The organism is Zoogloea sp., assembly GCF_028689785.1.
Taxonomy (GTDB): domain Bacteria; phylum Pseudomonadota; class Gammaproteobacteria; order Burkholderiales; family Rhodocyclaceae; genus Zoogloea.
This window is the reverse complement of the sequence record NZ_JAQVCN010000038.1, coordinates 1-44358: the sequence shown is the minus strand read 5'-3', so window position 1 is coordinate 44358 and position 44358 is coordinate 1. Positions and strand designations below refer to the sequence as shown.

At 59.6% G+C, this 44358-nt stretch carries 29 protein-coding genes and 8 pseudogenes; 26 read left to right on the top strand and 11 right to left on the bottom strand.

Annotation, left to right across the window (positions count from 1 at the left end; translation table 11 throughout):
- The first annotated feature begins 226 nt into the window (after positions 1 to 226).
- From PHI64_RS15635 to PHI64_RS15620, 4 genes are read left to right on the top strand one after another with little or no spacing between them, the layout of a single operon-like run.
- Entirely contained in the window at positions 227 to 976 is a 750-nt protein-coding gene (locus tag PHI64_RS15635; RefSeq protein ID WP_366945202.1) for a DUF3348 family protein, read from the top strand.
- Positions 973 to 3183, top strand: coding sequence for a DUF802 domain-containing protein (locus tag PHI64_RS15630; RefSeq protein ID WP_299884454.1), 2211 nt, complete (start codon positions 973 to 975; stop codon positions 3181 to 3183). The genes PHI64_RS15635 and PHI64_RS15630 overlap by 4 nt, the downstream gene beginning before the upstream one ends.
- A 2-nt stretch (positions 3184 to 3185) precedes the next feature.
- Positions 3186 to 3854 (top strand): OmpA family protein, encoded by a 669-nt coding sequence (locus tag PHI64_RS15625; protein ID WP_299884451.1) that lies wholly within the window; start codon positions 3186 to 3188, stop codon positions 3852 to 3854.
- The gene (locus PHI64_RS15620) at positions 3847 to 4611 is read left to right on the top strand and encodes a DUF2894 domain-containing protein (protein ID WP_299884448.1); all 765 of its coding nucleotides are present in this window, start codon (positions 3847 to 3849) and stop codon (positions 4609 to 4611) included. Before PHI64_RS15625 ends, PHI64_RS15620 begins: the two co-directional genes overlap by 8 nt.
- A gap of 9 nt (positions 4612 to 4620) precedes the next feature.
- Here PHI64_RS15620 and PHI64_RS15615 read toward each other — a convergent pair whose 3' ends face one another.
- Positions 4621 to 7323: a response regulator gene (locus tag PHI64_RS15615; RefSeq protein WP_299884445.1), complete on the bottom strand. Its 2703-nt coding sequence runs from the start codon at positions 7321 to 7323 to the stop codon at positions 4621 to 4623.
- 625 nt (positions 7324 to 7948) lie between these two features.
- On the opposite strand from PHI64_RS15615, the gene PHI64_RS15610 reads away from it, so the two are divergent.
- The 9 genes from PHI64_RS15610 to PHI64_RS15570 all read left to right on the top strand — a co-directional run bounded on the left by PHI64_RS15610 (position 7949) and on the right by PHI64_RS15570 (position 16004).
- Complete coding sequence (locus PHI64_RS15610; protein WP_299884442.1) at positions 7949 to 8224, top strand: hypothetical protein; 276 nt, start codon at positions 7949 to 7951, stop codon at positions 8222 to 8224.
- 90 nt (positions 8225 to 8314) lie between these two features.
- Complete coding sequence (gene istA / locus PHI64_RS15605; RefSeq protein ID WP_299884459.1) at positions 8315 to 9811, top strand: IS21 family transposase; 1497 nt, start codon at positions 8315 to 8317, stop codon at positions 9809 to 9811.
- Entirely contained in the window at positions 9804 to 10610 is an 807-nt protein-coding gene (istB, locus tag PHI64_RS15600) for an IS21-like element helper ATPase IstB (protein ID WP_299884439.1), read from the top strand. The genes istA and istB overlap by 8 nt, the downstream gene beginning before the upstream one ends.
- A 12-nt stretch (positions 10611 to 10622) precedes the next feature.
- Positions 10623 to 11297 (top strand): WYL domain-containing protein, encoded by a 675-nt coding sequence (locus tag PHI64_RS15595; protein WP_299884436.1) that lies wholly within the window; start codon positions 10623 to 10625, stop codon positions 11295 to 11297.
- Between the two features lie 72 nt (positions 11298 to 11369).
- On the top strand, positions 11370 to 11648 hold the full coding sequence (locus PHI64_RS15590; RefSeq protein ID WP_299884433.1) for a hypothetical protein: 279 nt from the start codon (positions 11370 to 11372) through the stop codon (positions 11646 to 11648).
- 8 nt (positions 11649 to 11656) lie between these two features.
- Complete coding sequence (locus PHI64_RS15585) at positions 11657 to 12670, top strand: CBASS cGAMP-activated phospholipase (RefSeq protein WP_299884430.1); 1014 nt, start codon at positions 11657 to 11659, stop codon at positions 12668 to 12670.
- Positions 12664 to 13845, top strand: coding sequence for a CBASS cGAMP synthase (locus PHI64_RS15580; protein WP_299884428.1), 1182 nt, complete (start codon positions 12664 to 12666; stop codon positions 13843 to 13845). Before PHI64_RS15585 ends, PHI64_RS15580 begins: the two co-directional genes overlap by 7 nt.
- A 12-nt stretch (positions 13846 to 13857) precedes the next feature.
- Positions 13858 to 15525, top strand: a complete 1668-nt coding sequence (locus tag PHI64_RS15575; RefSeq protein ID WP_366945200.1) for a ThiF family adenylyltransferase — start codon at positions 13858 to 13860, stop codon at positions 15523 to 15525.
- Entirely contained in the window at positions 15501 to 16004 is a 504-nt protein-coding gene (locus tag PHI64_RS15570; RefSeq protein ID WP_299884426.1) for a Mov34/MPN/PAD-1 family protein, read from the top strand. Before PHI64_RS15575 ends, PHI64_RS15570 begins: the two co-directional genes overlap by 25 nt.
- 581 nt (positions 16005 to 16585) lie before the next feature.
- On the opposite strand, the gene PHI64_RS15565 is transcribed toward PHI64_RS15570, so the two are convergent.
- On the bottom strand, positions 16586 to 18298 hold the full coding sequence (locus tag PHI64_RS15565) for a hypothetical protein (protein ID WP_299884423.1): 1713 nt from the start codon (positions 18296 to 18298) through the stop codon (positions 16586 to 16588).
- Between the two features lie 585 nt (positions 18299 to 18883).
- On the opposite strand from PHI64_RS15565, the gene PHI64_RS15560 reads away from it, so the two are divergent.
- Entirely contained in the window at positions 18884 to 19054 is a 171-nt protein-coding gene (locus PHI64_RS15560) for a hypothetical protein (RefSeq protein ID WP_299884420.1), read from the top strand.
- A 187-nt stretch (positions 19055 to 19241) separates the two neighbouring features.
- Here the strand turns inward: PHI64_RS15560 and PHI64_RS15555 are convergent, their stop codons facing one another.
- Entirely contained in the window at positions 19242 to 19427 is a 186-nt protein-coding gene (locus tag PHI64_RS15555; RefSeq protein WP_299884418.1) for a hypothetical protein, read from the bottom strand.
- Between the two features lie 508 nt (positions 19428 to 19935).
- On the opposite strand from PHI64_RS15555, the gene PHI64_RS15550 reads away from it, so the two are divergent.
- The gene (locus tag PHI64_RS15550) at positions 19936 to 22434 is read left to right on the top strand and encodes a DEAD/DEAH box helicase (RefSeq protein WP_299884416.1); all 2499 of its coding nucleotides are present in this window, start codon (positions 19936 to 19938) and stop codon (positions 22432 to 22434) included.
- Positions 22435 to 22631: 197 nt separating this feature from the next.
- Positions 22632 to 23477, top strand: coding sequence for a hypothetical protein (locus PHI64_RS15545; RefSeq protein WP_299884413.1), 846 nt, complete (start codon positions 22632 to 22634; stop codon positions 23475 to 23477).
- A gap of 409 nt (positions 23478 to 23886) precedes the next feature.
- On the opposite strand, the gene PHI64_RS15540 is transcribed toward PHI64_RS15545, so the two are convergent.
- Positions 23887 to 26304: a hypothetical protein gene (locus tag PHI64_RS15540; RefSeq protein ID WP_299884411.1), complete on the bottom strand. Its 2418-nt coding sequence runs from the start codon at positions 26302 to 26304 to the stop codon at positions 23887 to 23889.
- Entirely contained in the window at positions 26304 to 27227 is a 924-nt protein-coding gene (locus PHI64_RS15535; RefSeq protein WP_299884408.1) for a PIN domain-containing protein, read from the bottom strand. Before PHI64_RS15535 ends, PHI64_RS15540 begins: the two co-directional genes overlap by 1 nt.
- A 363-nt stretch (positions 27228 to 27590) precedes the next feature.
- Between PHI64_RS15535 and PHI64_RS15530 the strand changes: the two genes are divergently transcribed.
- Positions 27591 to 28400: an FRG domain-containing protein gene (locus PHI64_RS15530; RefSeq protein ID WP_299884405.1), complete on the top strand. Its 810-nt coding sequence runs from the start codon at positions 27591 to 27593 to the stop codon at positions 28398 to 28400.
- Positions 28401 to 28645: 245 nt separating this feature from the next.
- Here the strand turns inward: PHI64_RS15530 and PHI64_RS15525 are convergent, their stop codons facing one another.
- Positions 28646 to 29038 (bottom strand): H-NS histone family protein, encoded by a 393-nt coding sequence (locus PHI64_RS15525; protein ID WP_299884402.1) that lies wholly within the window; start codon positions 29036 to 29038, stop codon positions 28646 to 28648.
- Positions 29039 to 29270: 232 nt separating this feature from the next.
- Between PHI64_RS15525 and PHI64_RS15520 the strand changes: the two genes are divergently transcribed.
- From PHI64_RS15520 to PHI64_RS15510, 3 genes are read left to right on the top strand one after another with little or no spacing between them, the layout of a single operon-like run.
- A complete protein-coding gene (locus PHI64_RS15520) occupies positions 29271 to 31757 on the top strand; it encodes a TerB N-terminal domain-containing protein (protein WP_299884399.1) in 2487 nt (828 codons plus the stop codon).
- On the top strand, positions 31754 to 33049 hold the full coding sequence (locus PHI64_RS15515) for an ATP-binding protein (RefSeq protein ID WP_299884397.1): 1296 nt from the start codon (positions 31754 to 31756) through the stop codon (positions 33047 to 33049). Before PHI64_RS15520 ends, PHI64_RS15515 begins: the two co-directional genes overlap by 4 nt.
- The gene (locus tag PHI64_RS15510; protein WP_299884394.1) at positions 33018 to 35288 is read left to right on the top strand and encodes a DEAD/DEAH box helicase; all 2271 of its coding nucleotides are present in this window, start codon (positions 33018 to 33020) and stop codon (positions 35286 to 35288) included. Before PHI64_RS15515 ends, PHI64_RS15510 begins: the two co-directional genes overlap by 32 nt.
- Before the next feature lie 328 nt (positions 35289 to 35616).
- On the opposite strand, the pseudogene PHI64_RS15505 reads toward PHI64_RS15510, so the two are convergent.
- A pseudogene (locus PHI64_RS15505) lies at positions 35617 to 35910 on the bottom strand (IS5/IS1182 family transposase); the annotation flags it as partial.
- Between the two features lie 160 nt (positions 35911 to 36070).
- Between PHI64_RS15505 and PHI64_RS15500 the strand changes: the two are divergent.
- Positions 36071 to 38110, top strand: coding sequence for a methyl-accepting chemotaxis protein (locus tag PHI64_RS15500; protein ID WP_299884392.1), 2040 nt, complete (start codon positions 36071 to 36073; stop codon positions 38108 to 38110).
- A gap of 491 nt (positions 38111 to 38601) precedes the next feature.
- Here PHI64_RS15500 and PHI64_RS15495 read toward each other — a convergent pair whose 3' ends face one another.
- The 3 genes and pseudogenes from PHI64_RS15495 to PHI64_RS15485 all read right to left on the bottom strand — a co-directional run.
- Entirely contained in the window at positions 38602 to 38742 is a 141-nt protein-coding gene (locus PHI64_RS15495; RefSeq protein ID WP_299884390.1) for a hypothetical protein, read from the bottom strand.
- A 248-nt stretch (positions 38743 to 38990) separates the two neighbouring features.
- Positions 38991 to 39533: pseudogene (locus tag PHI64_RS15490) on the bottom strand (ISAs1 family transposase); the annotation flags it as partial.
- A 467-nt stretch (positions 39534 to 40000) separates the two neighbouring features.
- Positions 40001 to 40198 (bottom strand): annotated as a pseudogene (locus PHI64_RS15485) (transposase); the annotation flags it as partial.
- Positions 40199 to 40282: 84 nt separating this feature from the next.
- Here PHI64_RS15485 and PHI64_RS15480 point away from each other — a divergent pair.
- A pseudogene (locus tag PHI64_RS15480) lies at positions 40283 to 40492 on the top strand (ATP-binding protein); the annotation flags it as partial.
- Here the strand turns inward: PHI64_RS15480 and PHI64_RS15475 are convergent.
- Positions 40480 to 40704 (bottom strand): annotated as a pseudogene (locus PHI64_RS15475) (integrase core domain-containing protein); the annotation flags it as partial. The pseudogenes PHI64_RS15480 and PHI64_RS15475 sit on opposite strands and share 13 nt — an antisense overlap.
- Positions 40705 to 40957: 253 nt before the next feature.
- On the opposite strand from PHI64_RS15475, the pseudogene PHI64_RS15470 reads away from it, so the two are divergent.
- The 4 genes and pseudogenes from PHI64_RS15470 to PHI64_RS15455 form a co-directional block, all read left to right on the top strand.
- Positions 40958 to 41077: pseudogene (locus tag PHI64_RS15470) on the top strand (transposase domain-containing protein); the annotation flags it as partial.
- 127 nt (positions 41078 to 41204) lie between these two features.
- On the top strand, positions 41205 to 43133 hold the full coding sequence (locus PHI64_RS15465) for a PAS domain S-box protein (RefSeq protein ID WP_299884388.1): 1929 nt from the start codon (positions 41205 to 41207) through the stop codon (positions 43131 to 43133).
- 286 nt (positions 43134 to 43419) lie between these two features.
- Positions 43420 to 44142: pseudogene (locus PHI64_RS15460) on the top strand (ISAs1 family transposase); the annotation flags it as partial.
- 11 nt (positions 44143 to 44153) lie between these two features.
- A pseudogene (locus tag PHI64_RS15455) lies at positions 44154 to 44358 on the top strand (IS21 family transposase); the annotation flags it as partial.

The window sequence follows — 44358 nt, the reverse complement described above, 5'->3', positions numbered from 1 at the left end:
CCCATCCCGAACAGGACCGTGAAACGAGACCGCGCCAATGATAGTGCACACTCGTGCGTGAAAGTAGGTCATCGTCAGACTTACCCCATCAAACCCCCTGCACATCAACGGTGACAGGGGGTTTGTGTCTTTAAAAGACATACATCACCGCCGCCGTAAGCTCACAGCCATCACTTCAGCACCAATTCCATACAGTTTTTTTGTAGTAGCCTTGGCCATTTTTTGGATGCCTGTTTCAAGTATGGCGCGAGAAGTCTCACGTGCGCAGTTTCATAGTTCCAGGCTAATACGTGTCCTTGAGGGACTGGCTGTGGCAGATATTGCTGACTCGAGACAATCCTTCGGTGAACGGTTGGCTCAATGGCTGGATTTCAAGGATGCAATCTCGCTGTACTCGGTGCTGCATGGTGACTTGTCAGATGGCGCCAGTCGAAGCCCCGCGGTAGGGGCGCGCTCGCCACAAGAAGAACTGCGCCGTGTTCGGGATTCGCTCATCGAGGCAATTCGCACTGACACCCAACTGGATCTACACGAGGCGGCTGATGGGGCAAATTTGTCCTCCGATGTCGAGGGCGAGTTCTTGCCGTATCACCGAGCGTATCTCACCCATCAGCGAAGCATGCAGTCTGCACTCGGCGGCTTACGGGCACAGGTGCGGGCGGCTTTGGCTGAACGCTCTGCTTCCGGAAGACGTTTGGCGGCACTGGACAGCGTGCTTGAGCAATCTCTTGCCGCACGGGAGCGGAGCCTGCTGGCGCTTCTGCCTGTGCTTCTCCGGAAGCACTTCGAGCATTTGCTCCTGACTCGGGGATCTGTGATCGCGGAGGATTCAATACAGGAAGCGCCATTTGGAGGCTGGCTTCCTGGGTTCTGCCGGGATGTTCAGGCGGTACTGATAGCAGAACTGGATTTACGTCTGCAACCGGTATTCGGGCTGATGGATGCGCTTGGTAAAGGGGTTACAGAGCAGCAATGAACAACAGAATGTGTTTGGTCGCCTTTTTGGTCGGCCTGATGGCCGTTGCCTGGGTGGGTGTGGGCTACTTTGGGGGCAGCCACCTGGCCCTGCTCATGACCCTGTTGATCGGCGTGGTCTACATCGTGGGCGCCTTGGAGTTGAGGCGTTTTCACCAGGCTACGGCTTCCCTTAGGCAGGCGCTGACCTCTGTTCCGGAAGATCTACCGATCCTGGACAGCTGGCTTGCCACTGTTCATCCTTCCCTGCACAACGCGGTGCGTTTGCGTATAGAGGGGGAGCGAGTCGGTCTGCCGGGGCCGTCGGTAACCCCGTATCTGGTTGGCCTTCTAGTCTTGCTGGGGATGCTGGGGACCTTTCTCGGCATGGTTGTGACGCTCAATGGTGCGGTCTTGGCTCTGGAGAGCACAACTGACCTGCAGACTATCCGCGCGTCGCTGGCTGCGCCAGTCAAGGGGCTTGGGGTGGCCTTCGGGACGTCGGTGGCTGGGGTGGCGGGATCCGCCATGCTTGGCCTCATGTCCACGCTCTGTCGTCGCGAACGTTTGCAGGCTTCCCAATTGCTGGATACCCGAATTGCCACGGCATTCAGGCGGTTTTCCCTGATTCATCAGCGCCAGGAGACTTTCAAGGCCCTGCAGATGCAGGCCAACGCCCTGCCCATCGTGGTGGATAAGCTGGAGGCGATGATGGCTCAGATGGAGCGTCACAGCCAGAACCTGGGTGAGCGCTTGCTTGCCAGTCAGGAGAACTATCAGCAGGAAGCACGAGTTCGCTACGGCGAGCTCGCTGCGTCGGTGGATGCTTCGCTCAGACGTAGTCTGAGTGAAAGCGCGCGCATTGCTGGCGACACCATCCGACCGGTTGTGGAGGTCACCATGTCCGGGATTGCTCAGGAGACGGCCACACTGTATGAAAAGCTGGCCAGCACCGTTGGCGCTCAACTCGATGGCGTTTCGCAGCGCTTCGACGGCGCCGTCAACACGGTTTCCGATACATGGACGCGGGCCTTGGCAAGGCATGAGCAGGTCAGCAGCACCCTGAGCCAGGATCTGCGGGCGTCGCTTGCAGCCCACGGCGAAGCCTTTGCGCAGCACTCAGAGGCTTTGCTGGCAACGGTGGATCGCACCCATGCGGCCTTGCAGACGGATACGGCCACCACCCTGACCACCTTGGTGGGCGAGACCAGGGGGCTGCACGAAGGCCTGATGCAGAAGGTGCAGAACCAGCTTGAAGGGTTGGCTGGGCGTCTCGACCAGACTGCGGCTCGGGTCGGTGAGCAGTGGGCTGTGGCACAGCGCCACCACGAGCAGAGCAGCACGAGCATGGCGCGGGAAGCCCAGGCCGCGCTGGCAGCGACTGTCCAGAACTTCGAACAGGCGTCGACCCGTCTTCTGACCTCGCTGGATGCTTCCCACTCCGCGCAGCGGGAGACCATGGCGCAGCAGGAGCAGCATCGGCTGGATTCCCTCAGTTTCACCATGCACTCGATGGCAAGCGCCTTGCAGCGGGCATGGCTCGAAGCCGGTGAACAGGCTCAGGCCCGTCAGGAACAGCTGTTCAGGACGCTGGAGGAGAGTGCGCGCCAGATTGGTGCTGGTAGCGCTGCGCAGGCCACGCGCACCATTGACGAGGTGGCGCACCTGATGGAAACGGCTGCGGAGGCACCCAAGCTTGCTGCGGAGGTGATCGGCCAACTGCGCCAGGAGCTTTCTGCGAGCATGGCTCGTGACAACACTTTGCTTGAGGAGCGTAGCCGCATCATGACAACGCTCGGTGCATTACTGGAGGCGATCAATCACGCCTCCACCGAGCAGAGGAGTGCCATTGATGCGTTGGTGGCTGCTTCCGCCGAGTTGCTTGATCGCGCCAGCACGCGTTTTGAGGAGAGGATTGGTGTTGAGTCGGAGCGCATGACCGGGGTCGCGGCCCAGATCGCCTGCGGTGCGGTCGAGGTCTCGAGCCTGAGCGAAGCATTCGGGTGCGCAGTGCAGTTGTTCAGTGAGTCAAACGACAAGCTGATGGAGATGCTGCAGCGCATTGAAGGGGCGCTGTCGGCCTCGATGGCAAGGAGCGATGATCAGCTCGCCTATTACGTGGCCCAGGCGCGGGAGGTCATCGATCTGAGCGTCCTGTCGCAGAAAAAGGTTGTCGAGGATCTGCAGGGCATGGCTGGCAAGTCTGCGGCGGTGACCGGCGGGGCGTGAACATGGACGAGATCGATGGTGGCATCGAGCATGCTGCCCCTGTCTGGGCGGTATTCGGCGATCTGATGTCAGGCCTGCTGGGGGCTTTTGTACTGATCTTGGTTGGCGTGTTAGGGGTACACCTTGAACTGGCCACCAGCCTTGAAGCCGAAATGCAGAAGCGCAAGCTTGAGGAGCAACGGCGGGTTGCCTTAGAGCAGGCCCTGGCGGGGCCACTGGCCTCGGGGAGGGTGACCCTGAACAACGGACGCATCGGCATCAGCGGCAGTGTGCTGTTTGCGCTCAACTCGGACCAGCTGCAGCCGGAAGGGCAGGCGCTCCTCAAGACGCTGGCGGCACCTTTGGCGGCTTACCTTGGTTCGCGTGACGAGATGCTGATGGTCAGTGGGTTTACCGACGACAGACCGGTGCGCGACAGTAATCGCCAGTTTGACGATAACTGGGAGCTGTCGGCCCAGCGAGCCCTGACCGTCACCCGGGCGTTGATCGAGGAGGGCATTCCGTCGTCGTCCATCTTCGCGGCAGCTTTCGGCCCCGAACAGCCGGTGGCGTCGAATGACGATGCGCAGGGGCGTTCCCGCAACCGGCGGGTGGAAATGGCGCCCGTGCCCAAGTCGTCCAAGGGAGGTGCAGGCACGTCCTCTGGAGCGGCGGAGTCGCCCCGTGGGTGATTCCCGCGGCATGCTCAAGGCTTTGCAGCTGCAGGGCGGGGCCCGCTTCGATCCTGTCCGTTTCCGCTTCATCGAGGCTCTGGCCGGGCGTGCCGCTTCGAGTCAGGGTGATGTCCGCCGTTTGCTGGAGGAGAGGCTGGCGGCGGCACTCCAGGACTACTGCACACGCCTGGAAGAGGGCCGTCGTGCGGTGGACCAGATCCTCCCCTTTGCCCTGGCGCGCCACCCCGATACCGCTGACACGTTGGCCCGGCTCCGCCAGGAGGGGGATTTTCGCGGCCTGCGGCAACTGCTGGCAGGGCTTGAGGGGGGCCAGCAGCGCCGTATCCTGCAGCCGCTTGTAGACCACATACGTGCCCTGGCTCAGGACGTGTCGTGGGGGGCAGTGCCCGGAGTTGGGGGCGACACCGACTCGGCCTGCGGGGAGCTGAAGTCGGTCGCCCTCTTTCGCGATAGCTGGCTCAACCTCAGCGTTGGCCAGCAGCTCAGCGAGGCGCTGGCACAGGTGCCCGACAACGCTGGTCCGCTCAACTCCCACCTGCTTGCGCTGCAATCCCTCGAACTGATGCGTGATGCCTCGCCTGAGTACCTGCAGCATTTCATTTCCTACGTGGATGGGCTGCTATGGCTGGAGCTGGCCGAGAACGGGAGCAAGCCAGCTGCAAAGTCGGCACCCGCCCGAGGCGAGCGAGACAAAAAGCGCAAGCCTGGCCGCAGCAGCAGCGGGTCGTTGGCTGGAGGTGGTGGAGCGCGCTAAACCTGGATTTTAGCCCAGCCAGCGCAGCAGCATCGCATAGAGCCGATCAGGCACTACCGGTTTGGGAAGGAAGTCGTTCATGCCGGCCATCATGCAGTTGACGCGATCCTCGCTGAAGACATTGGCCGTCATGGCCAGAATCGGTACGCTCTGACAACCAGGCTGCTGGCGAATGCTGCGCGCGGCGGTGAGTCCATCCATCTTCGGCATCTGCATGTCCATCAGGATCAGGTCATAGACCTTGGTGGCGGTCATCTGCACGGCTTGTTTGCCGTCGTCAGCGGTGTCGACCTCAAGCCCCATGTTTGACAGGAGCTCCTCGGCCACCATCTGGCAGACGGGTTCATCTTCCACCAGCAGAATGGTCTTACCAGGGCTGATGGCCATCAGCCGAGCTTCGATCTGGGCCAGGTCTGGTCCTTCCGCAGGGCTCCCGGGCGGTGCACAGCGCTTCAGTCGGGCGGTCAGCCAGAAGGTGCTGCCCCGGCCTGGCGTACTGCTGACACCAACCTCTCCGCCCATCAGCTCGGCAAGGCGCTGGGTGATCGCCAATCCCAGGCCCGTCCCGCCAAATTTCCGGGTTGTGGAACCATCGGCCTGTTCAAAGGGGTGGAAGATCTTGCGGGCTGCATCGGGCGGAACACCTATCCCCGTGTCTTCCACCTCGAAGCGCACCAGCACGGTGGCCCCCTCGTCTGCTGCCAAGCGTGCCCTTAGGCTAACGCAACCCTGTGGGGTGAATTTGATGGCATTGCCCACGTAGTTGAGCAGCGCCTGCCGTAGCCGGGTACCGTCGCCGATGACCCCGGGCAGGTCGGTGGCCGCGTCCGCCCGCAGTTGAATGCCCTTGCTGACGGCTCTGTCGTTCATGATCGACACAATGTTGTCGAGCAGGGTCGGCAGGTGCAGAGGTTCGGCGCAGAGGGTGAGTTTGCCGGCCTCGATCTTCGAAAGATCCAGAATCGAATCGATGATCTCCAGAAGGTGATTGCTGGCCGCGCTGATCTTGTCCAGGCGGTCGCTCTGCGTCGGCGTCGCTCCAGCTTTCTGCATCAGGTAGGCCATGCCCGTGATTGCGTTCAGCGGTGTGCGGATCTCATGACTCATGTTGGCCAGGAAGGTGCTCTTGGCAATACTGGCGGCTTCCGCGGCATTGCGCGCTGTTTCGAGCTCCGCGGTTCGCTTGCGGACGAGCTCCTCCAGGTGCGCCCGGTGCATGTCGAGCTCGTGCTCCAGCGTCTTGGTGGCTGTCACATCGGTGACAAAGCCATACCACACTGTGCTGCCTTCTTCGCCCTGCTCCGGCACCGCGTCCACGTGCAGCCACTTGAGTGGCCCGTTCTCCAGCTGGATACGGTAGTCCACGAGCCAGCGCTCCATGGATCGGGCCGACTGATGGAGGGAGCGGAAAAAGCGTTCGCGGTCCTCTTCGACGAGCAGCTTGCGGATGCTTGAGGCGTTGCTCTCCACTGTCTCCGAGCTGACCCCGTACAGGCTCTGTACCGCCTCACTGGCAAAAGGAAACGCACCCGCGCCATCGGGAAGCTGGCGGTACTTGAACACCATGCCGGGCACATGGGTCAGGATCTTGCGGACCTGCTCGGTGGCCGCGACCCGGGTAAGCAGGGACTCCTGTTCCGTGATGGCCTTGAGCAGCCCGTTGAAGGCGTTGGCCAGTTGGCCGATCTCATCATCCCGCTCGACCGGCAATGCCTCCCGGGGCCGTTTGCCCTGGCGCATCTCGTCCAGCAGAATCGCAGACTTCTCGAGGGGGCGCAGCTGCCGGCGTACCCACCACCCGGCCACCACGCCCGTAATCAGGGTCAGTACCACGGCGGAGACGAGTACTCGTACCTGAATCTCCCGGGCGACCAGAAAGGCCTCCTGGGTTGGCAGCACGGACTGCATCAACCAGCCGGTCTGGCCGATGGTGACCGACGAAGAGAGTTCTTCCACGCCCCGGGAGCTCACCGCGGTGCCTGAACCCTCGTGGCCGTCTATGTAGCGGTCGTAGATGGGATTGATGTCCTCCGCTGGTCCCTGGGACATGACCCGCCGACGGTCCGAGGACGCGATGTAGGTACGCGTCCGGCGATCCGTGACCATGAAATCCCCAGTGCGTCCATATTTCGCGGTACTGATCTGATCCAGGAAGTTGGGTTTGTGCAGATTGGTGACCCCGAGTACGGCCCCCTGAAAGCGGCCTTCTCCATCGAGCATGGGCACTGCAAAGGTGATCACCGGTGCACCGGTAGGACGTTCGATAGCGGGAGACGTGATGATCGGCGCGGTGGCCGTCCGCAGGGCTTTGAAGAAAGCTAGATCACCATAGGCCGTACCTACCCGGTCCAGGTGCTTGGGGACGCTCGCACGGGCAAGCCCATTCGCATCCACGACGATCACCCCCCAGTTGAACAGGGCCTCGAGCCCTGCCTGGGCTTCGAGCACCGGCTGGGTGTGGATCGGGTCCGGCAAGCTACCCAGCCGCCCGGCAAGCTGGCGCAGGATGTCGTTGCGCTCGCCGATGGAGCGGTCGATCTCCGATGCGATGATGGCTACCGTCGAGAACTGCTGCGCGGAGACCGCGGCTTCCATGTCCGAACGGACGTAGCGGCCGATTCCCAGGGCGACGATCCAGATCGAGACAACGGAAGCACACACGGCACCCACCACCAACCGTGTTCTCAAGGACTGCCATGAAGGGCTGCTCACCGCCGGGTCTCCTCCCGCCTGTGTTGTATTTTCCTCCTGCGGCAATCGCAGGGGTGCAGGGCATTACGGACGGGATAGAGAAAGGTTGAGCCGTCGGGCTCCCGCATGGGCGTCCGGTGTCAGGCTCTCGGGCCGGGATCAACAGGCAGTTGGTGACAAGGGCATGCGATATGGCCCTGCCCAGGCGGCTCACCATGGCACTCACTGATCCCGAGGCTGGTGGCTGGCGTCGTGCTTGGCGTGCAACGCTGGGCCGTGACGGGAAGCGCAGATTTCCGTACGGACCCCATGCCAAAGAAAAAGGCCACCGGAAAGTGGCCTGAGTCTTTGGTTTTGTGGCGCGCCCGAAACCTTCGGAGGGTACGCCGCCTGTGTGCATGTAGTATGTACAGGAGTTTGGATATTGGGCCTTAAACCTGCATATGCGGGGCTTGTCTGATAGGCTGTGTCGGGTCGCCTGCAAACAGCCCCCTCCGCCATGCCCCTCTCAAGGCCGCTACATCCCGATCAAGCCGAGTCACCTGCCCTGGCTGCGCCGCGCTTCCTTCCGACCCCTGCTCACCTGCCCGACGAGTGGAAGCGTCTGTGCGCATGGGCCCAGGAAGTGGAGCTGCTTGCTCCTCTGTTGCTCCTCTTCGATGCAACGGGGGCCATCGTGCGGCCGGGCGCGATCGGATCGATCCTGCACTTCCTCGTGCGCCCGAACGTACTTGATGAGCTCGAGCTTTGGGCCCCGGAGAGTGCTGCCGCTGATGTTGTTTACCAGATCGCCGCCAAGCTCAAGACGCTTGGTCAAGAAGTCCTGAAGTTATATCGACCACTTCCGGACGCGCAAGCGGCCCGCACACGCTTCGCCGGCGATCTCGAGTACCTCTACCTGTTGTTGCCGGCCGAAAACTGACCATCTATCGGGGTGAATTCCGGTTGAAATTTGACCAGGGTGTTTAACCTCCCTGCCTCTTTTTGAGGCAGAGGAAGCGAGGTGATCACCATGGAAATGCTGGGCAAGGTCAGACGGATGCACTACCGGGACGGACTGTCCCATTCGGAGATTTCGCGGCGCACGGGCTTGTCGCGCAACACGGTCAAGAAGTGGTTGAAGGCCCCGGATGGGGCCTCGCCGGCCTACCGGCGGGAATCCACGCCGGGCAAGCTGGGGCCGTACCAGGCCACCTTGATCCAGGCCCTTGAAGCGGACGCGCGACGGCCCAAGCGGGACCGTCGTAGCGCCAAGGCGCTGCTGGCTGAGCTCAAGGGCCTGGGCTACACGGGTGGTTATACCGTACTCACCGACTTCATCCGGGACTGGCGTCTCGGGGCGGGGGCGAATGCCCCGAGCCGCGCTTTCGTGCCGCTCAAGTTCGCGTTGGGCGAAGCCTTCCAGTTCGACTGGAGCGAGGAAGGTCTGGTGATCGGGGGCGTCTGGCGAAAGCTGCTGGTTGCCCACCTGAAGCTCTGCGCAAGCCGTGCCTTTGTGCTGGTCGCCTACCCCAGCCAGGGCCACGAGATGTTGTTCGACGCCCACACGCGGAGCTTTGCGGCACTGGGCGGCATTGCGCGGCGCGGGATCTACGACAACATGAAGACCGCCGTCGACAAGGTCAGGAAGGGCAAGGGCCGGGTGGTCAATGCCCGCTTTGCGGCGATGTGCTCGCACTACCTGTTCGACGCCGATTTCTGCAATGTCGCGTCGGGTTGGGAAAAGGGCGTCGTCGAGAAGAACGTGCAGGACAGCCGGCGGCGCATCTGGCAAGAAGCGGGCCGCTTGCGCTTTGGCAGTTTCGTCGAACTGAACACCTGGCTGCTGGCCCGCTGCCAGGCGCTATGGCAGGAAATCCGTCATCCCGAGTACGCGCTCTCGGTCGCCGAGATGCTCGAGCACGAACAGCCGCAGCTGATGCCGATGGTGACGGCGTTCGACGGCTACGTGGAAGAGCCGGGGCGCGTCTCCAGCACCTGCCTGGTGAGCGTGGCCCGCAACCACTACTCGGTGCCCTGCGAGCTGGCCGGCAGGCTGATCAGCAAACGGCTGTACCCCGAGCGGATCGAGATCGTCTTTGACGACGCGGTGGTGGCGAGCCATCCGCGCCGCTTCGAGCGCGGCCAGACCTGCTATGACTGGCGCCACTACCTCTCCGTGGTGGAGCGCAAACCCGGGGCGCTGAGGAACGGCGCACCCTTTGCCGGGATGCCCGAGCCCCTGATTCGCCTGCAACGCCTGCTCCTCAAGCGCGACGGGGGCGACCGGGCGATGAGCCAGATGCTTGCGGTGGTGCCCACCGCGGGGCTGGAGGCCGTTCTCGTGGCGGTCGAACTGGTGCTCGAGTCCGGGGTGGTGAGCGTCGAGCATGTCCTCAACGTGATCGGCCGGCTCAAGCAGGAAGCGCTGCCGGAGGCGGTGCAGACGCACCTGGCGGTGAAGGCGGCGCCGATCGCCGACACGGGCCGCTACGACCGCTTGCGCAGCGCGGAGATCGACCATGCGTGAGATCGCCGCGGAACTCAAGGCACTGCGTCTGTACGGCATGGCTGGGGCCTGGAGCGAGCTGACGGAGGCGGGCGGACAGGCCAGGGTGGAAGGTGCGTTGTGGCTGATCGAGCATCTGCTCGACGCCGAAGGCACAGACCGGGTCATGCGCTCGATCCGCTACCAGATGACGGCAGCGCGCTTCCCCATCCACCGGGACCTGGCCGGCTTCGACTTCGACCACTCCTGCGTGGACCGGCGCCTGATCAACGAGTTGGCCACCCTGAGCTTTACCGAGAAGGCCCATAACGTGGTGCTCATTGGTGGGCCGGGCACCGGCAAGACGCATCTGGCCACGGCCCTGGGGGTCTCCGGCATCACCCGGCACGAACGGCGGGTGCGCTTCTTCTCGACGGTGGATCTGGTCAATGCGCTGGAGCAGGAGAAGGCCGCCGGCAAGTCCGGGCGGATCGCCCAGTCGCTGCGGAATGTGGATCTGGTGATCCTCGACGAGCTCGGCTACCTCCCCTTCAGTCAGGCCGGCGGGGCCCTGCTGTTCCACCTGCTTTCGAAACTTTATGAGCAAACCAGTGTGCTGATCACCACCAACCTGACCTTCGGGGAATGGGCCAGCGTGTTTGGGGACGCGAAGATGACCACGGCGCTACTGGACCGGCTCACGCACCACTGCCACATCATCGAGACCGGCAACGACTCCTGGCGCTTTCAGCACAGCAGCGCGGTGGCGAGATCAAAGATCAAGACCCGGGAGAAGGCACGCCAGGCACCGGGCGCGGTCGAGGAGGCAGAGCCCTGCTGACGGCGTCCCGGTGTGCCCTCCGCTCCGGGCTCCGCCCTGCGCGGAGGGCACACCGGCAACACGTACCTCGCCACCGTACAGAAGGAGGTATCCAGGAAGAGAAAAACCGCTAGACTTATCCACAGCCGCACGAATGACGCGCGGCTATCGCCCCTGGTCAAAATTCAACCGGTACACCTGGTCAGTTTTAAACCGGTACGGACAAAGGAGAGCACAAGAAGAGTTATTTCTCCGCAGCAACTGGTGCACTATCGAGAGAACTGGATTCTCGATGCTTGGTGCCACAGTAAGAACGCACTCCGCTCGTTTGCGCTCGATGCCATTCAGTCCATTCGAGTACTCGACGAACTTGCCATTGAGGTTAGCCCCAAGGAGATGCAAGAGCACTTTCGCAGCGGCTACGGGATCTTCGCTGGAGCAGCCGCGCACCGAGCACGCTTGAAATTCACTTCCGATCGCGCCCAATGGGTTGGCAAGGAAACGTGGCACCATGACCAGACGAGCTCCTACTTAGACGATGGCAGCTATATGCTAGAGGTGCCCTACTCAAATGATCAGGAGTTGATCATGGACCTCCTGCGTCACAGCCCGGAAGTAGAAGTGCTTGGTCCACCCGAATTGCGACGCAAATTACACGTCTTGCTGTGTGCTGCAGCAACCAGAAATTCGCTACCCGAAGGTTACTAGGTCACTAATTGAGCTACTGCCGGCGTAATAATGCCCTCCATGTTTCGGATAGGTTCGGACAAGGAGGAATCAATGAGGGTCAATCTCGCCCATCTTCGTGAGCATGCTCGTCGTGGCGGTTGGATTAATTTTGCTGTCTTCGAGGCTAGGTCCTCATCCGGCACACGCGATGACAATGCCCGGCTTCTCGCCGAACTGACTGCTAAAGCCAGGGGGGCCAATCTACAAGTCGATCAGTCGGCCTTGGCCTTTATGTCCGGTGGCCGAGTCCAGTTCTTTGGTAGTCCGCCGCTGGTGGAGTACCTATCTGAAAGTGGGCTTCCTGCTTGGACCCACACCATCGAGGCGTAATGCAAAGGATGGATGCAGAACAAGCGCGCTTTCAGGTACTGGCGCTTTCCGGAGGGGGCTATCGCGGGCTCTACACGGCTAAGATCTTGGCTGATTTGGAAGAGGATATCGGTGGCCCCATCGCCCAACGGTTCGACTTGATCGCCGGCACGTCCATTGGCGGAATCTTGGCCTTGGCGGTTGCCATGGAGATTCCCGCCGAGCAGATGGTCAAACTCTTTGAGCAACATGGGCAGGAGATCTTCCGACGTCGCTTCTCATTGTGGGGGATCCTGCGCGCTCCATACTCCCCGGAGCCCTTGAAGCGACTGCTGAGCGCAGCGGAGCTTTTCGGTGAGAAGACGCTGGGCGCCTGCAAGCACCCGGTCATTGTGCCCGCGATCAACTATTCGGCGGGACAGCCGCAACTGTTTAAGACGCCCCATCACGCGTCGTTCAAGCGCGACCATCAGTTCCGCTTGGTGGATGTTGCCCTAGCGACGAGTGCGGCCCCCGCATATTTTCCCAGGCATACTTTCAACAACAACCAGTACGTGGATGGCGGCCTTTACGCAAATGCACCCGGGCTGCTGGCTCTTCACGAGGCCCAGACCTTTCTCGGTCAACCGCCCGAGGCCGTGCACCTGATGTCCATTGGCACTATGTCCTCAAAGTTTACTGCGGACCCTCGCCGCAACCGCAGTGGAGGAACCTACGATTGGGGGGGGGTTCATCCCGCCAATATGCCAAAGCGGCTGTTTGGGCTGTCGATCTCGGTCCAGGAGTCGCTCTGTGACTTCATGCTCCAGCATCGTTTGGGAGCTCGCTACGTGCCATTGGATGATGTACTGACCGACGAGCGGGCCGGGGCCGTTGCGCTGGATAAGACCAATGAGCCCGCGCGCGAGGTATTGATCGGCGCCGCCTCGGAGAAATCAAAGATTTGCCTGAGCCGCGAGGACTGTCAGGCGTTTCTGCACCACCACTGCGCTCCACCTAAGTTCTACTATGGCCCTAACGCCGCCCGAGAAGCCCAATGCTAAAGTTTCCCAAACTATTCTTCCAAAGTGGGGGCGATGCGGATGCGTTCGAGAGTCGCATTCGCCCCGATATGGAACAGCGCCGCTATCTGCGGTCGTGTGTCAAAAAGATCGAGACCCACCTTAAGCCGCGAATCAGCCTGGCTACCAAAACCGTCCTCGGTATGGACCGCAGCGTGACACCGCGTTTTCGGACGCAAGGCTCATGGTCCTACGACACATGTGTCGTGCCGGCTATGATGCCGCCGCAGGAAATGGACTGGGACTATGGGGTCTACCTGCCGGTCACCGTGTGGGAGGAGAACGGGCCGCCCCATGATATGGCGAAGGCCTACTTCGTCCTAGTCGAGCAACTCCTGGAGGAACTCTGCGACAAGGAGGAGTGGGAACTTCTTCCTGGCAAGGCCACTTGCATCCGCATCCAGGTGGCCTCTTGGGCGCACATTGATGTTCCATTGTATGCGGCACCTGTGGAGGAGTTCGAGAAAATCACCGAATCGGTTGCCTTGGCTGCCTTGGCCAAAGCACATGCCGCGTACGACTCCGTTAGCATGGAGAGCATCGATTTCGCAGAGGCCATTGAGATCCGACAACAGTGGGAAGACTTGGACAGCGTGGTCATGGCGACGCGCAAGGGTGAATGGAAGCCTTCGGACCCCGAGGTCGTGGCTAACTGGTTCACGGACCGCTTCGAGGAGCACGGCCCGCAACTGCGCCGGGTCTGTCGCTGCTTGAAGGCTTGGCGTGACTACCAGTGGCAGCAGGGGGGGCCCAGTTCGGTATCGATCATGATTGCAGTGGCGCAGGGGTTCGAGCCACGCGCTGGCCGCGACGATCGTGCGCTTGAGGATGCAGCCCGGCGCCTGAGTCGTGCCTTCCTGGGTGAAATCCGGGAGCCGGGCATTGATGATGGCTTGGAAGATTTCAACCGACTCCAGGAAGCCGATCGCGAGGCTGCCGCCCAGCGCTTCGGTCAGTTGGCTGCTCAGTTGTTCCAAGCGCGCGAGTCGGCGCTGCACGAGAAGGAGGTAGTGGTTGCCCGCTTGCGTCAGCAGTTCGGTGAGCGTCTGCCGATGGACAGTACACGTGTGGAGTTCGACTGCGATCCGGACGCCATTCGCAGCACGCCCGCATCGCGCGTGGTGGCGCCGGTGATCCCTTCCACTAAGGCCGGCTGAAGGCGCGATCACGTGACGGCGTTGGGCGAATCGCTGAGGCTGCTGCGAAGTCGTGGATTTCACCCAGTGGCGGCGCGGGCGCCTCGTCGCGTTTTCGTAGGCTCTCTGCCGTGTGCCAAAGGGCCAGTGCCCGTCAAGCTGACCATCGAGGACTGGAATTTCCTGGAGTACCCTCGGATCTCGCTGGTTGAGCGCCCGGCCTTTCTCCCCGCGCTCATGCCCCACGTCGATGTTCAAGGCCACCTGTGCTACTTCGCACCGGGCGCGGTGACCTTGGATCGCTACGATCCTGCCACTGCGGTGGCCCAATGTCTGGATCAAGCTACCGTCATGCTGGATCGGATCGTTGCCAATCCGGATTACCGCATTGACGACATCCAGAGCGAATTCCCGGCTCATTGGGAGTACGGGCAGTTGTCCTTGCCGTGGACCGTTTTTCTGGGCGATATCCAACCGCAGGCAACGACCGCCAAGTATTTCATCATGAGGAAGGGGGAGCGCAAGCATGCCCTCGTGTCCTGCGACCCGGACGAAGCGCATCGGTTGGCTCGGTCGCTGGGGGCCGCTGTGACGGCATCACGATATCGATGCTGGTTGTTCCAGACCGCTGTTCCCCCACGCGTGCCAGTGCAGATGCCCCGGACAGTGAAGGAGCTCTTCGTCTGGGTCCGAAGCTGGGACTGCACCCTGTACGCCGGGATCCAGAAAGCGCTCGGCGAGAAGGATTACCTGCAGCAAACCTATGCCGCCTTTGCGGTCAAAACGCCGGTAGGGTGGATCGGCTTTGGTTTCGACTTGGATCAGATCAGACGGCTGGGGTACGCCAACAGCCCCAAGCGCTACCGGAATTACCTGCACAACGCCGGTGGCGTTCAGCATCTGTTCCGCATGGCGCTGCGCGAGGCGGGCAGTCGCTTCGTGCACAGCAGGAACCTAAGCTACCAAGACCTCTACAACAAGCGGGTGACCGTGGTGGGGTGCGGTGCAATCGGCTCGTTTGTTGCAGCCGCGCTGGTGCGATTGGGTGGAGGCACTGGCAAGCTCGGACGACTCAAACTTATCGATCCCGATGACCTTGGCCCGGAGAACCTGGGACGTCATGTTTTGGGCTACCCCGCACTGATGCAGACCAAGGCAGGAGCTTTGAGGGACGAACTGCTTCGCCAGTTTCCCCACTCGGCCATCGAAGCCCATGCCTGCAGCGTGTTTGATCATGCGCAACTGTTCGCGGCTGAACTGATCGTCGATGCGACGGGCGAGGAGTCGGTGAGCGAGTACCTCAATGGACTACGGCTACAGCGTGGGACCCTTACACCCCTGCTGCATGTGTGGATTCGTGGCAATGGGGAGTCTGTGCAAGCCTTATGGGCAGATGCGGAAGGCGGGGCCTGCTACCGCTGTCTCCTTGTTCCCGATGCAAGCTACCATCGCAAGGAACGGTTTCCTTTGCTTAAGACGGATCCTCTGCAGCGCACGGACGGGTGCCGTGCGTACACGCCATATGCGGTGTCCGCCCCGATGCAGGCGGCGGCTCTTGCGGCCGATATGGTTTGCGGCTGGCTTCAGGGGGATCCATCCCCGCGTTTTCGCACACGCAGCCAGGAAAACGCGGATGTCTACAGGGTGAAGAACCAGAACCTGACCCGGATGGATGGATGTCCAGCATGCGCTCGGCCCTAGTTTCGCATGGCCTGTGTCTCTGCGCTGGGCAGATCCTCGTTGAGGCCGAGCCCTTGGCGTTGATGGACAGGCACTGGCAGGACAGCACCAGTAAGCCTGAATCCGGTGGGATCCTGCTGGGGTACCGGCGCGGTGCCCATTTGCACGTGACCATGGCTACAGCACCGCAGGCCAGTGATCGCGGTTGGCGCTATCTATTCAAGCGTTCCGCCCGCCATCACCAGGAGATCGCGCTTCACCAGTGGAACGAGAGCGGCAGGAAGATAGACTATCTGGGCGAATGGCATACTCATCCGGAGCTCCATCCCAGCCCATCCGCGACCGATCTCAGCGAGTGGCGCAAGATCTGCAGCCAGCGGCAAGCGCCCATGGTGTTCTTGATCATGGGGTGGAGCGGTGAATTATGGCTGGGTCTGTCAGGAAGACTAGAGATCGAACGATGTGTGCTAATAGATCACCCAGTGGAGTGTGGCGGGTAGCAGCAGGCCATCGTCTGGAGTGCCAGTGAATATGCACCGCGTGGTGGTTGCGATCGGCATTCCAAGCCACGACGCGCTCTTGTAGCGTTGGGGGGCGGGGCGGCCTGGTCAAGAGAAATGCATGAGGGAGCAGCGAATTCGAGTTCAATCCCGGCACTGATAAGGTTAACGCGTTCCGCCGGCGAGGCTCGATAGGAGCCTTTACGAGTAACACACTCGGTATCGTAGGACCCTCATGGTCGTGGACGCCACGTTACGCATTCCGGATCGGCCATCGCTCGTTAAGCACTCCGGAGTACGGCCAGGATGAAGGAGCGTCGACCGCTCTCACAGCCTCGGACTAAGCGTCGTCTCCTGGACGTTCTGAGATATCTTCTCGATGGAGAGCTCTGGATGATAGTCCTCCCTGCCCTTGGCAGGTCGCAGTGCGGCGCTGCGGTCGCCATCGCTGATAACGACGAATCTTTTGCCCGACCGGTATTAGAAATTTGGCTGGATCGCTGCCGTCCGAGATCAGCCCATCGCTCGTGACCCGCGCAAGTATCTCGGACCAAACCAGCAACGCTGCACGCTGGACGACTTCAGCGGGGACGGACCGTCGCAAGGACCCCGAGCATCGAGCGTTTGGCTTGGCGCTTCTCCACCTGTTCTCCGATCTTCTCCTTGCCAAAGCCAATAACGCCGCTACCAACGGCAGTAGCCGCTGCTGCAGCCGGAATCGCAACACTAAGCAGCGGTGAAAGGCTTGGAAGCAACGCGGCTACAGCCGCTATGGCGAGGCCTGACCCGCCGCCGAGGTACGCCGCCACCTTCTTGGGTGCGTACTTCCGCTCAATGTCGTTCATGGCCCTCTGCTGCCGCTGGACCAACGAAGCGAGGCCAAAGCTCACTTCGCGCACCATGTCGTTGGTATCGATGGCCTCGCCGCCAGCGAGCTGCGCCGTGTACTTGTTCAGCTCCTCGCGGAGCCAGCGATGTTCGTTGTTGGCGATCAGCTCGGTGAGCGTCTGTACAGGGATCGTCGCCAGCCAGGACAGGCTGTCATCTTGGACGGCTCGCAGGGTCAGAAATGCTTGCTCGGACAGGACGCTCTTGCGCCGCAGGTCTTCGGCGTTCGCCTGCGCGCACTTCTCAAAGTAGTGCCAGTGCGCGCGCTGCGACAGCAGAGGCTGCGCACCAAGTTCAGTAGCGTTTTCGAGCAGGTGATAGTGCGGGCGTATCCGCTCGCAAACGCCGTTTAATAGCAGAACGCCTTTCGGCAGCGCCTTCATTTTGGCGAGCATTTCTTCGGACCGCACGCCTTCGAGCGCCGCGATGTACGCCTTCGCTGCCTCCGCCACGCCAAACCGTTGGTCAGGTTGCGCGCCTGGCGGGATGAAGAGCCCGCTTGCCAGAAGCGCCTGCGCAAACGGCTCACCATGCTTGTTCGCGTACTCGAACAATTCGCCCACCGACGCAACAGTGCCCTCGCAGAGGGGGGCTACCATCCTGATGGCCAGTCGCTCGATGCCATGCTTGGTGTGGGCGTCGTGCTCTTCGAGGTCTTCTTCGAAGCTCGGGAATACAAACACCGGCGGAACGGGCAGCCCGGCGTCAACCAACGGGCGCAACTGGAGGATGTAGAAGAGCGAGTTTGCGAGCTGGAGAGGCTTAGCGTTCAGGCGCAGGTCGGCCGAAAGAAAAGGGTACACAGGATCGGGGAGCAGTTGCGTGTCGGCGTAGAGACCCGTAATGCGGACAGCATTGAGTGCCGACGGACCGAAGGCGCGTTGCCCACCGGTTACTAGGCGCATGCCGCCAAGCGACTTCGCGTGCTGGAAGAGCTTGACTGCGTTAGAGCTGTAGAAAGCCGCCAGCTCATCCGATGCTGCGTTCACCGCCTCGGACATCGCGTCGGACTCGTGCTTGAGGCGCCAGAGCATCCGCTCCTTGATCTCTTGCTCGTTCGCAACCAGTGCGACCGCCCTGCCAGTCAGGGCGGCAAAGAGCTGCGCAAACAGCCGGAAGAGTTCGGGCTGAGCCTCAGCCATGGGCAAGGATGACGGGAGGGGCTGTTCCGGCTCGCGCTGCACCATGAAGTCGAGTGCCATGCCTGATGTGTGGCCAAAGGAAAGTGCCCTTTCGGACATGTGGCTCGTGTCGACAAGGCCGACCATGGTCAGCGGCGCGGCCATGAACTCCTCGGCTAATTCGCGGAATTGCGGAGCCACATTCAGCTTGCCTTCACGCAAGGCACGCCAGACAGCCAGTAGCCGCTCGGCCGTGCGGGCGTCGATCTCTTTCTTGTCAGTCATCGTTGTCTCCGCATCCAGATCTAGTCTGTCATCATTTGTGGGAGGCTACAGCAGCCCGACTATCAGCCGGATCGGAGGGCATCGCCGCCCTGCCGGGCTCGTACCCGCTCCAGCCACCTGCAAGGTTGGGCCGCACAGATCCAGGCCTTCCACCCTACGCCCTTGGCGGTCCTGACGGGCAAAGCACGGCACCAGCGCCGATTCGATCTCGGCTCACGGCATGCGGGTTGCCAGTACCGCCAGCGGGTGGTGCAGATCAATCATTGCGTCCAGCCGGGCGCGGAAAAAGTCCAGGGTCGTCATCGCAAACCTGTACTCCCAATCTTCCAGAAAGTGAATGTGATTGCACTGGAAACTGGAAAATTCGGCAAGGCTTCAGAGAGCCCCAGCCCGCGTGGGGGAAGGGTGGACTGATTGTTCAGGGCGGACTAAATAACACATCCTACAGTCTCGCCATGACTGCAGGAATGTACGGATTGCGCGCAATCTCTTTTCTGTCCTAGTATCTCAGCGACTTCGATCCGCGGGGACGGTGTTCGAATGTTCAGACCCCATACTATGAAGCGATCCGCTCGAAGCCTTCTCTTGAAAAAGCACGCTTCGCTCGTCAAGGCGAAGAAGCGGCTCGTCGTGTCCGTTGAGTCTGTGCGGTTGACACCGGTGGTTCAGGAGCGCGCGGAGCAGCTTGCCGCGGCCGCTCGTCGTGCTAAGGAAGCACATTTTCTGGACAAGTATCGGGTCACGTTGCCTAGCTGATACTTGCTGACGACGGATATGGTTACCTCTCCATCACGGAGGTTGATGCGGCAGTTCTAGCTACATTTTCGCGTGGAAAGCCGCGTCTAGACGTTTTTCTGACCGCACAGGAACTCGCCTTGCACGAAGCCAAACTGGGCTTCGCCAGCATGGTCGTTCATCAGCAGTTCGAGAGTCCGGCCGACCCTCAGCCCGGTACCCGGAAAACCCGTTCGAGGTGGCGCTTTACGTTGTTTGAGAGCTGCAGTTTCAATAGGTAGGGCTGCTCGAGGCTTTCCAGTTCGCGCAGAATCACGTCTGAACCAAACCCTCTGTCCCCGCGCACCATCTTCGGGCGTTGTTCCGCTGGCAGACCGTTCAGGATCTTCAGCATCCCAGGCAGACTATGGCTGCCCGTGTGGTCGTTGTCCCCGCCTTGACTTCCACGCCCAGCACCAGGCGCAGGTATGCCATTTGGTTGGTGTAGTAGATGTGTGACGGCTGGCCGGGCTTTGTGGGTAAGCGCCCGGCGATCCCACCTTCCCCCAGCCGCTTAGCTCGCTAAGCATAGTGTCCACTACGGCCGGCGAGGCGACGGTCGTTCAGGCGACAGTTCCTTGGCCTTTGCTGCCGTTGGTACTGCATGCTCGATAGGGCAGCAAGCGGCCGCCAACCAGCCGGTCAATGGTGGGAGCTTTCCCGAGGACTCATTGCTGGGAGCATCTGGCTTGTCGTTCCATTTCTGAGCCGTGCTTTAGCTCTCGCTAAGATAGTTTGACTAGTTTCAGATTTCAGGCTTCCGAATACTCATAATCGAAATTCAGGCGTTGCCGCAACTTCATTGCAGAATGCAATTTGGATTGATAAGCTGTGTGGTAAATTTCTGACGAGACCAAGACTCTATGCTCGATTTTTCCAAGTTTACTGCGGCCGCACCTGTTTCTGATGCCTTTGATCTGTTGGCTATTTTTGACAAGCTGGATCGGAAGAGCAGTCATACAGAGCCACGTCCTTCTCAACGGGAGGCAATGGAGCAACTAACAGCAAGGCATCAGGAGCGAGATCTTGTATTGAAAATAAGCACTGGTGCTGGTAAGACGACGGTCGGCCTCCTATATTTGTATGCACACATGAGGATGGCAAAAGGTCCAGTGGTATTTCTCTGCCCAACCGTTCAACTTGTTCAGCAAACATTAGCCGAGGCGAGCCAGCTTGGGATTAGAGCATCCCATTACGCAGCGAGAGAGCCTCATCCGGATCCAGAATGTATGCGAGGGGAAGGGATACTTGTCTGTACTTACGATAAATTATTTAACGCCAAGACCACGTTTGATCGTTCGGATGTGCGTTTGCTTCCTGTGGCCGTGGTTCTTGACGATGCGCACGCCGGTGTTGAGTTAGTGCGCAAGAGTTTTACGTTAAGTCTTACTGGAGCTCCGCTTGAAAAACTCAAGGCAATCATTGGAGCCTCATGCTCACAGTACCACCGGACGCGATGGTTGGACATTGAGGCCGGTGATCCCCATGCAACATTAGAAGTGCCCTTCTGGATTTGGTCTGAGTATTCTGAACAAATTCTTCAAAAGCTGCATGAATATTCCGATAGCGATCTCTTTAAGTTTGTGTGGCCATATCTTCAACGTGGATTAGCGCGTTGCCGGTGTGTGATTTCTGGCACTCAAGCGGAAATAGCTCCTGATGTGCTGCCCGTCGAATTGGTGCGCGGGTTCGACAAAGCTGCACATAGATTGTTCATGTCCGCCACTATTGCCGATGATTCCGTCCTGGTTCGGGAACTAAACATAGCCCCAGAGTCCGCGCTAAATCCCATTAGTCCTCCGTCTGATCGTGGACTGGGCGAGCGCATGGTAATTGCTCCATCTTTGGTTGATCCTGCACTAGAGCGGAAGTTCGTTATGGACTTGTGCTCCGATATAGCAAAGACCCATAACGTAGTAGTACTTGCTCCGAGTGAGCAACTTGCTAGAGATTGGGAAGACGTTGGCGCCTGTGTATTTATCGGCGACTCCTTCTCCGAGGGGGTGCGATTACTAAAACAACCGAGTTGTGCGATGCGTTTTGCCGTATTCGTCCAGCGTTATGACGGAGTCGATCTTCCGGACGATGTATGTCGAGTATTGGTAATTGATGGATTACCTACAGGCGAGGGGGTGATTGATCGACATGATGCCTCGCAGTCAATTGTGCCCGGAGGCGTCCGTAATAAGCTGATCTATCGAATCGAGCAAGGTATGGGGCGCGCAGTTCGTTCGCACGCGGACTATGCTGTCGTACTCTTGGCGGGTCAAGAATTGGCAAGTTTCGTCGGAAGACAGCAGATTCTTGAGGCGATGACGCACGATAGCCGAAATCAGATAAATTTGTCTTTCGAGCTTGCCAAAATTCTTCGAATGGCAAGTACGGGTGATCCAGCTAAGGCTGTACATGAAGCGGTGTCCCAGTGCCTTAATCGGGTTCAGTCTTGGAAAGATTTTTACAATCAAAAGGTACGGTCGATTCCGAAGGATGAAATTCAGCCGAATAATGTGCGCATATCGATTTCAAGCATTGAACGCCGGGCGCATGATCTATGCATTTCAAACCGTTTTCCGGAAGCCAAAGAGATTATGAGCTCCATTGTTGGGGATGCCCCAAGCGCAGAGGAGCAGGGAGTTTTATTGCAGAGGCTGGCTTCAATTGTCCAGCTATACGACCCTACTGAAGCCTTGAAGCTTCAGCAGGGAGCGTACGAAAAGAATAGGACCCTGTTAATTCCTCCAGCTGCGATCAAGAAACCGTTGCAGATGGGGAGTAAAACAGTCGCGATGCATGTCTGCGAATGGTTCCGAGCTTTCCATAATGGAAATGCTGCGGTTGCTGCCATCAGAACAATTCGCGCTGAAGGAGCTTACGTAAACAAAGCACACCGTATTGAAGAGGCTTGGAGGCTGTTAGGGGAGGCGCTAGGTGCCATTTCTACAAGACCGGATGATGAGTTCCGTGTTGGTCCCGATAATCTTTGGCTGTGGGGAGAGTGGTCTTTCGTGATTGAGGCAAAGAACGAAAGAGGAACTGTATTGCCGAAAGAAGATGCGGGGCAGCAACATCAATCGATGGCGTGGTTCCATGACAACTATCCAACAAGGAACGAAAAGGTAATACCTGTGGTAGTTGCCAAGGCTGAAGTGCTCACAGCCACAGACGCAATATTTTTGGAAGGGAGTTTGAAGATTAGCCAAGATGGATTCGACAAGCTGTGTGCAAATCTTGAAGGGTTTTGTCTCAGGCTTACTGAACAGGGCCCCGTCTTTGTCGTGCCAGACAATGTTCACAGGCTTATGCGGGAATATGGCTTGTTACCCGAGCAATTTGCAGGAAAGTACGCCTCTCTCCTGAAATGAGCCAATATCTTCCCTTGGTACTACTGAACTAGGGCGGTTATGTCTTCGCCCTGCGTCCCCGGGGTTGGAACCCGGGGGTGGTCTCTATCTTCAGCCGCCTCCCTCTTGAAGCACACTCCAAAAAGCAAATGTACTTGGCGAGGGAGTCAGGGAGTTGCAGCTTTTAGTATCTCACACTATTTTTCGAGAACCAAATATTGACCTCAGTAATTGCTTGGTTAGCCGTTGATTCGCGTCAACCGACAGGACTTTACTTTGCGAGTGATAGTAGGCGCAGCTTTGCGAACGGCGAGTTTCATGATGACTGTGTCAAGCTTTATGCGCCAGAAGGGAGCGAGGACATTTTTGCCTTCTCCGGGGATGTCGAATTTGCTCAAGGCTTCCTATCAAGCACATGCTCGGCAATTGAGGCTGATCAAGTGCCATATGGTTTGAAAACATCCCCCCATGGCCGTGCAGAATGGATCGAGAAAAATTTGCGTTCAAAGTTATTGGCAACGCACGGCAGGCTTCAGCACACCACGACAATTCTTTACGGTACACGCTATGGATGGGGCCCCCAAGCGGTGTTCTACTTAACGAGCTATCGCATCAATGCTAGTAGCGCGGAGGTATCAGTCTGTGAGTTGTCGACTGAAGTGAATAGATCTTCAGTGATTGAATTGTCTGGGTCTGGAGTGCCACACGTGAGGCGGGCAGTGTATGCGACAACTGCTGTTGCCGGTGATTTTAGCCGGGCCTTCTTTGCGGGGTTTTGTGATTCCGTACTGAGCGGCAATGACGTGCACTCTGGTGGTGCAATCCAGGTTGTAAGTATCGGCTGCAAATCGACTTCGCGACATATTGGTGTGGTTCTACCCCAAGGAGCCTACTACCGAGGACAAAAGTGCGAAAGTCGTGATGCACCAATAGGATTTAGAACGGATTGGCGAAATATCAAGTTTGAACGAGTCTTGTCTAATGGTGAGCTCATCAGAGGAGCGCAGCGCCATGGATGGCGCCCATTGAACAAAGAAACGAACGATTCGTTTCAGGATGGGTAGAAATCGGCGCTTACGGCGGCAAGGTCCTAGCGCTCGGACGGATTCTAAGCCACGAACCCATAAGCGGGGCGCTCATCACCGCAGAACATAGGAATGTCTGCTTTCCAACGTGATTAGAATCCGCTTTGGGTCGGTTTCAGCCGGACAGCTGTCGAAAAAGCTGCCATTGAGCCTTGACGTAGCTCGAGCGACAGCTGACTGACTCATAGCTGCCACCCCTTCCGCTCGCCGTGAACGTCGGCAAAGGCCGAGGTCCAGCCGTTGATTCGACGGACTCCTCCTCGGCTGAAGCCGCCGGCCAGCTTTCTCAGAATGGACGACGGCTTCATGACCCAAAGCGGACATAATCGGACTCGAACTTGGCGCAGGTAAGCAGACTCTCTACTAGACCTTCCATTGGGAAGAGCCGCTAAGTCTCATGCTCGCCGGCGCCATATCGGTATTTACGCAGCTCTATGCCTTCGTCCGCCCGCTGACGCTCTTGAATGATGAGCTGATTTAGCCCTTTAACTAGCCAAGCGGCAAACGTGCGCACACGAGGGTCTTCGTCGGCAGACCAGGTCAGCATGTCTTGGCGCTTCCGCTCGAACGCCTCTGCCATTCCGTACTCACCCATGACCACGCCGGTGGTCTCCAGTGCAGCAGCCAATTCATTCCAAGCAGGGGAGTTCTCGGGTACCACTTTGACGATTGACTTTGCCGTTTCCAGAATAGGAGCTCCACCTCCGAAGGAACGTAGCACGCTCAGAGAGAAGTCGATATCCGTTGGGTCAGCGCCCGCGATGAGTTCCTGCAACAAGCCCGGAAGAGGATCGGCAAAATTCGGGAATGCCGCCTTTAGCAACCGGGCGCCGCCGCGGTAAGGAAACATTGACCGATCGTCGTCATCGAACCCATCACGCAGCGCCCGGACCAAGGCCTGTGGCTCCTTGGCCAGTACCTTGTTGAGTTGATGAAGGTGATCCGGGACTGCCTCGAACGCGTCTTCCTCGAACACATTAGTTTCGCGGCGGCGTTTGTGCTCGGTCGCTTCTTGCTTCAGCCGACTCACGAGAAAGTCGAGCACCGACAAGCTGTCATACGCGCAGACCGCCGCGAGCACTTCCTCGGCCTGATAGTCCAGTTTGCTCAGCGATGCCAGGCTGCGCAGCACCTCGGACCGCTCGTCCGCGTCCATGTTGGCAATCAGCGTCTTGAAGTCGCGGTTGAACCAGACCGCCCGCGCCCAATCAGCGTTACCGCGCTTGGCCAATTCGTGAAGGCCATGCATGAAGATACCTTTGGCCGCGACGACGCCTTCGCCATGCAGGCGGGCGGCGGTACCCATCGCGTGAACAATCACGTCGTCGTTGTCGAGTTCTGAACCCTTGTGGATCACGGCGGACAGCGTTCCCAATCGCCGCTCACCACCCTTGATGAGCGATTTTGCGACCGCAATCAGATGCGTACCAGCGGCGATCCAGCCGTCGGCGATTGTCACAACGTCATCGCTCTGGGGCCCGACCCATAGTCCCGCCATCAGCGCGATCTGGAAGGGCCCCATCGTCTCTTCATGGGCCGTCAGCAGTTCAAGAGCTAGCTGCGGCCTGCGCTGGCCCAGCAACTCCAGGAATTCGTAGTAGACAGGAAACGTGGCAAGGTCGTCCGAACGCGTCTTGCTGAACTTCAGAATGCGCGTACGCCATTGCGTTTCGTTGTCGTCGTTGATTTCGGCGACGTACTGGTGAGCAAACTCGCGACGTTTCTCGTCGGTGTACTCCCAGGCAGCCTCGGACTGCCGTAGGTCCTCCCAACGGCCGAAGATTCCCTCGAAGCCAATCAACTGCTTGTAAATCTGGTACTCCGCGTGTTGGTCTAATGAGTCGCGAATCCTCAGTGCAGCAGCCGCTATATTCGGCGTTGCGGCATGGTAGTACTTCCAATAGGTTTGGTGTTCAATGAACTGCACCAGCGGAAGCGTCTCTGCGGTCACGAGTCCTTCCACAAACGCCAGTACTTCTAGCGCATCCCGCTCGAACATTGCGGCCGTAGCCTCATCGAGAGCCGGCCGTTCGTGGCGCATCGCCTCGCCGAGGGTGCTCAGGACGTTCTTCCGGTATCCGACGGACTCACTGAGCGGGTACATGCGCTTGAGAAGCGCAATTGCAGCTGCGCGCAGTGGGGCCACGCCCCAATCGCTAGTGACGGAGCCACGGCTGATGGTTACCGCTTTGTATGTCCACGTGTGGCCCTCCATCGAAGCGGCCAACGCACGGCGCAACCCGCTAAAGACGAGGTCTGCATTTGCCACCAGGGCGTCGTCGTCCAACCGCGCAAGGCGCGCCACGATATCAATCTGCGGCTGCGCACCTAAGCCGTGCTCGCCGTAGAAGACGTTCAGATCGAATTCCACCAGCGACTCGAACGCCCGCCGGGCTTTGCCAGCGACCTCGGTGTCCGAGGATTTGGACAGTGCTAGCAGGAAGTCAACCAATGCAACTGTGTGCAAGTAGCGCACAGGGGTGGTCGCTTCGATAGCCTCACGAATTAGGTGTCCTGGTGACCTGAAGCGAATCCGGGACTCCTGAATCGGCTCGCCATCCATGGTGAGCGTACGATGGCGCACCGATTCGACAAAACGCGTCAACAACGGGAGCACGGCCGCATGGAACTTTGGCGTTAGCACTGCAATCGTCTTCAGAGCGTTAACTAACTCGTCATAGTCCGTGCCGGTGAGTAACGTCTGCTCAACGTGCGCCATTTCCTCCCCTAGTCGTTGTTCGACTGACTCGGAGTTGGCTGTCACAAGCTTGGCGAGCGCCGCGAGACGCAGTTCGATGTTTTGCATCAAAGACCCTTCAGCAAAGCGAGTTGGACGGCCTCGCTGTCAGCAGCCTGTGCAGCTTGAGCTGGATTCGTTGGAATTAGGTGGTGGCCCGTATCCTTGAATACGCCGGACAGCACCAATGTGCGGGCCTCGTGTTCTGCGATGGCCCGGTTAATACCGACGCGTTCCAGTGTGTCGAATAGCTTGTCCTTAGCCGGCGAGCGGAGAACCTCGTTCACGCCCAGCACGATGAGGTCAACGTTCTGAAAGGCCTGGCTGCGCAGCTGATGTAATGGCACGGGCTCCGCCGGCACGGGTGGATTAATCGGCAGTGCAGTGTTTGCACCTTCCACAGTACCAATAAGCGGCTCCACGTTCTCGAAGACCTCAAAACCCTGATCCCTCAGAGCCCGCCTGAGCTTACCATCGGCCACCAGCGCGCAAAGCCTTCCTGGCTTGCCCTTGAGGTCAAGGGCGGCTTCAAGAATCCAGGAATCCGGGATGTCCTGGCGTCTAGTCTCGCGGGGCTGGTCGGAGTTGAACGGCGGCGCGCAGTCGAAGTAGCGCTTCCACGCGTTCGTCGTGTGAGCGTCGGAGATTGCCAGCACCTCGATCTTGTTTTTAACAACGATCCTGTCGAAAACCTCCTTAGAGTTGCGCGCCAACTCCTCCTTGGTCCAGATGTCCAACGAGGGCTTGGGCAGGCTCTGGGACAGCATCGCCAGCAGCCCTTCGCTCACCTTCTTGAGCGTCGCGTGAATACGCTCCACGTGCTCTACCAGCTTGGCAAGCAAGTAGGTGCGCTCTTCCTCCAGAACAATGTGCGGGATGTAGATCTTAAGGAGTCCCTTGCGAGAGCGGAGCAGCAGCCGCTCGAAATCCGGATGCTGGAAGTGCATCTGGCGCAGCATGCTGGTGTCGATGACGACGTGAAAGAAGTCCATTAGTCAAGTGCAAGAAGTTGGCGAATCAGCCAGGAGATACATGCGATGATCGGGCGTATATCCGTAACACAGGAACTCCCACGGGCAGATACTAAGGTTGTTCTGACGTGGTCCACGTCGGCCTTCCGCTCCTAGCCGGCTGGCAGCCATTCTAGTCCGTTGGCGTCAATGCCCGCAAAGGCCGACGAGGCGACTGTCGCCTGGTGGCAGGCAGTTCGTCGGCCGGAGCTGCCGCTGAACCCTCGCCGCTTCGGCGGCGGGTCCCAATCCGTTACCGGCCATCGACCCCGAGACTGCGGCGTACGACTCCGTAACCGCTTGCTTCGCACTAAACTAGCGCGTTTTAACGTCGCAGGAGTGGATGTGCCCGACCAGACTCTTTGCCACGGCGGAGATCATTCCCCACAGTTGCCTCCTCCGCCTGGCTTACGCGTCATCCCAGTTGAATCCTGGGACCAGCTTGTCACCTACTTCCGTCAGATGGCAGTCAAGAACCGAGGCTTCATCTTTAGGGGGCAAGCTGATGCCGCCTGGGACCCGGTGCCTTCCTTGTATCGGAAACTGATTGGACCGCACTCCCAATGGTCGGAAAGGGGCGCTCTTCCGACACTGCTAGGGAGCTTTCGCCGAAATATCGTTGGGCTGCGAGGTGCAAACCCCCCCGCGCTCTCTGACGATCAACTGTGGGCGCTGGCCCGTCACCATGGGATGTACACGCCGCTGCTCGATTTCACGAGCTCGCCCTATGTTGCAGCCTACTTCGCATTTTCGGATCGCTCAGTCAAAGATGAGTCGCAACGAGCAATATGGGCTCTCAATCTATCGTACCTACCCGATAAGGAGGCCAATCCGAGCGTGATCGTCGACGAGCTCGATCCAATACTCGTTAGCGGGTCATCAGATGGCAATATGCGGCTCAAGGCCCAGGCCGGACTGCTCCTTAAGCTGCACCCTGAACGGCCCTTGCGCGAATGGGCAGATCAGCAAGGTGCGCGGTACCCCAATCAGAACATCATGTTGAAGTTCGAACTGAATAACTACGACCGATGTGCAGTCTTGTCAGAGCTTCGAGCTATGAACATTACGGCGCTTACGCTGTTTCCCGACTTCGACGGTGCAGCTCGCCAGTGCAATGAAGCCATGGATGAGTTCTTAATTAGAAAATCGGAGTAGATTTCACGGCTTTGGCCTTAGGCACGTTCAGCAGAAGGCCGGTCTGCCGACAACGGACTCTCTCGGCGCCTGTGACCGCCACGTCGTCGGCCGAAGCTGCCAGCCATCCTGCGTCGAGTGAGGAATGACTCTAGGTCGCTGTTCGACGGGCTAGAAGTCAGTCTGGCGCCAGCGAGTCGCCACCCTAGGCGGCGGCCCGCTTCGCCATACGTGCCCCCAGCGGGAGCACGCGATTTACGTGTCCCTTACGTGGTCGGATTCGACACGGCAAGTGCCTCAAGAGCGCCGCCATTCTGCAGATGCTCGACGACCCAGTTGGGCTTTCTGCCATGTCCGGTCCAGCCTTGATCGGGATTGGCAGGATTGCGGAACTTGATGACTGAAGGCTTCTTGTCCTTCACCGCCTTCTTCTTCGCAGGCTTGCCAGCTTTCTTTTCTTTGGGCGCCGTGACTGAGGCTGGAGCTTCGTTCTTTCCCAGGACTTCCGACAGGCTGTAGCCCGCTTCCTGAGCGAGCTTTTCCATGCTCTTGAGCAACTGGGAGCGGGAAGTACGTTCGCGCTTCTGCAGTTCAGTCTCGATCTTGCGTTGAAGTTTCTTGAGCTCGGTAAGACTCAGTTCGGCGAGGTCTTTGGACATGGATAGGGCTTTCTGTTTGCGAATGGACGGTGACAGTTTGTCAGCCAGCAAGGAGTGATTCAGAGATGGGGCGTCTCTTTTGAGAGCAGCGTCTGAATTGATTGTGATTCATCGCACACATTATGAGTGATTTTTTGGGCTGTAGAAAGCAGCGTGAATCGCGAAGATGACGGGTGGCTGAGGTTAAGTGTCGTTTCACTTTTTTCAGTGAGGCAGATTCCGATTGATGGCTTTGACCGCCCTGATCAATAAACGGTTTCGCCCAGCTGATTCAGAATTGCCTCCCGCGGCTCCCGATACACTGCTGACCCTGGAAATCATGGCTAAGAAGAACGCAGGCTCAAGCATGATCCTTGTGGGCGCGATGGTTGTTGTTGGCATCGTCGCTTCGGTACCCAAGGAGGTTTGGGGCACACTCTTTGTTGCAGGTGCCGTGGTTTTTTTGATCAGGGTGGTTGTAAAGATGATGAGTTCGGGGAGTCGAGCCAAGCCGGTTTCCCGCGTCGTGAGTGCGCCACCTCTGGGAGGAGCGCCTGCTTCTCAAGATACTAGCTGCCCTGCTCCTGCATTCAAGGTGGAAAGTGCCGCGATGCAAAAGGACGAGTTCGCGTCATTCGTACTGAGTGTTGAGCCTCAGACGGCAGAGCACCGGATTCCGATCCCGGAGGGCCCCATCGGCAGTCAGTGGAAGTGGGTTCCCGCCGGCGAGATGGTCACTGTCGCGGGTTTCGAGATATCAGGTGGTTTGCTCTACGTCGGCTCGGGGCTTCGAGATCGCTATGGGCAGATCGACCCAGCGCTGATAAATCCGAAACTGAGTGTCGCGTCTACGCCGGTGGTGACCTCGTTGCGACTTATGGGCTATTGGTCGAGCTACTCGGATGTCACACCAGATGCGCGGCGTGCTCACCTGCAGTGGCTCGCGGATGGTCGTCGTGATCCGAACGCAGACATCGGCTATGTGTTTCTCTTCTTCTATGGCCTGGAACGTAGGGCCTTGGTTGATGTAACTACTGACCCCGCTGCCAAGGCCGACATTCCGGCCATCAAGGTCGAGGTCCAGCGCCTGCTGGATATCTACGCTGGCAGCAATTCGTTCCGGCAGTATGCGACGCACTTCCTGGCGTACCTGGATGCTGGAACGCTGGCGGTGAAGGCCTACCTGGATGCGCCGCCCGCCATTCCTGAGCGCTGCTATGAGCTCCCTTTGGGATTGAAGGTCGGTCTCGGTCAGCTTGCTGCGGACCAGCAGCCCGTGCCGGCCAACTGGGCGCTGGCCTGGGCACTTGCGGACCCCAACATCTCGCGTCGCACCGCAGTGACGCGATGTGGCGCGGAGTTCGCCCAGCTTTTCCAGCGAGAGTACGCTGCAGAGCACGGAGAGGGTTTTCTCCTCCGGAATAACAAGACAAAGTTGCAGTGTTCATACCAGCCGGCTTCCAGGGGGTTTCACGGGCAGTCGTTCCAGCAGAGCCTGGGAGGTCTGCCAGACGTCTCTGCTGTGAAGGTGCCCGTCCAGAAGCTTCAAGCCCTTGTCGACAGCTGTACTACAGCCCTGGAGCCCTACAGCCGCTTTGTTGGCCGCAATCCAGACAAAGCACATGCTTTGGAGGCGCTACTGCAGTTGCCTGTTGATCTATGGCCCGCAGCCGTGAAGGCCGAGCTGGATGATCTGAAAACGCGGGTGGGCGACGGGATGGTCGTCATGTCGTTCGGGGAGCTTTCCGGGCGACTCAAGAGCGCGGGGCCACTGTCGCGTGACAAGGTGATCGGCTTGGCGCGGGCCTTGCAGGAAATCCAGCTTGGCATGGAGCCGGATGTGCTGGCAGGTGCCCGTACCCCCAAGGCGGAGGACAGGATCGCACTGTTTGCTGCATCCGCTGACGAAGGAAGCCAGCGGGAGGGAGCGGTGTATCAGGCGGCAGCCGTGACGCTCGACCTGGCATGTATGGTGGCGCTCGCCGATGGCGACGCATCTGCTCAAGAGCTTGTGACCCTGACGCGTTACATCGACTCGTGGAGCCATCTCAGTGTCGCGCATCGCAAGCGTCTCAAGGCGCACCTGAGGTTCGGTATCGAGCAGCCCGCCACCCTAGCAGGCGTAAAGAAGAAATTCGAGCATCTGGCCGATGATGCCCGTCGTTCGATAGCGCGCTTCCTTGCTCACCTCACCCAGGCGGATGGCGTCGTCAGTCCCTCGGAAGTGAAGTTCCTCGAGCGGGCGTACCGAGCGCTGGGGCTCGATACCAAGCTCGTCTATACCGATCTTCATGCAAACGATGCGCCGGTGCCCTCGACCGCTGAGGTGGCCTCTGTGAGCCCGAAGCCGCAGGGCTTCAGCCTCGACCCGGCGCGGATCGCCCAGCTCCAGAAGGAAACCGCAGAGGTTGCTGCCCTTCTTGCGAACGTCTTTGTGGAAGAGGGCGAGCAGGAGCGCACGGAGGTCGCTGCAGTGCTGCCGGAGGAAGCGACCGAGCAGGTGCAGACCGGGCTGTTGGGGTTGGATGCGAACTACTCCGCCTTCGTACGCTTGCTGGTGACCCGTAGTACCTGGCTCCGGGATGAGCTGATGGATGCTGCCTCGGATATGGAGTTGATGCTCGATGGGGCACTCGAGCACATCAATGAGGCTGCGCTGGATACCTGCGATGCACCGCTCACCGAGGGTGATGACCCGATCGAGATCAATCAAGAAGTTCTGGAGGCGCTCCCTGTATGAGCACGATTCGCGCAAAGGACCGTGATGCGGTTATTCAATCTCTGCGTGCGGGGGTTGTCCCGCGTGTTGGCCAGCATCTGATTCAGGTCGGACGAGTCAAAGAGCTTGAGGCGCTGATGAAGGATGCCGACCGTGTCGCTGATGCGGGCTCGGGGTTTCGGGTCGTCATCGGTGAGTACGGCTCCGGCAAAACCTTCTTCCTCAACCTGGTACGCGCCATCGCGCTGGAGAAGAAGCTCGTCACCATGCACGCAGACCTGAACCCGGACCGGCGCCTTCACGCGACGGGCGGTCAGGCGCGTTCGCTTTACGCCGAGTTGGCCAAAAATCTGGCGACTCGCACGAAGCCTGAGGGCGGGGCCCTGCCAGGCGTCGTTGAGAAGTTCATTTCACAAGCGAAGGCCGAGGCCAAAGCGAGCGGCAAGCCAGCAGAAGCCGTCGTTCGAGAGAAACTCGACCATCTGGCTGAGATGGTGAATGGCTATGACTTTGCGGAGGTCATCGCTGCTTACTGCCGAGGCTTCGAAGAAGGCAACGAGCAGCTCAAGGCGGATGCCGTGCGTTGGTTGCGAGGCGAGTTCACGACGCGGACCGATGCACGTGCAGCACTGGGCGTGCGAACCATCATCGATGACGCCTCCATCTATGATCAGCTGAAGCTCCTGGCGCGTTTTGTCCGTCTTGCGGGCTACAGTGGGCTGATGGTCTGCCTGGATGAGTTGGTGAACCTCTACAAGCTCTCCAACACGCAGGCACGTAATGCCAACTACGAGCAGATCCTGCGCATCCTCAACGATTCCCTGCAGGGTTCAGCAGAGGGGTTGGGGATTGTGCTGGGCGGAACGCCGGAGTTTCTCCTGGACACGCGTCGAGGTCTCTACAGCTACGCGGCCTTGCAATCCCGGTTGGCGGAGAACACCTTTGCCAAGGCTGGCATGGTGGATTACTCCGGTCCGGTGCTGCGCCTGGCGAGCCTTACGCCCGAAGATTTCTATGTGCTGCTCTGCAAGCTCAGGCATGTCTATGCCTCGGGGGATGAGGCCAGGTATCTGTTGCCTGACCAGGCCATCCCCGCGTTCATGTCGCACTGCGCGGGAAGGCTGGGAGAGGCCTACTTTCGCACGCCGCGGACGACGATCACGGCGTTCATCAACTTGCTGGCGGTACTCGAGCAGAACAGTTCTGCCGACTGGAGAGAGCTCGTTAATTACGTTGAAGTGGAACAGGACAGTGGTGGTGCGACGGATGTGGCCCTAGAGGATGACGACGAACTCACCAGCTTCAAGCTCTGACGGGGGCTCGCAAGGATTTGCTCTGCTGGATGCGCGTATCCAGCGTTGGATCTGGAGAGAGGGCTGGACCGCACTCCGTGATGCCCAGGAGAAGGCAATACCCGCGCTGATCGACGCGGACCGGGACGTCATCATTGCGGCCGCGACCGCTGCGGGCAAGACCGAGGCGGCGTTCTTCCCCATCCTTACGCATATGCTGCGTCACGAGCCAGACATCGGTTCGGTGCTCTACATCAGTCCCTTGAAGGCGCTCATCAATGACCAGTGGGGGCGGCTCACGGGGCTATGCGACTCACTCGATATTCAGGTCGTTGCGTGGCACGGTGATGTAGCAGCGAGCCGCAAACACAAGTTCATCAAGGATGGCCGGGGTGTGCTCCTGATCACCCCCGAGTCGCTTGAAGCCTTGTTCGTGCGTCGTGGGACGGCGATGCCCGGGCTGATGTCGAAGCTGCGCTATGTCGTCGTGGACGAATTACACGCCTTCATCGGCTCCGAGCGGGGTAAGCAGCTCCAGTCGCTGATGTGCCGCCTCGAGCGGTCGGTCGGCCGGCGGCTACCGCGGGTGGGCCTGTCGGCGACACTCGGGGATATGGGCCTGGCTGCCCAGTTCCTCCGCTCAGACAATCCCAACCTCGTCGATCTGATCGAGGCGGGCAGTGGCGGGCAAGAGCTCAAGATCCTCATCAAGGGCTATGTTGAGAAACCCGCTCGAGCCGAGGGGCAGCCTGAGATCGACGATCCCGAGGTGGAAGACCTTGCTCCCGGGAGTACCCTGGAGGTGGCCGAGCACCTCTACAAGGTGCTGCGGGGCTCAAACAGTCTGGTATTCCCAAACAGCCGCAGGCAGGTCGAGCTTTACTCGGATCTGCTTCGCCGGCGTTGTGAGCAGGAAGGTGTGCCGAACGAATTCTGGGCACACCATGGCAGCTTGTCGAAGGACTTCCGCGAGGATGCCGAGAGCGCTCTGAAGGACGGCTCCAGGCCAGCAACCGCCATCTGCACCACCACCTTGGAGCTCGGCATCGACATCGGTGCCGTGAAGTGCATTTGCCAGATCGGTCCGCCTCCTTCCATCGCAAGCTTGCGGCAGCGGTTGGGGCGCTCCGGGCGTCGAAAGGGTGAACCAGCGATTCTGCGAGGCTACTGCATTGAGCCGGAGCTCGGTCCAAAGTCGGGGTTGTCGGATTCGATCAGGGAAGGGCTTGTCCAAACGATCGCGATGGTGCGCCTGCTCCTCCGCGGGTGGTTTGAGCCACCCAGAGTCGGTGGACTGCACTGTTCGACCCTCATCCAGCAGATTCTCTCAGTGATTGCCGAGCGTGGCGGGGCTACGGCCGGTGAGCTTTGGGCCCTCCTTGTGAAAGGGGGGCCGTTTGATGATCTGGACCGCAGCGATTTCGTATCCCTGCTTCGGAACATGGGCGACAAGCAACTCCTCACTCAGGATAGCTCCGGTTTGCTGCTACACGGTGAGCTGGGTGAGAAGCTGGTGAATCACTACGAGTTCTACGCCGCCTTTACGTCCGACGACGAGTTTCGTCTCCTCTGTGACGGCAAGACCCTGGGCTCACTCCCGGTTTCGCATCCACTGTTGCCCGATCAGCGCGTGATTTTCGCTGGACGTCGCTGGCGGGTGCTGGACGTTGATGCCGAGAACAAGGTGATTGTCGTGACGCCTGACAGAGGAGGTGCGCCTCCGGCCTTCGATGGCGGCGGTGCCATGGTGCATGACGTGGTCCGCCAGGAGATGCGTGCGGTGTTGGCCGAGAGCACGCCGGTACCATTTCTCGACCAAAGCGCTGCAGCCCTGCTGGCAGAGGCCCGGGACTACTATCGTCGAGCGAATCTGCACACATCCCAGATGTTCCAGTGGGGGCACGAAGCGGTGCTTGTTACGTGGCGGGGGGATGCGGTGAATGATGGTTTGGTCATGCTCCTGGCGACGATGGGGCTACGTGCCAACAATGAAGGCGTTGCCTTGACTGTGCCGGGGGTGTCCACGGACAGACTGCTTGATGCCGTGGCAAAGATAGGCGAGATGACCGACCTTGATCCCGTCCGTATTCTGGCCGAAGCGAAGAACATTCTGCGTGAAAAGTGGGACTGGGCGATGCCCGAGGAGCTATTGAGGAAGTCGTTTGCGTCACTGAATTTGGATCTCGATGAGGCCAGACGATTTGCTGCGGCGCTTAGTCATCCCCGCCGAGTTTGTTCCGAAAGGTTTGGTTCAGAATGAGATATGGCTGACGATGGCTTGTGTAATTGTCAGGACGACAATTGATGCGCTAGCTACGTTGGGAACGCACAGCCCGCGGCTGGGGCGATCTTAGGAGGAATTGTGGCTAAGGCAGGTATATCTGACCGGCAGAAGCTGGAAGGCTGTCTGGCAGGCGCAAGAATGGTTCTGGAGGGGAAAGAATGCCTCGGACCTGAAAGTTATATCGGCATTTCTCAAGCGACAGATTGGACCAGGATGGACGGTTGTGACGGCGGCGCAATGGCTGACAGGGAAGGGCGCCTGAGAGCCCATTGAGCAGATGGGGCCGGAGTCAGTGGCCGGTGGGTGTATGCCCGTCGTAGGGATTGCCCGGAAAGGCCCGAGCGCCGACGATGAGGTTGACTTTCTCCGTCGTGGCGATGCTCACTTTCACCCCGAATTCGTAGGCCTGGTGGGCCTTGCCCTTGCCGATGCACTCGACTTCCGGCGCGTGCAGGGCGTAGAGCTTGTGTTTGTCCTTGGGCCGTTGGGTGTGGATGCGCCGGAACTGTTTGGCGTGGGCGTAGCCACCCTCTCGGCGCTTGAGGCTGGGGCCTTCCTTCTCGAAGGTCTGGCGCAGCACCACGCCAGCCCGCTTGGCTATCAACGCCCTGGTATCCGCGCTTGGCTCGAGGAGTGGGAGGACAGCGCCCTGAATTGATCAAGATCAACTCACCCCGCATCTTCAACATGCACCGCTCAAGCTGAGCATGCCATATGCCGATGAAAATAGTTCGACCCACTAGCAAAAAGAGAAAAGCATGGGAGCATTTCCAGGCAGATTCGGGACTAGCATTGCCAGTAAGCTCAATGCAGCACTGTCATTGATCATTTTCGTCGTCTTTCTGATCGCCGGCCTATCCCTCACCCTCTGGCTGGGTGATCGGCTGGAGCAGCGTGGTATTCGCGAACTCCAGACCACCAACCAGCAGATCACGGACATGATGGAGGCCTTCTCGAACGCACTCGAGGACTCGGCAAGCCTGCTCGGCGCCACCTTCGCAGCCAACCTACCTAAAAAGATGAGTAGCGATCCGGCGCGCCCCATGCAGTCCGGTGAGCGACCAATCCCCACGCTGAAAGGGGGCGACGTTGTCTTCAATAACAACTTCGCTATGGTCGATGAGTTTTCTCGCCTAACTGGCGGTGTGGCGACTTTGTTCGCCCGAGACGGCGACAACTTCTATCGCATCGCCACCTCCCTGAAGAACAAGGCCGGCGAGCGGGTCATGGGCACTATGCTGGACCAGAAGCACCCGGCTTACCCGCTGGTTCTGGCCGGCAAGCCTTTTGTCGGGAAGGCGACCTTGTTCGGTAAGGATTACATGACCCGCTATGTTCCGATCCGGGACGATGGCGGGCGGGTGATCGGAATCGCTTTCGTGGGGCTGGATCTCACCGACAGCATCAGGGCACTTAAGGACAAGATTAGGGCCGTGCGGGTCGGAGATACCGGCTATCCCTTCGTGCTGGATGCAAAGGTCGAGCCTGGTATGGCCGTGATCCACCCGTCCGCCGAAGGAAAGAACCTGCTGGATGTGAAGGACAAGAATGGTGTTGCAGTGATCCGCGGCTTGATCGAACAGGGGCGGGGCATCAGCCAGTATTGGTGGCAGAACGCTGGCGACAAGGAGGCGAGAGAGAAGCTTGTCGCCATGCAGCCTTTCGAGAAATGGGGTTGGCTTGTGGCAACCAGCGCCTATGCCGACGAATTTGTCCACGAGGTGCGGATGATCCAGATTCAGATCGTAGTGGCTGCGCTCCTCGCTACGGCGATTCTCGTGAGCGCCATGATCGTAATGAGCCGGCGCTGGATCACCCGCCCGCTCCAGCGCGCCGTTTCTGTTACCCAGCGGGTTTCCGAAGGGGATCTGACCCAGCACATCGAAACCGATTCTACCGATGAGGTGGGAGAACTTCTGAGCGCCCTTGACAACATGAGCGCCCACCTGCGCAGCATGATTGGAGAGATCGACGCGGGCATCCGCGGTCTTGCAGACAATGCCCGAAAGCTGTCAGTTGCTTCGGATGCGGTCGCCTCCAGTTCCGGAACCCAAAGCCAGTCCGCGGTCGTGATGGCGAGCGCGGTGGAGCAGATGACCGGCAGCATCCAGCAGGTCGCCGAGCACGCCGAATCGTGCCGAGGGCTTGCGGAAACCTCGGGTGATGTATCCGAATCAGGCATCGAGGTGATTAACCAGGCGATATCGAGTATGTCCATGATCGCAGATACCGTACGACAGTCGGCCGAAGCGGTGCTGCATCTGGGAGACGAGTCCAAGGCGATCTCCCGCATCGTCAACGTGATCCGCGAAATCGCCGACCAGACCAACCTGCTGGCGCTCAATGCCGCCATTGAAGCCGCACGGGCCGGCGAAGCAGGGCGTGGATTTGCCGTGGTGGCCGACGAAGTGCGCAAACTCGCGGAGCGCACCTCGCTGTCCACTCAGGAGATCACCCGGATGGTGGACGACATCCAGAACGGTGCCGAGACGGCTGTGGTAAGCATGAAGAAAGGAGAGGGCCAGGTCGAGGAAGGCGTTGCGCTCGCCGGTGAGGCCGGCGGCCGGATCTCTGACATCAAGACCGGCGCGAGCCAAGTCAGTAGTGCGGTGATCGGCATCTCCGACGCCCTACGCGAGCAGAGTGCAGCCACCCGTGAGATTGCCCGCAATGTCGAAACCATCGCCGAGCAGGCCGTGCATAACCACACTCAGGCCAGCGCAACTGCAGACACGGCTCGTGAGATGGAAGTGCTTTCGATACAGATCCGAGCCAGTATCTCTCGCTTCCGAACTTGAGCCGGACAATGGCGAGTTGCAAAGCTTTGGGGAGCGTGGACGGGATCTTGAAAACTTGGGCTGGGACGGTAGCGGCTTGGGCCTCGAGCGCTTACCGGCGATTCACGATGCGAGCGGTAAATTCCGGGCAAAGCGGGGCAACAACAATCAGGCTGGAGCGTTTGTCGAGCTGATTAACGCTGATGGTTTGACCTCTACCGTTTACTCCCTTGAAAGACGTTTCCACCAGCGGTGGGAACGTGATTGCACCTTTTCTGCGCAGCGCTCAATCGCGCGCTTCACGCTTTCGTGGCGAGAATCGACCAGCTCCGCGATTTCGAGGCTCCTCATTGTCTTGGCGGCGGCACATTCGGAACGCCGTGCATTGCTGACCGACCTGCATGGAGAATTTGAGCTCCCCAAATTTGGGGACCCCTAGCCAGGAAAATGACTCGGATCTGAGCCAACTTCGCAAAGATCAGGACACTAACTAGGTGAAGCCTGCCCTTACGTCACCGCCCTGCGAAACCGCCCACCAGCCTCGACAGCCCATCCATGTACTTCGATGTCACCACCCACGCGAGGGCCGATTCGGTCAGCAGCCCCTTCGGGATGATGCGGATGGGCGACGGCGTGACCTTGATGACCGACATCACCTACAACGCCGTGGTGGAAAGCTCCTTTCAGTTGCTCAAGCGCGAACGGATCAAGCGCCAGATCTACCTGAGAGTACGCTGTAGAGCATGGAGAAGGGGTGCGACGCATGCACGAACCGGTCCCCGTGGTCGGATGTTGGCTGCAGCGTGTGGTCCAGGGCGACTTCAACTACCACGCCGTACCGGGCAGTGCTGACCGCCTGGATGCGTTCCGCAAGGACGTGTCTCGGACGTGGCTGCATGCGCTTCTTCTCCAGGATCTTCGCGGCAATCTCGCTCTGGCAGCCCATCGCGTCGATGGTGACCAGGTAGCCCTTGATCAGGAGCGCATCGAGCAGCTCCGGGATGGCCGTGATCTCATTGCTCTTGTCGTTCACCTTCTGTTGTCCCAGCACGAGGCCGCAGTCGGTGGCAAAGGCACTGACCAGATGGATCGGCGAGGTGGCGCCATCGCCCGAACCGCGCACCGTCTTGCCATCGACCGCCAGGGTGCCACTGGCCACGGCCGGCACGAGCCCGCCCACCCAGCGCCGGAAGGCCTCTTCGAAGGCGCGCGGATCAAGGATGCGGAACACCCGGTTGAAGGTGTCGTGAGACGGAACGCCGCCTTCGAGCTTCAGGAAACGCTTGAGCCAGGCCGTCTTGTGCTCGGCCCAGAACGCCATCTCTTCGAAACTGTTCATGTCGCAGAGCACCGCGCAGACGGCGATCGCCAGGATATCCTGCAGGTCATGGCGACACGCATAGCCCGCCCGGCGCGGGTCGTTGATCTCGGCAAGGCAGCTCATCAGGGGCATCGGCGCGGGCGTTTCCATGATCGTCGTCCAAAAGACGAGAGTAGACGCGATTTGCGCGCCGTCCACAAGGTGCGGCTGCAAGCGTATGAACGTGAACGACTTTCAGGTGGCGTGAATGCATTTGGAGTAAGCGGCGCGGCTGATGACAATTAAGTGCGTAGGCCCTGACCCCTGGTGGTACAGCGGCGCCAGTTTGCAATGAACTGAGTCATAGCGCTCCGACGCCTCTGTGCTTAGGATGCTCCCATGTCATCCTATAAAACACCTATGGGGCCCATTTTTGAGCTCTCAACTACCACTATGTGGCGAGCCACCACCAAGACCGGAGAGGCACAGGTCTTTCACCTCAAGCTCATCGCACTGGACTGGGCGGGGCCCGGGGGCATCGTCGAGAAGGTCGAGGATCTCCGCGGCAACGCGAACTCTCCCAAGTAGCTGAGGGGCTGGGTCAGTACCCTGATGAATTCAGGTGAAACCTCGGTGCCAGACTGCTCGGCCAGGAAACCCTGGATCTCGCGAATCGTCACCCCGCGCGCGTACATGGCGACGATCTTGTCATCGAAGCCGGTAAAGCGCCGCTCGTACTTCGGGATGAGCAGCGGCTCGAAACTGCCAGCCCGGTTGCGCGGCACCTCGATCCGCAAAGGCCCGTCTTCGTTCTCTGCCGGTGGCACCGTTGCGGTGATTACTGCTTCGGTGTGCTGGACGTCAGCCGCACAGTGAAATGGAACGTGGAACCTAGCTTCCTCATCACCAGCAACCGCACCGTATCTGAATGGGGCGTGGTCTTTGGCGACGCGATTGCCGCCACCGCCATCCTCGACCGCATGCTGCACCACAGCCACGTCATCACCATCCGTGGGGATAGCTACCGCCTCAAAGACAAGCGTCGCGCCGGGGCGGTGTTCCACCAGCCCGCGGCCCCATCAACCAGTCATCAACCCGTGTAGGGGGTCAGTTCCTGATATCGCCAGGGGGTCAATTCCTGGTGTCGCTTGACAGTTTGGCAGCCGATCCCGTGGTGAGGTCGGTGCCAGTTGTAGAAGTGATTCCAGAGCGGCAATGCGGCGCGCCGCTGCTCCGAGTTTGCGTAGGCATGCCCGTAGGCCCATTCGCGCAAGGCGGACTGGATGAATCGCTCAGCCTTGCCGTTGGTCTGGGGCCGGCAGCGCCCGCGGCCAGATAGCGGCTGAGCCGCTTGCGGGCGGTCACGGCGCGCCGCCCCCGCCTGCGATGCAGACAGACCCTGTTCGGTGATGGCTTGAACCATTTCCAGGCGACGAAGGGACGTCAATCGGGCATTCTTGTGAGTGTTCATCCGGGGCAGGCTCTCGAGGTGACTGGGGGTTTGGCGATTTCCAGTCTCTCAGAATCTCTCCGGGTGACCACCTGAAAGAACCTATTGAACCTTCACACGCCTGAATGAGCGTGAGCCCTACGCCTACTTGAAGGATGTCCTCACCCGCCTGCCGACTCAGCCGCGGAGTCGGATCGGGGAGTTGTTGCCGCACTGGTGGAGGCCGGATTCAGCCTGAGGCTCGGTCAAGAGGGGATTGCCGGGGGCTTACGAACAGATCACTATCCGCGTGCTGTACTCAATAGCATCAGCCACCCTTTGACTTAGACTCAGGCTGATCCGTCATTCTCTGAAAAGCAGTGCGCATGATTGCTCCGACCCCATCAGATGAGAAGCAGCGACTAGAGGTTTTGAGAAGCCTCAACCTGCTGGATTCGCTTCCCGAGCCCAAATTCGATCGGGTGACAAAGCTCTTGGCACGATCCCTGCGCGTTCCAATCGCGTTGGTTTCGCTCGTCGACGAAGACCGCCAGTGGTTCAAGTCGAAGGTCGGTCTTGATGTGAATGAAACACCCCGCGACGTGGCGTTTTGCGCTCATACGATCCTGCGAGGAGAGCCCCTGGTTGTCTCCGATGCGCGCTTGGATCAACGCTTTTCAGATAATCCTTTGGTGAGGGGGGCGCCGAATATCTGCTTTTACGCGGGGGTGCCGATCAGGACATCCGCAGGCCATCGACTCGGCACCCTGTGTGCGATAGATAGCAAGCCGCACAACTTGACGCCGGATGAACTGGACACCTTGCGTGATCTTGCGGAGATGGTCAGCAATGAAATCCAGCTGCGGGAACACTTGATGGCGACGACTAGCCGTCTCGAGCGCTCTCGGGAGGCCGCGCAGGCCAATGAGGCCCGCTACCGGTCGATGTTTGAACTCGCCTCTGTGGGGATCGCTCTGGTTGCACCGAATGGTGCCTGGATCAGCGTGAACGACGCGTTGTGCAGCATTGTTGGCTATGAGGCCGACGAATTGATGAAGCGGACCATTCAGGACATCACCTATCCGGGTGATCTTAGTGCGGACTTGTCACTGCTTCAGCAACTGATCGACGACAAGATTGATCACTACCACATGGAGAAGCGCTACCTGCGTAAGGATGGGCAGGTGGTCTGGATTGCTCTGGGCGTCACCAAGAAAACGGATGCGTTAGGCCGGTTGGAGTACTTCATCTCCATCATCAAGGATATCAATTCCCGGAAGATCGCTGAGGAGAGCCTAGCTGCCTTGCAACGTGAGCTTGAACAAAAAGTCGAGGATCGAACGGCTCAGTTGCTGGAGGCAAATCGTCGCTTAGTCGAGGCCATTGACCAACAGATCAACTCGGAACGCCAACTCCGCAAGCGTGAGGCGGAGCTCCGGACCATCCTGGAGAACACCTACGATGCATACATCGCTCTGGATCAAGCTGGCTTGGTCACCGCATGGAACCAGGAGGCTGAGAACATTTTTGGGTGGTCTGCCTTAGAGGCAATGGGCCAGCCACTGGAAGAGCTTATCGTGCCTGCTGGCATGGCTGAGATGCACCGTTCTGGTCTGAGTCGATACCGAGCAAGCGGGGCAACGACCATGCTCGATCAGCGCCTGGAGATCCCTGCTCGTCGCAAGGACGGTTCGACGCTCACGGTAGAGGTACGCATCAAAGCCCTCGATATCGATGGACAGGCCGTATTCAGTGCCTTCCTGCACGACATCACAGAGAGGAAGGAGGCAGAAATCCGCCGGGAGCATGAAGTACGTCAGGATGCGCTAACGGGCTTGCTCAACCGGCGGGCGCTGGCCGAGGTACTGCCGAGGGCGATGGCCAGGGCTGATCGCAGCGGGAAATACTTGGGCCTCCTGTTCCTCGACCTCGACGGATTCAAAGCGGTGAACGATCGTTTTGGGCACGAGGCGGGAGATCAGGTGCTATGCAGGGTGGCCGCCGCAATCAAGAACTGCATCCGCGAAACGGATTGTGCGGTCCGCTTTGCCGGGGATGAGTTTGCCGTGGTCTTGGAGGGACTGATGAGCGGCTACCCCGATGCTTTGCGAGTCGCCGAGAAGATTCTGGACGCTATTTCTGGCCCGCAGCACTTCCATGGCCAGAGCGTGGAGCTTGGTGCGAGTATTGGGGTGGTCGTCCACGCATCAGGAGAGGAGCGGTTACCTGCTGCGTTGCTCAGAGAGGCAGATCACTGGATGTATCGAGCGAAACATGCCGGGAAGGGGGGGGTACTGTCTCCTTACCTTGTTTAAGTGATTAGGACGAACTTCAGCGAAATGGTGAGCCGTCCCGCATTTGGTGCTGGCCCGATACTCTGAGAGAATTGAGCATGACCTAATTGAACAAACTTTTCCCCGAGGTCCGCTAGAGTTGGCGGATCAGGACCTCTTTCTTCCTGAATTCTAGAATCTGCCCTGAACACTGCTGATTGGCTCAGGCATCGAAATACTCGATTTGCTGCCCGATGCGCAGTTGGGACTGGATGGCCAGGATCCATTTCGGATCGGCCAGCACGCGGTCGATGGCGACGCGTAGCCGATAGAGCGTAAGCCCCCGGCAAACTCATCTTCCCCCAGCCGCTTAGCTCGCTAACCCAAGCGCGCGCCGCTGCCACCTGAACTGCCGCGCACCGAGATTCGCCATGAGCCGGACTCCACCATCTGCGCCTGCGGCTGCCCGATGCAGCGTATCGGCGAGGACGTCAGCGAGAAGCTCGGCTACACGCCGGGGATCTTCACTGTCGAGAGCCATGTGCGCGGCAAGTGGGCCTGCCGCCCCTGCCAGACGATCCGCCAGGCGCCGGTTCCGCCACAGGTGATCGACAAGGGCCTGCCCACCGCCGGGCTCCTCGCCCAGGTGCTGGTCGCCAAATACGCCGATCACCTGCCGCTCTATCGCCAGGAAGGCATCTTTGCCCGGGCGGAAATGGCGCTCGCGCGCTCGACGCTGGCCGAATGGGTCGGCCTCTGCGGGGTTCTCACCATTGATGCAATGGGCACTCAGACAGCCATCGCAGACGAGATCCGTGAGCGGGGCGCCGACTACGTGTTGTGCGTGAAGGACAACCACCCGAAGCTGCTCGACTCGATCCTGCTGGCCCAGGCAGGCGTTGGCGGAGTGCTGCAGGCTGCCTCGAACTGGGAGAGCCACAACACGGGACACGGCCGGGAAGAATGGCGCCGCTGCTGGGCTTTCGACGCGGGCGACAGGCTTTACAAGGGCGATCAGTGGCGCGAGCTGCAGAGCTTCGCCCTCGTCGAGCACACACGCCGTACCCGAGCCAGGGCCACGAGATGCTGTTTGATGCGCACACGCGGAGCTTTGCGGCACTGGGCGGCATTCCGCGGCGGGGGATTTACGACAACATGAAGACCGCCGTCGACAGGGTCAAGAAGGGCAAGGGCCGAGTGGTCAATGCCCGCTTTGCCGCGATGTGCTCGCACTACCTGTTCGACGCCGATTTCTGCAATGTCGCCA

Excerpts from the sequence above, each read along its gene's own strand:
- PHI64_RS15635 (WP_366945202.1), top strand. The coding sequence starts at position 227 with ATGCCTGTTTCAAGTATGGCGCGAGAAGTCTCACGTGCGCAGTTTCAT.
- PHI64_RS15630 (WP_299884454.1), top strand. The coding sequence starts at position 973 with ATGAACAACAGAATGTGTTTGGTCGCCTTTTTGGTCGGCCTGATGGCC.
- PHI64_RS15625 (WP_299884451.1), top strand. The coding sequence starts at position 3,186 with ATGGACGAGATCGATGGTGGCATCGAGCATGCTGCCCCTGTCTGGGCG.
- istA (WP_299884459.1), top strand. The coding sequence starts at position 8,315 with ATGGAAATGCTGGGCAAGGTCAGACGGATGCACTACCGGGACGGACTG.
- istB (WP_299884439.1), top strand. The coding sequence starts at position 9,804 with ATGCGTGAGATCGCCGCGGAACTCAAGGCACTGCGTCTGTACGGCATG.
- PHI64_RS15590 (WP_299884433.1), top strand. The coding sequence starts at position 11,370 with ATGAGGGTCAATCTCGCCCATCTTCGTGAGCATGCTCGTCGTGGCGGT.
- PHI64_RS15585 (WP_299884430.1), top strand. The coding sequence starts at position 11,657 with ATGGATGCAGAACAAGCGCGCTTTCAGGTACTGGCGCTTTCCGGAGGG.
- PHI64_RS15580 (WP_299884428.1), top strand. The coding sequence starts at position 12,664 with ATGCTAAAGTTTCCCAAACTATTCTTCCAAAGTGGGGGCGATGCGGAT.
- PHI64_RS15570 (WP_299884426.1), top strand. The coding sequence starts at position 15,501 with ATGTCCAGCATGCGCTCGGCCCTAGTTTCGCATGGCCTGTGTCTCTGC.
- PHI64_RS15565 (WP_299884423.1), bottom strand. The coding sequence starts at position 18,298 with ATGACTGACAAGAAAGAGATCGACGCCCGCACGGCCGAGCGGCTACTG.
- PHI64_RS15555 (WP_299884418.1), bottom strand. The coding sequence starts at position 19,427 with ATGCTGAAGATCCTGAACGGTCTGCCAGCGGAACAACGCCCGAAGATG.
- PHI64_RS15550 (WP_299884416.1), top strand. The coding sequence starts at position 19,936 with ATGCTCGATTTTTCCAAGTTTACTGCGGCCGCACCTGTTTCTGATGCC.
- PHI64_RS15540 (WP_299884411.1), bottom strand. The coding sequence starts at position 26,304 with ATGCAAAACATCGAACTGCGTCTCGCGGCGCTCGCCAAGCTTGTGACA.
- PHI64_RS15535 (WP_299884408.1), bottom strand. The coding sequence starts at position 27,227 with ATGGACTTCTTTCACGTCGTCATCGACACCAGCATGCTGCGCCAGATG.
- PHI64_RS15525 (WP_299884402.1), bottom strand. The coding sequence starts at position 29,038 with ATGTCCAAAGACCTCGCCGAACTGAGTCTTACCGAGCTCAAGAAACTT.
- PHI64_RS15515 (WP_299884397.1), top strand. The coding sequence starts at position 31,754 with ATGAGCACGATTCGCGCAAAGGACCGTGATGCGGTTATTCAATCTCTG.
- PHI64_RS15510 (WP_299884394.1), top strand. The coding sequence starts at position 33,018 with ATGACGACGAACTCACCAGCTTCAAGCTCTGACGGGGGCTCGCAAGGA.
- PHI64_RS15500 (WP_299884392.1), top strand. The coding sequence starts at position 36,071 with ATGGGAGCATTTCCAGGCAGATTCGGGACTAGCATTGCCAGTAAGCTC.
- PHI64_RS15495 (WP_299884390.1), bottom strand. The coding sequence starts at position 38,742 with ATGTCGGTCATCAAGGTCACGCCGTCGCCCATCCGCATCATCCCGAAG.
- PHI64_RS15465 (WP_299884388.1), top strand. The coding sequence starts at position 41,205 with ATGATTGCTCCGACCCCATCAGATGAGAAGCAGCGACTAGAGGTTTTG.